General features: G+C 63.1%; 59 protein-coding genes and 1 pseudogene (2 of these 60 cut by a window edge). 34 read left to right on the top strand and 26 right to left on the bottom strand.

The window, feature by feature from the left end; genetic code table 11:
* The 3 genes in view from AC3RCM_RS15815 to AC3RCM_RS15805 are tightly spaced (at most 2 nt apart) and all read left to right on the top strand, a layout consistent with a single transcriptional unit that may run on beyond the window.
* Positions 1-515 carry the 3' portion of a hypothetical protein gene (locus tag AC3RCM_RS15815; RefSeq protein ID WP_104961945.1) on the top strand. It extends 127 nt beyond the left edge of the window, so only the last 515 of its 642 coding nucleotides appear in the window; its start codon lies beyond the left edge, outside the window; its stop codon occupies positions 513-515.
* A gap of 2 nt (positions 516-517) precedes the next feature.
* A complete protein-coding gene (locus tag AC3RCM_RS15810) occupies positions 518-1180 on the top strand; it encodes a response regulator (RefSeq protein ID WP_266024735.1) in 663 nt (220 codons plus the stop codon).
* Entirely contained in the window at positions 1177-2541 is a 1365-nt protein-coding gene (locus tag AC3RCM_RS15805) for a sensor histidine kinase (protein WP_064493332.1), read from the top strand. Before AC3RCM_RS15810 ends, AC3RCM_RS15805 begins: the two co-directional genes overlap by 4 nt.
* Before the next feature lie 12 nt (positions 2542-2553).
* Here AC3RCM_RS15805 and arsH read toward each other — a convergent pair whose 3' ends face one another.
* From arsH to AC3RCM_RS15785, 4 genes are read right to left on the bottom strand one after another with little or no spacing between them, the layout of a single operon-like run.
* On the bottom strand, positions 2554-3255 hold the full coding sequence (gene arsH, locus AC3RCM_RS15800) for an arsenical resistance protein ArsH (protein ID WP_010953631.1): 702 nt from the start codon (positions 3253-3255) through the stop codon (positions 2554-2556).
* A 13-nt stretch (positions 3256-3268) separates the two neighbouring features.
* Positions 3269-3739: an arsenate reductase ArsC gene (locus AC3RCM_RS15795; RefSeq protein ID WP_020192315.1), complete on the bottom strand. Its 471-nt coding sequence runs from the start codon at positions 3737-3739 to the stop codon at positions 3269-3271.
* A gap of 27 nt (positions 3740-3766) precedes the next feature.
* Entirely contained in the window at positions 3767-5050 is a 1284-nt protein-coding gene (locus tag AC3RCM_RS15790; protein ID WP_492629011.1) for an arsenic transporter, read from the bottom strand.
* A gap of 21 nt (positions 5051-5071) precedes the next feature.
* Complete coding sequence (locus AC3RCM_RS15785) at positions 5072-5419, bottom strand: metalloregulator ArsR/SmtB family transcription factor (protein ID WP_010953634.1); 348 nt, start codon at positions 5417-5419, stop codon at positions 5072-5074.
* A gap of 213 nt (positions 5420-5632) precedes the next feature.
* Here AC3RCM_RS15785 and AC3RCM_RS15780 point away from each other — a divergent pair, with 213 nt between their 5' ends.
* Complete coding sequence (locus tag AC3RCM_RS15780) at positions 5633-5806, top strand: hypothetical protein (protein ID WP_017147688.1); 174 nt, start codon at positions 5633-5635, stop codon at positions 5804-5806.
* Positions 5807-5925: 119 nt separating this feature from the next.
* Here the strand turns inward: AC3RCM_RS15780 and AC3RCM_RS15775 are convergent, their stop codons facing one another.
* Positions 5926-6933 carry a zinc-binding alcohol dehydrogenase family protein gene (locus AC3RCM_RS15775; RefSeq protein ID WP_492629010.1) on the bottom strand — a complete coding sequence of 336 codons (1008 nt, stop codon included), beginning with the start codon at positions 6931-6933 and terminating at the stop codon, positions 5926-5928.
* A 151-nt stretch (positions 6934-7084) separates the two neighbouring features.
* Positions 7085-7882, bottom strand: a complete 798-nt coding sequence (locus AC3RCM_RS15770) for an SDR family NAD(P)-dependent oxidoreductase (RefSeq protein WP_064493329.1) — start codon at positions 7880-7882, stop codon at positions 7085-7087.
* A 109-nt stretch (positions 7883-7991) separates the two neighbouring features.
* On the opposite strand from AC3RCM_RS15770, the gene AC3RCM_RS15765 reads away from it, so the two are divergent.
* Positions 7992-8933 (top strand): GlxA family transcriptional regulator, encoded by a 942-nt coding sequence (locus AC3RCM_RS15765; RefSeq protein WP_064493328.1) that lies wholly within the window; start codon positions 7992-7994, stop codon positions 8931-8933.
* Between the two features lie 10 nt (positions 8934-8943).
* Here AC3RCM_RS15765 and AC3RCM_RS15760 read toward each other — a convergent pair.
* The 3 genes and pseudogenes from AC3RCM_RS15760 to AC3RCM_RS15750 form a co-directional block, all read right to left on the bottom strand.
* Positions 8944-9183 (bottom strand): annotated as a pseudogene (locus AC3RCM_RS15760) (hypothetical protein); the annotation flags it as partial.
* A 75-nt stretch (positions 9184-9258) separates the two neighbouring features.
* On the bottom strand, positions 9259-9723 hold the full coding sequence (locus AC3RCM_RS15755; protein WP_010953638.1) for a PA2171 family ribosome-binding persister protein: 465 nt from the start codon (positions 9721-9723) through the stop codon (positions 9259-9261).
* Positions 9724-9891: 168 nt separating this feature from the next.
* Positions 9892-10749, bottom strand: a complete 858-nt coding sequence (locus tag AC3RCM_RS15750) for a glucose 1-dehydrogenase (RefSeq protein WP_010953639.1) — start codon at positions 10747-10749, stop codon at positions 9892-9894.
* Positions 10750-10943: 194 nt separating this feature from the next.
* Between AC3RCM_RS15750 and AC3RCM_RS15745 the strand changes: the two genes are divergently transcribed.
* On the top strand, positions 10944-11468 hold the full coding sequence (locus AC3RCM_RS15745; RefSeq protein WP_010953640.1) for a hypothetical protein: 525 nt from the start codon (positions 10944-10946) through the stop codon (positions 11466-11468).
* A 56-nt stretch (positions 11469-11524) separates the two neighbouring features.
* On the opposite strand, the gene AC3RCM_RS15740 is transcribed toward AC3RCM_RS15745, so the two are convergent.
* The 4 genes from AC3RCM_RS15740 to AC3RCM_RS15725 all read right to left on the bottom strand — a co-directional run bounded on the left by AC3RCM_RS15740 (position 11525) and on the right by AC3RCM_RS15725 (position 14285).
* A complete protein-coding gene (locus tag AC3RCM_RS15740; RefSeq protein WP_104887464.1) occupies positions 11525-12064 on the bottom strand; it encodes a type 1 glutamine amidotransferase domain-containing protein in 540 nt (179 codons plus the stop codon).
* Between the two features lie 92 nt (positions 12065-12156).
* A complete protein-coding gene (locus tag AC3RCM_RS15735) occupies positions 12157-12849 on the bottom strand; it encodes a DUF421 domain-containing protein (RefSeq protein ID WP_003254014.1) in 693 nt (230 codons plus the stop codon).
* A gap of 95 nt (positions 12850-12944) precedes the next feature.
* On the bottom strand, positions 12945-13715 hold the full coding sequence (locus tag AC3RCM_RS15730; RefSeq protein ID WP_064493327.1) for an SDR family NAD(P)-dependent oxidoreductase: 771 nt from the start codon (positions 13713-13715) through the stop codon (positions 12945-12947).
* A 78-nt stretch (positions 13716-13793) separates the two neighbouring features.
* Positions 13794-14285, bottom strand: coding sequence for a DUF1543 domain-containing protein (locus tag AC3RCM_RS15725; protein ID WP_198747246.1), 492 nt, complete (start codon positions 14283-14285; stop codon positions 13794-13796).
* Positions 14286-14445: 160 nt separating this feature from the next.
* Between AC3RCM_RS15725 and AC3RCM_RS15720 the strand changes: the two genes are divergently transcribed.
* From AC3RCM_RS15720 to AC3RCM_RS15700, 5 genes are read left to right on the top strand one after another with little or no spacing between them, the layout of a single operon-like run.
* Positions 14446-14982, top strand: a complete 537-nt coding sequence (locus tag AC3RCM_RS15720; RefSeq protein WP_003254011.1) for a chalcone isomerase family protein — start codon at positions 14446-14448, stop codon at positions 14980-14982.
* A 2-nt stretch (positions 14983-14984) separates the two neighbouring features.
* Positions 14985-15521: a DUF3833 domain-containing protein gene (locus AC3RCM_RS15715; RefSeq protein ID WP_104887466.1), complete on the top strand. Its 537-nt coding sequence runs from the start codon at positions 14985-14987 to the stop codon at positions 15519-15521.
* Positions 15518-15823, top strand: a complete 306-nt coding sequence (locus AC3RCM_RS15710; protein WP_003254009.1) for a DUF6482 family protein — start codon at positions 15518-15520, stop codon at positions 15821-15823. The genes AC3RCM_RS15715 and AC3RCM_RS15710 overlap by 4 nt, the downstream gene beginning before the upstream one ends.
* A gap of 8 nt (positions 15824-15831) precedes the next feature.
* The gene (locus AC3RCM_RS15705; RefSeq protein WP_104887467.1) at positions 15832-17358 is read left to right on the top strand and encodes a cryptochrome/photolyase family protein; all 1527 of its coding nucleotides are present in this window, start codon (positions 15832-15834) and stop codon (positions 17356-17358) included.
* Positions 17355-17537 carry a DUF2256 domain-containing protein gene (locus AC3RCM_RS15700; protein ID WP_080574912.1) on the top strand — a complete coding sequence of 61 codons (183 nt, stop codon included), beginning with the start codon at positions 17355-17357 and terminating at the stop codon, positions 17535-17537. Before AC3RCM_RS15705 ends, AC3RCM_RS15700 begins: the two co-directional genes overlap by 4 nt.
* Here AC3RCM_RS15700 and AC3RCM_RS15695 read toward each other — a convergent pair.
* The 7 genes from AC3RCM_RS15695 to AC3RCM_RS15665 form a co-directional block, all read right to left on the bottom strand.
* Positions 17475-17963, bottom strand: a complete 489-nt coding sequence (locus AC3RCM_RS15695; RefSeq protein ID WP_104887468.1) for a DUF2878 domain-containing protein — start codon at positions 17961-17963, stop codon at positions 17475-17477. The genes AC3RCM_RS15700 and AC3RCM_RS15695 overlap by 63 nt on opposite strands.
* Entirely contained in the window at positions 17963-19225 is a 1263-nt protein-coding gene (locus AC3RCM_RS15690) for an SAM-dependent methyltransferase (RefSeq protein WP_104887469.1), read from the bottom strand. Before AC3RCM_RS15690 ends, AC3RCM_RS15695 begins: the two co-directional genes overlap by 1 nt.
* Positions 19200-20009 (bottom strand): DUF1365 domain-containing protein, encoded by an 810-nt coding sequence (locus AC3RCM_RS15685; protein WP_010953649.1) that lies wholly within the window; start codon positions 20007-20009, stop codon positions 19200-19202. Before AC3RCM_RS15685 ends, AC3RCM_RS15690 begins: the two co-directional genes overlap by 26 nt.
* Positions 20006-21253: an NAD(P)/FAD-dependent oxidoreductase gene (locus AC3RCM_RS15680; protein WP_064493321.1), complete on the bottom strand. Its 1248-nt coding sequence runs from the start codon at positions 21251-21253 to the stop codon at positions 20006-20008. The genes AC3RCM_RS15685 and AC3RCM_RS15680 overlap by 4 nt, the downstream gene beginning before the upstream one ends.
* 6 nt (positions 21254-21259) lie before the next feature.
* The gene (locus AC3RCM_RS15675) at positions 21260-22012 is read right to left on the bottom strand and encodes an SDR family NAD(P)-dependent oxidoreductase (RefSeq protein ID WP_457250760.1); all 753 of its coding nucleotides are present in this window, start codon (positions 22010-22012) and stop codon (positions 21260-21262) included.
* A complete protein-coding gene (locus AC3RCM_RS15670; RefSeq protein WP_003254001.1) occupies positions 22009-22431 on the bottom strand; it encodes a nuclear transport factor 2 family protein in 423 nt (140 codons plus the stop codon). Before AC3RCM_RS15670 ends, AC3RCM_RS15675 begins: the two co-directional genes overlap by 4 nt.
* Before the next feature lie 103 nt (positions 22432-22534).
* Positions 22535-22981, bottom strand: coding sequence for a PAS domain S-box protein (locus AC3RCM_RS15665; RefSeq protein WP_029615462.1), 447 nt, complete (start codon positions 22979-22981; stop codon positions 22535-22537).
* 153 nt (positions 22982-23134) lie between these two features.
* On the opposite strand from AC3RCM_RS15665, the gene AC3RCM_RS15660 reads away from it, so the two are divergent.
* A complete protein-coding gene (locus AC3RCM_RS15660) occupies positions 23135-24022 on the top strand; it encodes a MerR family transcriptional regulator (protein WP_104887472.1) in 888 nt (295 codons plus the stop codon).
* 165 nt (positions 24023-24187) lie between these two features.
* On the opposite strand, the gene AC3RCM_RS15655 is transcribed toward AC3RCM_RS15660, so the two are convergent.
* The 5 genes from AC3RCM_RS15655 to AC3RCM_RS15635 form a co-directional block, all read right to left on the bottom strand.
* Complete coding sequence (locus AC3RCM_RS15655; RefSeq protein WP_104887473.1) at positions 24188-25825, bottom strand: mechanosensitive ion channel family protein; 1638 nt, start codon at positions 25823-25825, stop codon at positions 24188-24190.
* Between the two features lie 67 nt (positions 25826-25892).
* Positions 25893-26252: a cupin domain-containing protein gene (locus AC3RCM_RS15650; RefSeq protein WP_003253997.1), complete on the bottom strand. Its 360-nt coding sequence runs from the start codon at positions 26250-26252 to the stop codon at positions 25893-25895.
* Positions 26249-26842: a GNAT family N-acetyltransferase gene (locus tag AC3RCM_RS15645; RefSeq protein WP_231114314.1), complete on the bottom strand. Its 594-nt coding sequence runs from the start codon at positions 26840-26842 to the stop codon at positions 26249-26251. Before AC3RCM_RS15645 ends, AC3RCM_RS15650 begins: the two co-directional genes overlap by 4 nt.
* A 196-nt stretch (positions 26843-27038) precedes the next feature.
* Positions 27039-27998, bottom strand: coding sequence for a ribose-phosphate diphosphokinase (locus AC3RCM_RS15640; protein ID WP_492629009.1), 960 nt, complete (start codon positions 27996-27998; stop codon positions 27039-27041).
* Between the two features lie 95 nt (positions 27999-28093).
* Complete coding sequence (locus tag AC3RCM_RS15635; protein WP_064493314.1) at positions 28094-29083, bottom strand: universal stress protein; 990 nt, start codon at positions 29081-29083, stop codon at positions 28094-28096.
* A gap of 243 nt (positions 29084-29326) precedes the next feature.
* Between AC3RCM_RS15635 and AC3RCM_RS15630 the strand changes: the two genes are divergently transcribed.
* The 16 genes from AC3RCM_RS15630 to AC3RCM_RS15555 all read left to right on the top strand — a co-directional run bounded on the left by AC3RCM_RS15630 (position 29327) and on the right by AC3RCM_RS15555 (position 47233).
* Positions 29327-30736, top strand: coding sequence for an LLM class flavin-dependent oxidoreductase (locus tag AC3RCM_RS15630; protein ID WP_064493313.1), 1410 nt, complete (start codon positions 29327-29329; stop codon positions 30734-30736).
* A gap of 20 nt (positions 30737-30756) precedes the next feature.
* The gene (locus AC3RCM_RS15625) at positions 30757-31728 is read left to right on the top strand and encodes an AMP-binding protein (RefSeq protein WP_064493312.1); all 972 of its coding nucleotides are present in this window, start codon (positions 30757-30759) and stop codon (positions 31726-31728) included.
* The gene (locus AC3RCM_RS15620; protein ID WP_003253991.1) at positions 31725-32495 is read left to right on the top strand and encodes an ABC transporter ATP-binding protein; all 771 of its coding nucleotides are present in this window, start codon (positions 31725-31727) and stop codon (positions 32493-32495) included. The genes AC3RCM_RS15625 and AC3RCM_RS15620 overlap by 4 nt, the downstream gene beginning before the upstream one ends.
* Complete coding sequence (locus tag AC3RCM_RS15615; RefSeq protein ID WP_003253990.1) at positions 32492-33373, top strand: branched-chain amino acid ABC transporter permease; 882 nt, start codon at positions 32492-32494, stop codon at positions 33371-33373. The genes AC3RCM_RS15620 and AC3RCM_RS15615 overlap by 4 nt, the downstream gene beginning before the upstream one ends.
* Before the next feature lie 4 nt (positions 33374-33377).
* Entirely contained in the window at positions 33378-34442 is a 1065-nt protein-coding gene (locus AC3RCM_RS15610) for a branched-chain amino acid ABC transporter permease (RefSeq protein ID WP_003253989.1), read from the top strand.
* A 78-nt stretch (positions 34443-34520) separates the two neighbouring features.
* The gene (locus AC3RCM_RS15605) at positions 34521-35861 is read left to right on the top strand and encodes an ABC transporter substrate-binding protein (protein ID WP_060538311.1); all 1341 of its coding nucleotides are present in this window, start codon (positions 34521-34523) and stop codon (positions 35859-35861) included.
* Between the two features lie 59 nt (positions 35862-35920).
* Positions 35921-37255 (top strand): ABC transporter substrate-binding protein, encoded by a 1335-nt coding sequence (locus tag AC3RCM_RS15600; RefSeq protein ID WP_492629008.1) that lies wholly within the window; start codon positions 35921-35923, stop codon positions 37253-37255.
* 116 nt (positions 37256-37371) lie between these two features.
* Positions 37372-38148, top strand: a complete 777-nt coding sequence (locus AC3RCM_RS15595) for an ABC transporter ATP-binding protein (RefSeq protein WP_064493309.1) — start codon at positions 37372-37374, stop codon at positions 38146-38148.
* A 282-nt stretch (positions 38149-38430) separates the two neighbouring features.
* On the top strand, positions 38431-39780 hold the full coding sequence (locus AC3RCM_RS15590; protein ID WP_492629007.1) for an OprD family porin: 1350 nt from the start codon (positions 38431-38433) through the stop codon (positions 39778-39780).
* A gap of 347 nt (positions 39781-40127) precedes the next feature.
* Positions 40128-41360: an SfnB family sulfur acquisition oxidoreductase gene (locus AC3RCM_RS15585; protein WP_492629006.1), complete on the top strand. Its 1233-nt coding sequence runs from the start codon at positions 40128-40130 to the stop codon at positions 41358-41360.
* Positions 41361-41369: 9 nt separating this feature from the next.
* A complete protein-coding gene (locus AC3RCM_RS15580; protein WP_003253982.1) occupies positions 41370-41756 on the top strand; it encodes a hypothetical protein in 387 nt (128 codons plus the stop codon).
* Positions 41753-42724 carry a sugar ABC transporter substrate-binding protein gene (locus AC3RCM_RS15575; RefSeq protein WP_492629005.1) on the top strand — a complete coding sequence of 324 codons (972 nt, stop codon included), beginning with the start codon at positions 41753-41755 and terminating at the stop codon, positions 42722-42724. Before AC3RCM_RS15580 ends, AC3RCM_RS15575 begins: the two co-directional genes overlap by 4 nt.
* The gene (locus AC3RCM_RS15570) at positions 42721-43749 is read left to right on the top strand and encodes a sugar ABC transporter substrate-binding protein (RefSeq protein WP_104887478.1); all 1029 of its coding nucleotides are present in this window, start codon (positions 42721-42723) and stop codon (positions 43747-43749) included. Before AC3RCM_RS15575 ends, AC3RCM_RS15570 begins: the two co-directional genes overlap by 4 nt.
* Positions 43746-45284 carry a sugar ABC transporter ATP-binding protein gene (locus AC3RCM_RS15565; RefSeq protein ID WP_492629004.1) on the top strand — a complete coding sequence of 513 codons (1539 nt, stop codon included), beginning with the start codon at positions 43746-43748 and terminating at the stop codon, positions 45282-45284. The genes AC3RCM_RS15570 and AC3RCM_RS15565 overlap by 4 nt, the downstream gene beginning before the upstream one ends.
* Entirely contained in the window at positions 45268-46245 is a 978-nt protein-coding gene (locus tag AC3RCM_RS15560) for an ABC transporter permease (RefSeq protein WP_492629692.1), read from the top strand. The genes AC3RCM_RS15565 and AC3RCM_RS15560 overlap by 17 nt, the downstream gene beginning before the upstream one ends.
* A 1-nt stretch (position 46246) precedes the next feature.
* A complete protein-coding gene (locus AC3RCM_RS15555; protein ID WP_003253977.1) occupies positions 46247-47233 on the top strand; it encodes an ABC transporter permease in 987 nt (328 codons plus the stop codon).
* A 66-nt stretch (positions 47234-47299) separates the two neighbouring features.
* Here AC3RCM_RS15555 and AC3RCM_RS15550 read toward each other — a convergent pair whose 3' ends face one another.
* Positions 47300-48538, bottom strand: a complete 1239-nt coding sequence (locus AC3RCM_RS15550) for an acyl-CoA dehydrogenase family protein (RefSeq protein WP_064493307.1) — start codon at positions 48536-48538, stop codon at positions 47300-47302.
* 338 nt (positions 48539-48876) lie between these two features.
* Between AC3RCM_RS15550 and msuE the strand changes: the two genes are divergently transcribed.
* The 6 genes in view from msuE to AC3RCM_RS15520 are tightly spaced (at most 26 nt apart) and all read left to right on the top strand, a layout consistent with a single transcriptional unit that may run on beyond the window.
* Positions 48877-49437 carry an FMN reductase gene (gene msuE / locus AC3RCM_RS15545; protein ID WP_003253975.1) on the top strand — a complete coding sequence of 187 codons (561 nt, stop codon included), beginning with the start codon at positions 48877-48879 and terminating at the stop codon, positions 49435-49437.
* Between the two features lie 26 nt (positions 49438-49463).
* On the top strand, positions 49464-50555 hold the full coding sequence (gene sfnG, locus AC3RCM_RS15540) for a dimethylsulfone monooxygenase SfnG (protein ID WP_064493306.1): 1092 nt from the start codon (positions 49464-49466) through the stop codon (positions 50553-50555).
* Positions 50556-50566: 11 nt separating this feature from the next.
* On the top strand, positions 50567-51697 hold the full coding sequence (locus AC3RCM_RS15535) for an AMP-binding protein (RefSeq protein ID WP_492629003.1): 1131 nt from the start codon (positions 50567-50569) through the stop codon (positions 51695-51697).
* A 9-nt stretch (positions 51698-51706) separates the two neighbouring features.
* Positions 51707-52540, top strand: a complete 834-nt coding sequence (locus AC3RCM_RS15530; RefSeq protein WP_064493304.1) for an ABC transporter ATP-binding protein — start codon at positions 51707-51709, stop codon at positions 52538-52540.
* A complete protein-coding gene (locus AC3RCM_RS15525) occupies positions 52516-53397 on the top strand; it encodes a branched-chain amino acid ABC transporter permease (protein ID WP_012052698.1) in 882 nt (293 codons plus the stop codon). The genes AC3RCM_RS15530 and AC3RCM_RS15525 overlap by 25 nt, the downstream gene beginning before the upstream one ends.
* 12 nt (positions 53398-53409) lie before the next feature.
* Positions 53410-54055 carry the 5' portion of a branched-chain amino acid ABC transporter permease gene (locus AC3RCM_RS15520; protein ID WP_266022480.1) on the top strand. Its footprint extends 422 nt past the window's final position, so only the first 646 of its 1068 coding nucleotides appear in the window; the start codon lies at positions 53410-53412; its stop codon lies beyond the right edge, outside the window.

The following is a 54055-nucleotide window of genomic DNA, read 5'->3' as shown; positions in this document are numbered from 1 at the left end:
AGGATAAGCGTGCCGACGCCTTCGAGAAGCTGGCAGGCGATGCAGCAACGTTTGTTCATCAGTATCCGGGCACACCTGAACCGTTGATCTGGGAGGGCATCATCAACAGCAGTTGGGCGGGGGCGACGGGCGGCCTCGGTGCACTGGGCAAGGTCAAGGCGGCGAAAGCCAGCCTGGAGCAGGCCATGACGCTGGACCCAAACGCCCTGCAAGGTTCGGCCTACACCAGCCTGGGCACGCTGTATGACCAGGTGCCCGGCTGGCCTATCGGTTTCGGTGATGCCGAGATGGCCGACAAGATGCTGCGCAAAGCGTTGCAGATCAACCCCAACGGTATCGACAGCAACTATTTCTGGGCCGATCATCTGTATCGGCAGAAGCGCTACCCTGAAGCTACCGCCGCCCTGCAGAAAGCCTTGCAGGCACCGCCCCGGCCGGGGCGTGAGTTGGCTGACCAGGGCCGGCGTGCCGATATCGATGCTTTACTCAAGGCCATCAAGGACAAACAGGACTGAACATGCGGCTGTTGCTGGTTGAGGATGACATCGCACTGGGGGAAGGGATCTGCGACGGCTTGCGCCAGGAGGGTTACACCCTCGACTGGTTGCGCGACGGTGTCAGTGGCTTGCATGCGTTGCAGCACGAGACCTTCGACCTGCTGATCCTGGATCTTGGATTGCCCCGCATGGATGGCCTCGAGCTACTCAGGCGATTGCGCGCCGGCGGCGACAGCTTGCCGGTGCTGATCCTCACCGCGCGGGATGCCCTCGATGATCGCATTGCCGGCCTGGATGCCGGCGCCGATGATTACCTGGTCAAGCCTTTCGACCTCAATGAGCTCAAGGCACGCCTGCGCGCCTTGCTGCGGCGCAGCGTCGGGCGCGCCAAGGTGCTGATCGAGCATGCCGGGGTCAGCCTGGACCCGACCACCCAGCAAGTGCAATACAACGGCGTCGAGGTTGTGCTCACCCCCAAAGAGTATGTGCTGTTGCATGAGTTGCTGGCACAGCCCGGCAAGGTATTCACACGTGAGCGCCTGACTCAACTGCTGTATGGCTGGGATGAAGAGCCGGAGAGCAACACGCTGGAGGTGAACATCTACCATTTGCGCAAGAAGCTGTTCAACGGCCTGATTCGCACGGTGCGCGGCATCGGCTATCTGGTCGAGGTCAAGGCATGACCTCGCTTCGCCAGCGCACGCTGTGGCGCGTGATGCTCTTGCTGCTACTCGGTACCGGCTTGCTCGCGCTCTATAACTACCACGACAGCAGCCACGAAATTAACGAGGTGTATGACGCGCACCTGGCCCAGAACGCGCGTTTGCTGCAAGGCGTCATGAGCATGCCGGTACAAGAGGGCTCGCGTGAGGCGCTGTATCAGGCCTTCAACGATGCCTTGGGCAAAGCGGGGCGGCACCAGGTGGGGCACCCTTACGAAAGCAAGCTGGCATTCCAGGTCTGGGGTGAAGGCATGGCGTTGCTGGTGCATACACCCAGTGCGCCACCCATCGACCCACCACCCACTGCTCCGGGGTTCTATGACTTTTCCAGTGGCGGTGAACAATGGCGCGGTTTCGTTTTGCCGGTCCCGGAAAAACACTGGCTTATCTGGGTGGGTGAGCGTGATGATGTGCGCTACGACCTGATCGACCGCATCGTTCGCCACACGCTGTTCCCGTTCCTGCTTGGCAGCCTGGCGTTGGCACTGCTGGTGTGGGCTGCGATCGGCTGGGGGCTGCGGCCACTGCAGAACATGGCCAATGTCATCCGAAGACGCCATGCCGATTCGCTGGAGCCGCTGCAACTGGTACCGCTTCCCACTGAACTGGAGCCCATGCAGGCCGCGATCAATCGCTTGCTGGCGCAGATCGACGATCTGCTGCGGCGTGAACATCGCTTCATTGCCGATGCTGCCCACGAAATGCGTACGCCTCTGGCCGTATTGCGCCTGCACGCGCAGAACGCGCTGGCCGCCAGCAATGATGCCGAGCGCCAGAAAGCCCTGGGCTTTCTTGTGGGCGGGGTCGATCGGCTGACACGGGTGGTCAACCAGTTGCTGACCTTGGCCCGCGTCGAGCCAAGACTGGGGCAGCGAGCCAGCACCCGGATCGACCTGGCCGAGGTCGTCACCGAAACCCTGGCTGAACTGACCCCATGGATACTGGACCGAGGCCTGGAACCCTCGCTGGACATCGACGAAGGGGACCACCACCTGCAGATCGACGCCGGCGCGCTGGGCATTGCGCTACAGAACCTGGTGTCCAACGCGGTAGAACACTCACCGCCTGGTGGGCGCATCGCCGTGTTACTGCGGCGCCTGGACAGCAGCGTCGAACTGGTCGTCGAGGATGAAGGGACGGGTATCGATGAGGAGAGCCTGTCCCGTGTATTCGAGCGCTTTTACAGCCGAAATAGCCCAAATGGTGCTGGCCTCGGGCTGTCCATCGTCGCGACCATCATCGACCGTATGGGGGGGCAGGTACGCCTTGAAAACAGAGCGGGTAGCGGGCTGGCCGCTACCTTGTCGTTTCCACTGTCTTGAATCACCTTTGCTTCAGATGGATCGCTGATTGACCCGCTCAGATAGCTGCTCGGCGCTTTCCTTGCGCTCCGAATAGCGATCCACCAGGAATGCCTGGCGGTCGCGCAGCAGGACGGTGAACTTCACCAGCTCCTCCATGACATCAACCACGCGATCGTAGTACGGCGATGGCTTCATCCGCCCGGCGTCGTCGAACTCCAGATAAGCCTTGGGTACCGAAGACTGGTTCGGGATGGTGAACATCCGCATCCAGCGGCCCAGCACGCGCAACTGGTTGACCACGTTGAACGACTGCGAGCCGCCGCACACCTGCATCACGGCCAGGGTCTTGCCTTGGGTGGGGCGCAATGCCCCCAGCGCCAAGGGAATCCAGTCGATCTGTGCCTTGAACACCGCCGACATCGCTCCATGGCGCTCTGGCGAGCACCACACCTGGCCTTCTGACCACTGCACCAGTTCACGCAGCTCCTGCACCTTGGGATGCTCTACGGGTACATCGTCAGGCAGCGGCAGGCCCGACGGGTCGAAGGTGCGGGTTTCGGCACCGAAGTGCTCCAGCAGACGCGCGGCTTCTTCTACCAGCAAGCGACTGAAGGAGCGTTCTCGGGTAGACCCGTACAGCAGCAGGATGCGAGGTTTGTGTTCGCAGGTCGGGGTTGCCGAAGGCGGCAGGTCGAACAGCGTGAGGTCGAGGTTAGGCAGTTGCTCGGACATGTTTTCTTCCTGTTCAAAGCGAGCCGATGCGATCCAGCGCGTGCTTGAGCTGCTCGCGGTCGAGGTGATCGAACGGCAGCGCGAAGAAGGCCTGGCAGCGAGATTCGATGCGGGCCAGTGTGGCCCGGAAAGCCGCATCGACCGATGCTTCGTCACCCACGACATCGGAGGGGTCTTCCAGCCCCCAATGCGACTTCAGCGCAGGGCCGAAATACACCGGGCAGGCTTCGCCCGCTGCCTTGTCGCAGACGGTGATGACGATGTCGGGTGGGTTGCCCTCGAACGCATCGTTGCCTTTGCTGCTCAAGCCCTCGGTCGAGATATTGGCCTGCTGCAACGTGCTCAGGCTGCGTGGCAACACCTGGCCCTTGGGGAAACTGCCAGCGCTGACTGCCTCGAAACCGGGCGGTGCCAGGTGGTTGAACATTGCTTCGGAAAGGATGCTGCGGCAGCTGTTGGCCGTGCACATGAACAGGACTCGCATGGAGGGCTCCTCCGCTGGGGGCGAACGTCAGAGGCTCAGGCGCAGTGCCAGAGCAGAAAGGGTGATCAGCAAAACCGGTACCGTGAGCAGCAGGCCGACCTTGAAGTAGTAACCCCAGGTGATGCGCACGCCTTTACGCGCCAGCACATGCAGCCAAAGCAGTGTGGCGAGGCTGCCAATCGGGGTGATCTTCGGGCCGAGGTCGCAGCCGATGACGTTGGCGTAGATCATCGCCTCACGTACCACGCCCTCTGCGCCGCTGGCCTGGATCGACAAGGCGCCGATCAGCACGCTGGGCATGTTGTTCATGACTGAGGACAGCAGGGCGGAAATCAACCCGGTGCCAATGGCCGCGCTCCACAGGCCCTGCTCGGCAAGCGTGTCCAGCAGGTGGGTGAGCATGTCGGTAAGGCCGGCGTTCTTCAGGCCGTACACCACCAGATACATGCCCAGAGAAAAAATCACCACCTGCCACGGCGCTTCCCGCAGCACGCGACGGGTTGAGATGCGGTGACCGCGAGCGGCCACGGCAAAGAGGATTGTGGCACAGACGGCGGCCACCGCACTGATCGGTATGCCCAGAGGCTCCAGTGCGAACAGGCCTGCAAGCAGCACCAGCAGCACCCACCCACCGACTTTGAAGGTGGCGTGGTCATGAATTGCCTCGCTCGGCGCCTTCAGCGCATCGAGCGCGTACTGCTTGGGGATATCACGACGGAAGTACAGGAATAGCACCAGCAGGGTGGCCGCCACGCTGGCGATGTTCACCGGCACCATCACCGATGCGTATTCGGCGAAGCCCAGGCCGAAGTAGTCGGTCGAGACGATGTTGACCAGGTTGGAGACCACCAGCGGCAGGCTTGCCGTGTCGGCAATGAAGCCCGCGGCCATGACAAAGGCCAGTGTCGCGGCGGGCGAAAAGCGCAGCGCGAGCAGCATCGACATGACGATGGGGGTGAGGATCAGCGCCGCACCGTCGTTGGCGAACAGCGCCGATACAGCGGCGCCGAGCAGTACGCAGAAGGCGAACAGGCGGTAGCCGCCGCCGTTAGCCCAGCGCGCCACATGCAAAGCGGCCCATTCGAAGAAACCCGCCTCATCCAACAGCAAGCTGATGATGATGACCGCGATGAACGTGGCGGTGGCGTTCCAGACAATGGCCCATACGGCAGGGATGTCATGCAGGGAAACTACGCCTGTAGCCAGGGCGATGATGGCGCCTAGCGCGGCGCTCCAGCCAACACCGAGCCCCTTGGGCTGCCAGATGACCAGTATGAGGGTGAACACGAAGACAGCAATGGCGGGCAGCATGAAAATCTCGCTTGGTGATGATCAGCAGCAGACGGAATCACGCACGGGGCGACCGTCCATGTTCTTCAGCCGAAGGGCATTGTCAGCCAGCCATTGCGAATTGGCTTGCAAGGTGACCTGAAGCATTTCGTGAACCCAGGAAGGCAGCTCCGGATTCAGGCGGTAATACACCCACTGGCCCTGACGGCGGTCCAGCAGCATGCCATTGCTGCGCAGTTGTGCCAGATGGCGACTGATCTTGGGCTGGCTGTCGTTGAGCGCGCACATCAGCTCGCAGACGCACAGTTCGCCCAGGCTGGCGATAAGCAGAGTGGCGCGAGCGCGGGTTTCGTCAGAGAGGCTCTTGAAGACATCGGGCGGTGTGATCATGGGGGGTGCCTGTACATGCGGAAAGTCGAATATACGTATTTCCATATGTACTGGCAAGCCTTCCTGGGCTTGTGCGCTTGCAGCTCACCATCGCCATGCCCTTCGGTCGACAAAAGCAGGGTTTTGGTAGGCTTCAGACGCTGATGGCAATGCAGGGTGTATAGTGCTTGCTCGGGTGACTGTCGTTCAGTGGCTCATAACCGAGATGCCAACATGTCCCAGACGTACCCCAGCGCGGCCCAAAAAGCCCATGTTCGCATCTGCGAGCAGGTCGAGGCCTTCCTTCAGCATGGCGGCCGCATTCAGCAGGTAGCGATCGGTGTCACCGGCTACGCTGAAGGTGTCTCCAGGGCGCAGTGGAAAAAAGGGCGCACTGCAAAACCTTGAGGAGGCCAGCCGCCGCCGGGAAACGTTCCTTTCAGGTGGTGATTCATGGCTTGTGCATTCGCGAAGCGGAGGCCGGGGTGGTCTTGAAAGCTGAGCCCTGGATCAGAACCGGAACCCGATCAGAAACCTTCCAGAACAATCTTGCCGCGTGCTTTCCCGCTCTCGATCAGGGCGTGAGCGCGTTTGAGGTGCTCGGCGTTGATGGTGCCGTAGTGCTCGCCGAGGGTGGTCTTGAGCACCCCATCATCGACCAGCTGTGAAATGCGATCGAGTAGTTGATGCTGCTTGATCATGTCCTCGGTCTGGTACAGCGAACGCGTGAACATGAGCTCCCAGTGCAGGGAGAGGGATTTGCGCTTGAGCGGCATGACATCCAGTTGCGCCGGGTCGTCGATCAGCGCGAGCTTGCCTTGTGGACGAAGCACTTCGACCAGTTGGGGGAGGTAGGTGTCGGTATGGGTCGGGCTGATCACATGGTCGACCTGGCTCAGATTGAGCGCTTCCAGTTGATGCGGGATGGGTTTGGTGTGATCGATGACATGATGCGCCCCCAGTTCCTTGACCCAGGCTTTGGTTTCAGGCCTCGACGCTGTGCCGATGACCACCAGCTGTGTGAGCTTGCTGGCGAGCTGGACCAGGATCGAGCCCACTCCGCCGGCGGCTCCGATCACCAGTAGGCTTTGGCCCTGGCCCCCGTTTTCTTCGACACCCAGGCGGTCGAACAGCAGCTCCCATGCGGTGATGGAAGTTAGGGGCAGGGCTGCGGCACTGGCGTTGTCCAGGCTGCGGGGCTTGTGTCCGACGATACGCTCGTCCACCACATGGCGCTCGCTGTAGCTGCCAGCACGGTCGATGGCACCGGCGTAGTAAACCTCATCGCCAGGTTGGAACAACGTGACCTCTGGCCCAACCTCGCGAACAACGCCAACCGCATCCCAGCCAAGAACCTGTGGTTGCTCACCGCCGCGGCTCGCGCGGATTTTCGTGTCGACCGGGTTGACAGCAATGGCCTTTACCTCGACCAGCAGATCCCGGGCACCCGGTTTGGGTTCGGGCAACTGCGCGTCATACAGCGACTGTGGGTCCTGGATCGGCAAACCGGGTTGGGTGTAAACGACAGCCTTCATGGGCGCAACCTCTTGGGTATTGGAAAAGTGAGCTCAGGCTAGTGGTTTGGATTAAGTCGATAAACTGGCCAAATAGCGCAAGACTTTCTTTCCCTCAGTGAAAATGGTGTGAGGCACTCGTTACCAAGCGTAAGCGCCTCACGCGCATCCGTCAGCTGGCGCTGTAACGCGGTGCAAGCTGGTTGCTGGACAGCTGGCTGAACAAGGCCTGCCGGGCAGCTTCGTATTGGTCGAAGGCTTGCAGATCTTGCATCGACGGCAAGGAGATCAGCACTCCGTTGTCGAAGTCCTGCAGCGCACCGTCCACCAGGTCCTGGGCCGACATCACGATGCCGGGGTCGAGGTTTTCGACCGGTAAGCCACCGATTTGCCAGAAGTCAGTGGCGGTAGCCCCGGGCAGTACCGCCTGCACCTGAACCCCCTTGCCCGCCAGCTCCTTGTTCAGGGACTGGGTGAACGCAGTGACGTACGCCTTGCTGCCGCCGTATACGCCGTTGAGCAGTTCTGGCGCCAGGCTGACGATGGACGAGATATTGATGATCGCCCCCTGCTTGCGCGCTACAAAACCGGGTACAGCCGCATAGGTCAGGCGGGTGAGGGCGGTGACGTTCAGGCTGATCATTTCGGCCATGCGTTCGACATCGCTTTCCAGCAGGCTGGTGTGGGTGCCGATGCCCGCGTTGTTCACCAGCATGCTGATGCTGGCGTCTTCGCGCAGCTTGCGTTCTACCTTGGCAAGGTCATCTGTATTGGCCAGGTCGGCCGGGAACACTTCCACGTTCTGCCGCGTTTCGGTGGTGAGCCGGGCCGCCAATGCGTTGAGGCGTTCCCGGTTGCGGGCCACCAGTACCAGGTCATAGCCGCGGCGTGCCAACTGTTCTGCGTAGAGCGAACCGATGCCGGTGGACGCGCCGGTGACAAGCGCGGTGCCTTTGAATGCCTGTGTCATGGTGATACTCCGTTGCTTTGTGTGGGTGGAGCCATCATGCAGAAGACAGTTTTTGTCTTAAAGGACGTATATGGTAGTTTTTCAGGACATTGCTCAGAGGGGCTCAAGCATGCACCGGGTCGGCTATTTGTTAACCGAAGGCTTTCAGATCATGTGCCTGGCAACGCAAACCGTGTTCGAGTTTGCCAATATCGTCGCCGGCAAAGCGGTTTACAGGCTCGAGAACTTTTCTGTCGGGGGCGGCACGCTACGCTCCTCGCTGGGGATGTCTGTCGAGACGCTGCCGTTGGCTGCCCCTGGCCTGGCCGACACCTGGATGGTGACGGGTACGCTGACGCCGTTGACGCCACCCGGTGACGAGGTGCTGGCCAGCGTACGGGGCTTTGTCGACGCTGCGCGGCGCACTGCGGGCCTATGCACCGGGAGTTTCGTTCTGGCGCAGGCCGGGGTGCTGGATGGGCGGCGTGCTACAACCCACTGGGCCTACGCGAACAAGTTGCGTGAGTTGCACCCGAAGATCGACGTCGAGGAAGACCGGATCTTCATCGTCGATGGGCCGATTTGGACGTCCGCCGGCATGACCGCCGCCCTGGACATGGCCCTGGGCATGGTGGAAAAGGATCTGGGTAACGAGATGGCCAGGTCGGTAGCGCACAAGATGGTCATGCACCAACGCCGTTCTGGCGGGCAGTGCCAGCACTCCGAACTGTTGTCGCTGTCGCCCAGGACGGACCGTATCCAGAGCGCCCTGGATTACGCGCGCAGGCACCTCAGCCGCCCATTGTGCGTGGAAGAGCTGGCCCAGGTGGCGCACCTGAGCCCGCGGCAGTTCACCCGTGTATTCACCGCCGAAACCGGGCAGTCACCCGCCAAGGCCATCGAGGGCCTGCGGCTGGAGGCTGCCCGGCTGATGATCGAGCAGAGCCGGCACAGCCTGGAGGTGGTGGCCAAGGAAACCGGGTTCAGGGACCGCCGGCACCTGCGCGAGGTATTCGTCCGTGTGTTGGGCGTACCTCCTCAGGCGGTGCGAAGGGATGCCCGGCAAGTGTGACCTGCGATTTACTTGAAGCGCTTTTGTTCTTGCGCCACCCCCTCAGGTTCATGAGGCACAACACAAGCTGCAGCACAATCAAAGCCCAGGCCTGGGTATGCCACCCCCAGACTGACCACAGTATGTTGCTGGCGATGAAACAGCAGAAGCCGACCATGCGCCGTCCTGGGCGGTGCGACCCGATGCACCAGGCTGCCACCACTGTGACCACCATGGCCGGCCACTCCAGCAATTCGATCCAGCTCTCCATCGAAGCGAGTCCCAAACATTAATCCCTGGCGTCAGGCCGGGCCGGTCGTGCCCGACCCGGCCTGGCGCCTTTGATTCAAGCGGCCCGTTGCTCACCCTTGAGCAGTTTTTTCTGGGCTTGCATGGCGAGCCCCAGCTCGTCCAGTTGGTCTTTGCCGAGGAGCTTTTTCGCGGTGGGGAAGAGTTCTTCCTCCTCTTCCTCGATGTGATGCTCAAGCAGCTCCTTCATCACCTTGACCCGACCGGCGAACTCAAGCGTGCCTGGCTGCGTATGAAGCAGATCAGGCAGCACCAGGGCGTCGACCGTCCGGTGTTCTTCCTTGGCTTCGTAATACATCTTGGCTTCCTCTTTACCACCGGCTTGCTTGATCGCCGGGTAGAGAATGTCCTCCTCCAGAGCGGTGTGGATTTGCAGTTCCTGCTCAATGCGTTGCAGCAGTTCGGCGCGTTTCTTCACGGCACGCTCTGTGGTCGCACAGAGCTCTTCCAGCAGCTTCTTGACTAATTTATGGTCTTGAACCAGCAAGTCGATAGCATTCATGGTGTCACCTCGTCGCGGGCGAATGAAAAATGGCTTGCATGAGGTTGAGTAGCAGTGGGCGGCAGGGTTCAACGCTGATGACGTCTGGTAGGGCACGCGTCAAGCTCAGGCTCGATACCGCTCTGCCAGAGGCGCCGAGGCCCGCGTCAGCAGGCGCCGGCAGCACGATCACAGAATAGGTTTGCCCCCCGTCACGGCGTAACGCGAACCCGAGATGTAGCTGGCTTCATCGGACCCCAGCAAGACATAGATTGGCGCCACCTCCACAGGTTGACCCGGCCGTCCCATCGGGTAACCGGAACCGAAGTTTCTCACCGCCTCATCAGGCATGGTGGCCGGGATCAGCGGGGTCCAGATCGGGCCGGGTGCGACGCTGTTGACGCGAATGCCCTGCTTGCCCAGCAGTTGCGCAAGGCCTGCAGTAAAATTGGCGATGGCCCCTTTGGTCGCGGCATAGGCCAACAGGCTGGGTGACGGGTCGTCAGAGTTGACCGAACTGGTGTTGATGATCGAACCGCCCTTTGGCATCGAGGGCAAAGCGCGCTGGCAAATGCGGAAAATGGCGGTGATGTTGGTATCGAAGGTCTTTACCCATTCATCGTCGTCAATGTCGTCCAGGCTTTCATGGGCCATCTGGAACGCGGCGTTGTTGACCAGGATATCGATGCGACCAAACTGCGCCACGGTCTTGTCGACGATGTCATGGCAGTGCTGTTTCTGTGCCAGGTCGCCGGGCAGCAGCAGGCACTGACGGCCAGCCGCTTTTACCCAGCGCGCGGTTTCCTGCGCATCGTCGTGTTCATTCAGATACGCAATGGCAACGTCAGCGCCTTCTCGGGCATAGGCAATCGCCACCGCACGCCCGATGCCGCTGTCAGCACCGGTTATCAAGGCGATCTTGCCTGCGAGGCGATTGTTGCCGGTGTAGCTCTGCTCACCGCAGTCCGGATACGGATCCATCTTGCGCTGGGAACCGGGAACGCTTTGCGGTTGGGATGGGAATGGAGGGGTAGGGTAGTCGCTCATGCTGGAAGCTCCTGCAGGGTTGGAACGCTCATTCCCGTTCGAAAGGCGCGCCAGGCCAGTGTTGAAGTGGATCTTCGTGCTGAGCGACGAGCGGTTGAGGCACCCATTCCCAGTGAATTTTTACCCTCCGCCTAGCTCTACCGCTGACGGGGCTTGCTGGCATGGGTGAGGCCCACGTCATCAAGGAGTCTGCAGTGCCTCGAATCATCACGCCTTCCACGCCGGAACATGAGATCGATCAGACGAACGAGAGGATGTTCGGTACGCCCAAGGAGCGGCTGGATTTCTATCGACGCGAAATTCAGTATGAGACCACCATCCTGGCCAACCGTACCGACGCTTATCTTGCGGCCCAGTCGTTCCTGGTGATCGCCTACGTGTCATCGATGGGTAACCTGAACCAAAGCTGGGGCGAAATGTTCACCCTGATGGTCCCGGCTTTTCTCGCACTGCTCGGCGTGCTCAGTACACTGAATGCCTGGCCTGGCATCCGCGCGGCCTTCCGGATTATCGAGCACTGGCAGATGAAGCAGAGCCACTTGCTGCGCAGCGAGCCGCTGATGGGGCTGGCCTATGACGAGTCGCCGCTGTTCTGCGAGGCCGAAACCTCTCAGGCGGGGCACCGCAAATCGCTGCTGTTTTCCTTGCGCACGCCCTGGATTTTCCTGTGCTTCTGGGTGTTGCTGGGCAGCTATTCGGTTTTCATCCAGCTGGCGTGATCAGCGCGCGCTGGTCGCCACCATGGGCAACCAGCACGCACTGAACAGAACCAGGGTCAGTCTGCCAGTGCCTTGATCAACTGCTCATTGAAGGCGGGGATATCGTCCGGCTGGCGGCTGGTGATGAGGTTGCCATCGACCACCACTTGTTCATCCACCCACGTACCGCCCGCATTGCGAATGTCATCTTGCAAGGTCTTGTAGCTGGTCATTCGTTTGCCTTTGGCCAACCCGCTCGATATCAGCAGCCACGCGCCGTGGCAGATAACCGCCACCGGCCTGCCGGCCGCATCATGGCTTTTTAGCAGTTTCTGCGCGCCGGGGATCAAGCGAATGGTGTCGGAGTTCTGCACACCGCCAGGCAGCACCAAAGCGTCGTAGAGGTCAAGCTGCGCACTGTCGAAAGTCGCATCCACGCTGAACGCGTCGGCGGGTTCGTCATGGTTCCAGCCACGTACCGTGCCTTCTTTCTCGCTCAGGATATCGACCACCGCGCCGCTGTTTTCCAAGGCTTCACGCGGGCCGGTCAGTTCCACCTGTTCAAAGCCATCGGTGACCAGAAAGGCCACGCGCTTACCGTTCAATTGGGCACTCATCATTTTCTCCTCGTGCTGATAGGCCTTTCATAAGGGCCTGCAAACAGCAAGCAAAGTTCCTGCTCGATGCCTGGCGATATGGGGAGAACCTGCTAACGGTTGCGCACGGTATCCAATGCAGGCGACCAGACCGTATGACCGCAACGTGAACACGCCAGGGTGTCATGAGGCTCATGGTAGGCCGGGAAACCACAGCTCACGCAGCAATGCAACCCGGCGCCGGGCGGCGATGTGTACTCCGGGCGATGCTCGACCGGCAGCACTGACAGGCCTGGGCGTGTGTCTTGCTGATCGTAGAAGTACAAACTGAGATCGCCATCGGTTTCCAGAAGGCCCAGTCGAACCTGACCCAGGTGCTCGACACCTTGCTGGCGTAGCTCCATGAACAGCTCATTCGGTGAAATGTTCATGTGCCGCAGCGAATGGATTTCGTACATGCCATCTTTCACTACCGTGACCGGCAGCCCGTCGATCCAGGCCTCGCAGGTTCTGTTTCGCCTCATGAGGTAGACCGTTCCTCGGTAAAGCATGAACAGCGTGAGGAAAACCAAGGCCACCGGAAGCAGCGGTACGTCCTCGTAAAAGGTCACATCGCCGGCAGCTGAGCCCAGGGTGAGAATGACCACGAGTTCGAACCGGGACAGCTGTCTGATCCCGCGCCGGCCACTGAATTTCAGAAAGAAGAACACGGCCAGGAAGGCCGCTGAAACACGCACAGCAACTTCCAGCAGAAAGGTAAAAGGGAAGTCGCCTATCAGCATCCGTTGCAGATCAAACGAAACCATTCGTTCCACCCTTCCTTCTGCCGTTGTCAGATAAAGGGTTGACCGTTCTCGCTCAGGGCTGGTTCATCGACTTGGCCTGCAACTCTCCGCGCGCGTCACCAGGGAATCGGCGTGCCATCCCACGCCCAGAACGTTCCGCTCTGCGCCGGGCCGTGACGGCTCACAAGTGCCAGGATGCAGGTGGCGGCAAACGCGGGCGAGAACAGTTTGCCCGGCGGCACATTGCCCTGAAAGGGTCGGGAAAGCTGGGTGTCGGTGGTGCCGGGATGCAATGCAAGTACCGTTGACGCGGGGTTCAGTCGCTTCAGCTCGATGCTTGCAGTGCGCAGAAGCTGGTTGAGCGCGGCTTTGCTGGCACGGTAGCTGTACCAGCCCCCCAGGTGATTGTCGCCGATCGACCCGACCCGCGCCGACAAGGCGACGAAGGCCATTGGGTGCCGACGCAGCAGCGGCAGCAAATGCTTGAGCAGCAGGACAGGGGCGAAACAGTTGGTTGTGAAACTGCTCAGCAACCCCGCCATATCAAGCTGGTTGAGCGCTTTTTCAGCCCGTGCCGGGCCTTCTTGCAGCACGCCAAGCGTGCTGAAGACCAGGTTCAGCTGGTCGCAGCAGGCGCCCACCTGTGCTGCCAGAGTGTGCAGTGCCTGCTCGGACCGGGCGTCGCAGTCGAGGCGAACCAACCGTCGCCCGTGCTCTGTGAACAAGGTATCCAGCGCAGGGCTGGTGGTGGCTCGTCGCGAAACGGCGAACACCAGCCCGATGTCATCGCGCGCCAGCAACTGCGTGCACAATGCCAGGCCAATCCCTTGGCTGGCCCCGCAGACCAGCACGTTGGCGGGTGTCTGAAGGTCGTTGATCAGGCTCATCGGAGTGTCCTCTTGGCTGGGCGCTGGCGCCTCGTCCTGTGATGCCTGCCAACGTTCTTGCACCTGGCAGGGGTGAGCTCACAGCAGGATATAGTCGCTGTACTGCCGTAAGCCGTCATGTGGCCCTTCGATCAAGTGCACGTAACGGTCGTTCACCCAGTCGATCGGCAGGCAATCGTCGACGTCCAGTACCGCGTCGGTATGCGGCTTGAGCCAGTCTGCCTGCAGGCGCTGTTTGCCCAGTTGCCTGGCCTCGGCCTTGTCCTTCGCCACCACCAGCAGGTAGCGGTGTGCCTCGCCAAACACTCCGGGCTCGTAACCGCCAAGGTTGATGAAGAACAACCTGGGTTCGTGTGGGCCAGGCGCTACCTGACTGAACGCGACGCGGTAGCGGCCAATACCGTCGACTTCCATCCATGAGTCGATGTGCAGGCCCGTTCGGCTCCCGAACCAGGCTTGGCGCAGATGGGGGTAGGCCTGTTCAAGTGAGTCCGCCTGCGCGAACAACACGTCGTGGACCTCGATATTGGCCCGTGGGTGGCGTCCACCGAGCATGACGACGTACAGCATGAGCAATTCCTTCTATCTCGACTTTCATGGGTGTTCGATAACGGGGGCGCGAGGCTTGCAGAAATGTGCATGCTTGGCATTGAAATCTGTACATGCTCCAGCGAATATGTGTACAAGAGTCTACTATTGTATAATATTTCCCAAAGTGCTCGAGGTCAGAATGGCGCACCCTGCACGTTGGACCTGTCTGTGCCTGCTGCTAGCCGCCATGTCGTCGGCGGCAGACTGGCGAGCGGAGCTGCCTGCGGCGCAACGGCTGGGCGCCGGTGATTTCACCTGGTTTGGCCTGCGGCTGTATACCGCCCGGTTATGGGCAGTTGGCCCGGTTCAGGACTGGAACCAGCCGTTCGCCCTTGAGCTGCTGTATCACCGTTCATTGTCCCGGGACACGCTGGTCAAGGCCAGCCTCGAGGAAATGCAACGCCTGGGTGGCGGCAGCATGACGGCACAGCAACGCGCGGCATGGACCAGGGCGATTGAGCAGGCATTCGTGGACGTGAGCCCTGGCATGCGCATCACGGGCTTGTACCTGCCGGGGCAGGGTTGCCGCTTTTACGTCGACGGCAAATTGAGCCACGCGATCGACGATCCGGTGTTCGCCCGGGCCTTCTTCGCCATCTGGCTTGACCCGCGGGCCAGAGACCCCCAATTGCGTCAGCGGCTGCTTGGGCTGGCTGGCGATGACCGAGGAGCCTGAACATGTACAAAGCGCTGTTTCTGGCTGCCTGCCTGCTTCTGGGCAGTTGTGGCAATGTCGGTATCGAGCACTATGCCCAGGAGCAGCCGAAGCTGGACCTGGCGGCGTTCTTCTCGCGCCCGGTTCAGGCGTGGGGGATGTTCCAGAAGCGTTCCGGGGAGGTGGTCAAGCGCTTCCATGTGCGCATCGACAGCCGCCGCGAAGGTGAACGGCTGATCCTCGACGAGCATTTTCTCTATAGCGATGGCACACGCCAGCAGCGTACCTGGACGCTGGTGCCGGACGGCCCCGGGCGCTGGCGGGGAACAGCGGGGGACGTGATCGGCGAGGCGCGTGGCGAAGTGGCGGGCAACGCGCTGCGATGGCGTTACCAACTGGATCTGCCGGTCGACGGGCGGCACTGGCAGGTAGACCTGGACGACTGGATGTACCTCATGGATGACGACACCCTGATCAACCGCTCGAGCATGAGCAAGCTGGGCGTGGAGATTGGCCAGATCACCTTGTTCTTCCGCCGCCTGCCAGAGGGCACACCATGAACCTGATCGCGCTGACCCAGCTGGTTTCGACCGGCGAAGCCAAGGAACTTGAACTGCTGTCGCTGGAGGGTGGCTTCTACCTCCTGCGCGCCCTGACCGACGCCGGCCCTGTGACATTGAGCGATGCCCAGGGGCAGCCCGTGCGCGTGCGCTCCACGACCGAACTGCGGCAGTTGCTGGCCGACCTGCCGCCGGTGCCGTGCATGCTGGTGCAGCAGGTGGTGCATGATGAGATGTGCGGGCAACGTGACGGCCCCATCGCGCCGCTGCGTGTACCGGTAACGCTCACCAGCCAGTGGTAGCCCGGACGATGCGCCTGGGCCTGGTGCTGGGTGACCAACTGTCGTTCGACCTGGCAAGTCTGACGTCCCTTGACCCTGCTCGCGATGCGGTCCTGATGGCGGAAGTGGAGGGGGAGGCCCGATACGTACCTCATCATCCGCTGAAGATCGTTCTCATCTTCAGCGCCATGCGGCATTTTGCCCAGGCCCTGCGTGAACGGGGTTGGCAGGTGCACTATGTCGAGCTGGACGCCGAGGGTAACAGCGGCAGCATCGTGGGTGAGTTGCGTCGATGGCAACAAGCCTTGGGCGCCACCCACATTCACTTGACCGAGTGCGGTGAGTGGCGCCTGGAGCAGGCCTTGCGTGATGCCGCACTGCCGCTTGTGTGGTTTCGCGACACGCGTTTTCTGTGCTCCCGTGAAGCCTTCGGGCGCTGGGCCACAGAACGTCGCCAGCTGCGTATGGAGCACTTCTACCGTGGCATGCGCAAGCGAACCGGCCTGCTCATGGAGCCTGACGGCAGCCCGGCAGGGGGAGCCTGGAATTTCGATGGCGACAATCGCAAGCCATTGCCACGGCAGCTGCGTGGCCCATTCGCTGCGCATTTTGCGCAAGACGACATCACGGCAGCGGTGGTGGCCTTGGTGCGTCAGCGCTTCAGCGACCACTACGGGGGCGTCGACGGTTTCGATTACCCCGTGACCCATGCCGAGGCACAACAGCTGTGGCAGCATTTTCTGGATTTCGGCCTGGCGGCTTTCGGTGACTACCAGGATGCGATGGCCGAAGGCGAGCCGTACCTGTTTCATGCGCGCATCAGTGCGGCGCTCAACATCGGCCTTCTGGATGTACGTCGTCTGTGCGACGACGTCGACAAAGCCTGGCGTGAGGGGCGGGTGCCGCTCAATGCAGCCGAAGGCTTCATTCGCCAGCTGATCGGCTGGCGTGAGTATGTGCGTGGCATCTATTGGCAGCGCATGCCGGCGTATGCCGGGCTCAATCACCTGAACAACCACCGGGCGCTGCCAGAATTCTACTGGACCGGGCGCACCCGCATGCGCTGCATGGCGCAGGCCATCGGGCAGACCCTGCGGTTGGGCTACGCTCACCATATTCAGCGGTTGATGGTTACCGGCAACTTCGCCTTGCTGGCCGGTATCGTGCCAACCGAGATTTGTGAGTGGTACCTGGCGGTCTACATGGATGCCTTCGAGTGGGTCGAACTGCCCAACACGCTTGGCATGGTGATGCACGCCGACGGCGGCTACCTGGGGTCCAAGCCGTACTGCGCCAGTGGTCGTTATATCCAGCGCATGTCCGACCATTGCAAGGCTTGCAGTTACAGGGTCGACCAGGTGACCGAAGACGATGCCTGCCCGTTCAATGCCTTGTATTGGCATTTTCTTATTCGCCATCGCCCCCAGCTCTCGGCTAACCCGCGCCTGGCCCTGGTCTATCGCAGCCTTGATGGCATGCCCGCTGGCCGTCGCGATGCGGTGTGGCAACGTGGCCAGTCATTGCTGGCGCGGCTCGATGCGGGGCAGGCGTTGTGAAAAAGAGCCTTCTGCCCAGCAAGGTTTGCGTGGTGTGTGGCCGGCCGTTCACCTGGCGCAAGCGCTGGGCACGCTGTTGGGAGCAGGTGCGCTACTGTTCCGAGCGATGTCGGCGGTCAGCGCCGCGCCGCGATGCGCGCCAGCAGGGGCAGGGCCAAAGCCCATATCGGCATCAGTAGCAGGCCGGTTTCCAGCGCGCCCAATGGCAAGGCGACACCTGCCAGCCTGGCGCCGCCTACGTAGGCCAGAGGGCCGCCAATCGCCCCCAGCAGTGCGCCGATTCGCCAGTGCCTGCCGGCCCATGCCAGGCTGTGACGCATCCCGCTGGCCAGCACCAACCACAGCAGCGCTAGCCACAGCGGCAGGGGCCCGGCGTCGAAACCGAACACCCCCAGTGCTCCCAGCACGCTGTCGAGCACGCAGCCGACAAAGGTGACACGCAACAGCGCCTTGAGCTCGGCATTGATGTCCGGGCACAGGCGCAGGTGCACTGCCACGCCCGGAATCACCAGCAGCAACAGCAAAGGCCGCTCGGCGCCCAGCACGCAGACCCACCAGCCGGCTTGCAGCCAGAGGGCATTGCCGATCAGCCAGCGGCTGTGCATCAGGCACCGCCAGGCAAGGGCGCGCGGCGTGCCTGGGGTGCTGCCCAGAGCAGGTGCGCAACACCGATCGCGCGTTCCTCGAAACCGCCCTGGCAATAGCAGAGGTAAAACTCCCACAGGCGCTGGAACATGTCGTCGTAGCCAAGGTCCGTCAGCGCAGTGCGTGCCTGACGCAGGTTTTCGCGCCAGTGTCGCAGGGTGTGGGCGTAGTCCAGGCCAAAATCTTCCATGTGCACAAGGTTCAGGCCAGTGTGCCGGCTGGCGGTGTCGAGCAACACGCTCAGCGAAGGCAGGGCGCCACCGGGGAAGATGTAGCGCTGGATAAAGTCGACCGAGCGCTGCGCCTGGGCATAGCGCTGGTCGCGGATGGTGATCGCCTGCAATAGCATCAGGCCTTCAGGCTTGAGCAGCGAAGCACATTGGCGGAAATACACCGGCAGGTAGCGATGGCCGACCGCTTCGATCATCTCGATCGAAACCAGTTTATCGAACGTGCCTTGAAGGTCGCGGTAGTCTTCGCGGAGCACTTGCACGCGCTGCCCCAGCCCCAAGGCCTTGACGCGCTGCAGGGTATGGCTGTACTGGGCCTCGGAGAGCGTTGTGGTGGTGACCCTGCAGCCATAGCGGGTGGCTGCGTGGATAGCGAGGCTGCCCCAGCCGCTGCCAATTTCCAGCAGGTGATCGTCAGGGCTCAGCTCGAGCTTCTGGCAGATGCGCTCCAGCTTGTGCAGCTGGGCCTGCTCCAATGTTTGCCCAGGGTATTCGAATTGCGCAGCCGAATACATCATGGTGGGGTCCAGCAGCCGCTCGAACAGGGCATTGCCCAGGTCGTAGTGGGCCAGAATGTTGCGCCGGGCACCGCGCTTGTCGTTGCGGTTGAGCCGGTGCAGCAGGCGCAGGGCAGGGCGGCCCAAGCGGGCCAGGCCACCCTCGAGCGCGTCGAGCACTTCAAGGTTGGCGACGAACAGGCGGGTCACCAGCGCCAGGTCGGGGCTGCGCCAATAGCCGTGAATGTAGGCTTCGCCAGCACCGATCGAGCCATTGCCGGCGATCAGGCTCCAGGTGGCGTCATCGAGGATCTCCACCTCGGCCTGCAACGGGCTGTCGGCATCACCGAAACTCCACTGCTGCCCGTGGCTGAGCAGGCGCAGGTGGCCGTGACGCAGCTTGCCCAACTGGGCGAGCACGGTGCTTCGTGCCAGCCCGCCGAGCAGGGGCGCAAGGCCTGCGAACTTGCTAACGCTCAGGGTGGGATTTGACATCATCAAGGTCCTCGCAAGGTTGGCCGAGTGCCAGGTCACCCTGGCAGGTGGTGTGGTCATGCACGGGGGTGCGTTTGAGTAACAGGCGCAGCGCTTGCCAGTAGATGGCCGAGACAGTGCGCAGGCTCATCCATGGGAAGTTCAGGACATACCGACGTAACGCTGCTCCATCCAGTGGCTTGCGGCGCAGGGCGAGGTCGGCCTCGAACACCTTTGTGCCGCCTTGCCAGTTCTGCATCTGAATGCGTACATGGTCCGTGTCCAGGAAAAAGCGCAGGCGATAGTCCATGTCCAACGGCATGAACGGCGACACATGGAAGGCCTTGCCGACGCTGAAGGGCCTGGCAAGGTTGCCTTGCACCGGGAGCACGTAATGAAAGCGTTCACGCCAGGGCGTGTTGCGCACTTCCATCAGGATCGCGGTCAGGCACCCGTCGCGGTCATGGCAGAAATAGAAACTCACCGGGTTGAACGACAGCCCCCAGCACCGCAGTTGCGTGAGCAGCTGTACCCGGCCTTCGGGCAGGTGCCCCGTCGCCTGCCCGACCAGCAAGCGTGCAGCCTGGGCCAGCGATTCGCCTTGGCGGGTCAGGGCGGGCAGGTAGTCGGTCTCGCGCCAGCACAACGGCGCCAGGCGCCAGCGTCCCAGCCAGCGTGACAGGCCCATCAGCCAGGATTGTTCGTCCAGGTCCAGGTAGAACATGCCGATCCGGTAGCGGAACGCGTGGACCCGCGGCGTCAGCCGACGGTGGCTGATCCAGCCCACGCAGAGGCTGCTGTTCACAGTTGCTCTCCGAAGTGCGCGGCCACCTTAAGTGCGCTGACCACCCCGTCTTCATGAAAGCCATTGCCCCAGTAGGCGCCGCAGAAGTAACTGTGCTGTTGCCCTTGCAGTTGCTCCTGGCACGCTTGCGCGGCGGACGCTGCAACGCTGTACTGGGGATGGGCGTACTGGAAGCGGGCGATCACCTGCGCCGGGTCTATCAGTGCGGTCTGGTTGAGGCTCACGCAGAAGGTTGTCGGTGCCTGGATACCTTGCAGAATGTTCATGTTGTAGGTCAGCGCGGCGGGAGCCTGCTCGGTGCCGCCCAGGCGGTAGTTCCAGCTGGCCCAGGCGCGCTGGCGGCGTGGCAGCAGACGGGTATCGGTGTGCAGCACCACGTCGTTGCTGGCGTAATCGATGGCGCCGAGTACGGCGCGCTCCTGGTTGCTGGGGCTTTCCAGCAGCGCCAGGGCCTGATCGCTGTGGCAAGCGAACACCACATTGTCGAAGCGTTCGGTGCCGGCCGCGTTCACGAGGGTCACGCCACCTTCGTCGCGGCTGACCCGGTAAACCTTGCAGTTGAGGCGGATGCGCTCAGCGAACGGTCGGCACAGCGGTGCGACATAGCTGCGCGAGCCGCCTTTGATCACCCGCCACTGTGGACGTTGGTTGACCGACAGCAAGCCGTGGTTGCGGCAGAAGCGCACAAAGAACTCAAGCGGGAAGTGGAGCATGTCTGCGCGAGACATCGACCAGATCGCCGACCCCATCGGCACGATGTAATGATCGATGAAGCGTTGCCCATAGCGGTTCGCTTGAAGGTAGTCGCCCAGCGTGGTGCTGGCATCGATACGCCGGTTGTCCAGGTCGGCCAGTGCCTGACGGTTGAAACGCAGAATGTCCCGGATCATCCCCCAGAACCCTGGGGACACCAGGTTGCTGCGTTGGGCGAACAGGGTGTTCAGGTCGTGGCCGTTATATTCCAGGCCCGTGATCGGGTCATGCACGGAAAAGCTCATCTCGGTCGGCTGTGATGGCACCTGAAGCTGGTCGAGCAAGCGGATGAAGTTCGGGTATGTCCAGTCGTTGAAGACGATGAAACCGGTATCTATTGCATGGCGCTGGCCTTTCCAGACCACATCAAGGGTGTGCGTGTGGCCCCCGACCCATTGCTCGGCCTCGAAAACCGTGACTTCGTGTTTGCGTGACAGCAAATGGGCGCAGGTCAGCCCCGCGATGCCACTGCCGATGATTGCTATACGCATGGATCATCATTCCTGTTCATGACGGGCGAGGCGTTGGCCCAGCGCCAGGCGCAGACGCGCGGGCAGCGCCCCGAGCAGGCGCAACACCAAGGTGAAAAGACCGGGGAAGTTGATTTCCAAGGGGCGGCCGGGCAGACGCCTGGCGATATGCCGGGCGGCACGCTGCGCGGACCACAACTGTGGCATGGGGAAATCGTTGCGCCGGGTCAGTGGCGTGTCCACGAAGCCTGGGCTTACCAAGGTGACCGCGATGCCTTCGCGGGCCAGGTCGATTCGCTGTGACTCCACCAGATAGCGCACTGCGGCCTTGGACGCGCCATAGGCGCCGGCGCGGGGCAAGGCCAGCCAGGTTACCGAACTGCCCATCACCACCAGGTGGGGGCGCTGGCCGGCGCGCAGCAAGGGTAATGCTGCCGCCAGGCAGTAGCTGACGCCCAGCAGGTTGGTGCGCATTACGCGCTCGACCAACGCCGGATCGAAATGCCCAGGCTCCAGGTATTCGCAGGTGCCGGCGTTGAGAATGGCCATGTCCAGGCCTCCCCAGGCCTGCTCGATTTGCGCAGCGATGCCGGCGACCTGCTCCGGGTTGTCAAGATCGCCAATGGCCAGCAATGCCTGCCCAGGAAACCGTTCGGCCAGCGGGGCAAGGCGGTCGGCGTTGCGTCCGCCCAAGGCAACCTGGTGGCCTTGCTCCAGGAGGGCTTGCGCGAGCGCGGCACCGATACCGCTGCTGGCGCCGGTCAGCCAACAGCGGCTCATGCCAGCCTGCCTTTGAGCCAGCGGATCGCTGTGCCCATGACGGGAAGGTGCTCATAAAGCAGGGCGCCGGCGTCGAAATAGTCCTGGTGAAAATGCACACGGTCGCGCCAATGCAGGCAGCTGCAGCCTTGCAACGTGATCGGCTGGCCGCCGGCCAGGCGCGGGTGGCAAAACTGCAGTGTCCAACGCAGGTAGCCCTGGCCGGGCTTCACCTCGTCGGCGCTGGTGAAGGCGTAGCGGATATCGGTGGCGTTGGCGTACAACTGCTCGAAGTAGGCGCGCAGGGCCTGCAGCCCCTGTATCTGGTGCAGGGGATCACGGAAGGTGACATCGTCGCTGTACAGTTTATCCAGCGTGTCGAGGCTCGCCCCATCAAGGCGGGCGAAGCGCTCGGCGAATTGCTGTAGGTACGCTGACATACTGGGCTCCAGGCAATCCTGTACAAAATTTAATTGTTGTACAGGTATAACTGAAGCCTAAGCCTTTATCTATACAAGTCAACGGTCTTGTATAGGTTTTTTGTCAGTGCTTGGCCTGGCCCTGCTGCCGGCGCAGTTCCGCCACTTCAGCCTCCAGCTCGCGAACCCTTTCCTCGGCGAATACTTGCGCTGTGACATCGCGCTGGATGCCGATGTAGTAGGTCAGCTGGTCCGCCTCGTTGTGCACCGGTGTGATGGACAACTCATTCCAGAACAGGCTGCCGTCTTTGCGGTAGTTGCGCAGCACCTGGCAGCAGGGGCGGCCTTCGCGGATCGCCTCGCGGATAATTGCGATGCCCGGCTGGTCGTGATCCTCGCCCTGAAGAAAACGGCAGTCCTGATAGAGAATATCGTCGGCGCAATAGCCGGTCAGGCGCTCGAAGGCCGGGTTGACGTAGATAAGGATGCTCTCATTGCCTTCCTGCTCGGCGACGACGATGCCATCGTTGGAATGTTCGACCATCAGTTGCAGGAGTTTTGCGTTGATCATGGGGCTCACCTACAGGCATTTCGTATGCGATGTGCGCCAAAGGCTTCCGTGCAGAAGCTTTTGGCGCCGTTTGTTGCATGATGAACCAAGGAGGCTCGCCGCAGAAGGTGCATCTGGGTTTAGAATGTATCACCCTCTGGATGACACCTCGTTATGACCGACGCCACCCCACCCGAATTGCTACCCATGCGCGATGTGGTCAGCCTGACCGGCATCAATCCGGTGACCTTGCGTGCCTGGGAGCGGCGTCATGGGTTGATTCGCCCGCAGCGCACCGAGGGCGGCCATCGCTTGTACACGGCTCAGGATGTGCAGCGAATACGCGACATCTTGCGCTGGACCGCCAACGGCCTGCCCATCAGCAAGGTGGGTGACAGGCTCGCCGGCCAGCCTGAGGCGCCTGTGCAGCAGCCCTCGGCCTTTGACGACTGGCGCGCCGCCGTTGCGCGCGCTTCCAGGGCATTCGATGCGCAGGCGCTGGAAGCGATCCATGGACAGCTGTTCACACTTTTGCCAAAGGCCACGGTGCTGCGGGACGTGCTGATGCCGGTTTGGCATGAGCTGGCTTCAGGCACTGCGCCAGGCCAGCGTAGCCAATGGCTGTTTCTCGATACGTTCTTGCGCGCCCGGCTGCTGCTGCGCCTGCAGATGAACCAGGTCGATGCGCCGCGGGTGCTGCTGGCGGGTACCGAGGGCCAAGCCGAATGCCAGGTGTTGTGCGCCGGGCTGCTGTTGAGCAGCGAGCGACAACGCATCGAAGTGCTCGGCTGCGGGCAGCCGCTGGAAGAGCTCCCGCTGCTGTGTGCAGCGGTGCAGCCTGCGGCACTGGTGATCGCGCTGCAGCCACCGGTGAGCCCTGCCTTGGCCAAGCGCCTGCGCTCGCTGCAGATGGAAATTGATTGTCCGTTGGCCTTGACGGGCGAGGGGCTGGCCGGTGTGCAAGCGGCCTTGCACGGGCTGCCGGTATGCCTGCTGGACGAGCAGGGTGCTGACGTCGCGCGTGTGCTTGATGCCTTGCTCAGGGGGGCGCTGGACGTTTGAGCTTGGTTCTGCGCCGTACTCAAAGTGGTTGGGTGCATAGCGGGTTGGGGATGGGGGCGCTGCTCGGCATGCTTTGGACCCAATCGGCCTCACCGTCTCCAATGTCCTGCTGGCGGTCTGTGGGCCGCTGATCATTGCGCTGACCGGCACGTGAGGCCTCATCGCTCACGCGGTATTTTCAGGTTTGGACGGGGCCGCGTGCCACTGCTCCTTGGGCACCCATTTGGGTTGCTCGGGGTCGCCCAGGTAGTGAGGCGACATGATTTGCACCCCATACTCGTTGAACACGTCCTGGATATTGGCGTGCAACAGGCTCAGTAGTTGCGCGCGGGGCCTGGGCTCTGACGGAATGGCCTGGGCCACTAATCGGTACTCGGGGTAGAAGTCCGACAGCGCCGTCTGGAATACCTGGGGCGTGGGCGTTTGCAGCACGCCGTCGGTGCGCCGAGCCGCTTCCAGCAACATCGCCTCGACCTGACGCCACGGGGTGTCATAGCCGATGGTCACCACGGTATCGACCACATAGCCTGGCCCTTGCACGATACGTGAGTAGTTCTTGGTCACCGAGCCGGTAATCATTGAGTTGGGGAGTGTCAGCACTTCGCCAAGCCCGGTGCGAATGGTCGTGGTGAACATGCCCACCTCGGTCACCGTGCCCTCGTAATCCCCCACACGTACAAATTCACCGGCGCGCAGCGTGCGCGTGTAGGTGAGGATCAGTCCGGCGGCGCCTTGGCCGATGACACTGGTCGCCCCCAGTGAAATCATCAGACCGAGCAACACTGACAACCCCTTGAAGGCATCGGTACCCGAGCCGGGTAGATAGGGGTAGGCCATCACCAGGGCGAAGAGCCAGATCGCCAGCGACGTCAGGCGCATGGTCGGTTGCAAGGTTTCGGCGGTCAGCCATTTCAACGTGCCTGGGCGTGCCATGCGCCTTAGCACACGCTTGGAGAAGGCGCTTATGCCACGGGCGATGAAGAAGATCGACAGTGCAACGGCCAGGCCGGGCATGGCACGCAAAATACCGCTGATCAGGTAGTTGAGCAGCTCCATCAGGTGAATATTGAGGCTTTCCCCCCAAGACCTTGTGTAGGGGAACTGAGACAGCACGAAGCCCAGCCACTGGTAGCAGAACAACAGCACGACCAACCAGTACAGCAGCCAGAGTGAGCGGTCGATCAGGTAGTACAGGTTCTGCAGGTCGAACAGTTGCGTGTGGCCGACCTTGAGGCGCTCGGAGTGTTTGCCCATCAGTTTGGGCAGCAGCCCCAGGAGCTTGCGTCGACAGTAGCCTGCGGCCTTTACCAGCATGAAAAAGACCACGGTTGCCGCAGCGCTGTAGCCTATCGCGGTGAGCAAGAACCGCAGGCTACGCGCCTGACGGGTTTCCTCGACGACAAGGCGCAGGTTCTCGGCGGCCTGCTCGGCGGCTTCGCCTGTTGTAATGTTGTCGGCCGCAGCATCCAGTGGCGTCACGATGAATGCACGGCGCCCGCCCAGCAGCACCAGGTAGCTGCGCAGGATAGGGTCGACGCGAACCTCCAGGTCGTTCGTTTCCTGGAGCGTTTCCTCGATGACCTTCTTGGCGCGCTGGGCGCGCACCTTGGGTGTTTCGCCCAGCAGCGTCGCACGAAAGACCAGCACCGTGCGGTTGATGACGGTCAGCGGGGCGGGTTCGGCAATCACACCCTCTATCTCTGGCCCGACCTGAGGGGTGTCTGCGTGGAGCAGGGGCGAGAACAGCACGTGGATCAGTAGCATCAGCCAAGCAGCCCGTCCCAACCTGCGCTTCATGCCCATTTAACAGCCCCTGTGCCGACGAGTGGATTGCTACCAGCATAGTCGGCTTCAGCAAGCATTCAGTGGCTTAGTTCGCGGGCACGAGGATCACGAAATTCTTCTTCATGTCTTCCACTACGGTCCATTTGCCCTTGGCGCCCGGTTCGATAATGAACGTGTCGCCAGCGGCCAGTGTGACCGGGGCGCAACCCTCAAGCTCGATGACGCAGCACCCACTCAGGACATGGCAGAACTCCCAGACTTTGTAGTCAATGCGCCACGCCCCGGTGCTGGCTTCCCATTCTCCGGAAATGCGACCTTGCTGTTCATCGTGATAGTACTTGGACGTCAGCGTGTGAGGGGTGCCTTCCAATACTTCTTCAAAGAAGGGCAGGTCGCGCAGCGGTTGGATATCCAGTTCGCGGAACACGGTCAGTTTCTGGTTCATGGCTGTTTCTCGAGCACGTTGTGAGTAGGGCGATACATTAAATAGGCTTCACCGGTGACGCCCAGCATCGGGTGCGGAACGATCTGGCAGGTTTTAACAATTTGAAAACCATGACGTTCGTAGAAGCGGCGTGCACCGTGGTTTTCTGCGTAATCGATCAGGCACAGTCCATCGAGGCCTGCGTCGTCAGCGCGCTGCTGGGCGTGGCGAAGAAACTCGGCACCCAGCCCCTGGCTCCGCCAGGCCTCATCCAGTGCCAGGCTGGATATGTACAAGGTATCGGGTATTTCCATGTCGGAATAAGGCGCGAGGACGGGGTCGGTCTCGACTGGCCTGTCAGGGGTCGCGCGCAAGGCATAGCTATGCATCATGCCGATGACGCGCTCTTCGAAAGTGGCCATCAGGCAGTTCTTGTATGAAAAGTCGCCCTGTTCTCTGGCATAGCGAGACGCACCGACACTCAGCAATGCTTCTCCAGGTGCGGCGAGCTTGCTCCATATGTAATCGGCCATGCCCTCCGATGTCAGTTGAAAGAAGCGCGCAATATCATGCGCGTCCGAGACTCGAGCGGGTCTGAAGTCGATAGGCATGTACAGTGCTCCCATGGTGCCGGGGGTCAGTTTTCAAGGGCTACGCCTTTGGCTGGGGGCAGGGTAGACGGTTATAGCGGTTCCCATGATGCTCTGCGCGAACACCATCGGCATGGCCTGCGACACTGCCCTCATGGCCAAATGGCCCGACGATTTCAGGAGCAGGGACACTCCGCCGGCGCCACCTGCGCCGGGGTCATGCGCCAGTACCCGGGCGGTTGGCAAGCAGCTCGGCGACCAGGGCGCTGGTATCGACGATATCCAGTTGCTCCAGGCATCGCACGGGCAGGCGAAAGGGGGCGATGCTGTCGGCCACCAGTACCCGTTCGAACGCGCCACTGTCGAACAGCTCGCCACCGGTGGTGAACAGGCCGTGGGTGGCCGCAGCCAGTAGGCGGCTGGCTCTGGCCTGCCGGCAGGCCTGGGCAGCGCGTAGTAGCGTCTGCCCCGTGCTGATCAGGTCGTCGAACACGATGACGGTGCTGCCTGCCACGTTACCGACCAGGTGTTCGCCGCTCAGGCCTGCCTGCTGGCGGTGTTTTTCCATCATGGCCACCGAGACCGGGCGCGCCAGCAGGTGCGCCAGGACCTGGCGAAACTGCTCCGCGCGTTTGACGCCACCGATATCCGGTGACACGACCGTGACCGCCTGCTCACCGAGTAGCGGGGCCAGGCGTTGGGCGAATAGCTGGGTGCATTGCAGGTTCCAGCTCGGGATTCGGTAGGCGTTGTCGAAGGCGCTGGGGTTGTGCACGTCCAGCGCCACAATGCGGTCCACGCCGCAGCTTTCCATCAGCCGAGCCACATGGCGGGTGATGATAGCGTCCTGAAACTCCACCTTGCGGTCCTTGCGACCATAACAGAGGTAAGGCGTGACTGCCGTCACCTGGCGGGCAGCAGCGTCCTTGAGCGCGCCACAGAAGAACAACAACCGGCATAGCTTGTCATGCGCGCTGTGGTGCGCGTCACCATACAGCGAGTGAAAGACGATGACCGATCGACCGTCCACCGATTCGCCAGGCCAGCACTTGTGCTCTCCGTCCTCGTAGTCGCGCTCTTCATGTGCAGACAGTTTCCTGCCCAAGCGTTGCGCCACGGCATTCCCATAGGCCTGGCTGCCTTGCAAGGCGAACAGCAACGGCGGTGTGTCATTCATGCCCTGCGCTCCAGAGGTCGTTCACAGCGACATGAGCTGCATGGCACTGTGCGGTTTGATGAGTATCCAGTCGAGCATAGCCAGCGGGCGATCGTTCAACCGTGAATCGCCAGAATACTGGAGTGAATCTTGTACAGGGTTTGCTCGGTAGTACTGCCGACGACCTTGCTCACCCCCTCGTGGTAGAGCGTGCCCATCACCACCACATCGAAGCCTTGCTGGTTCGCGTATTCGCTGACCACGTTACGGGCAGCACCCCGCACCAGGTGCAGGTGATCTGGCTTGATGCCATAACGGCCGCCGAACGTCGCCATGCGCTCGCGCGCACGACCGGACATTTCCTCGGCCAGTTTGTCTGTCCAGGCAACGGGTGCGGCGGCATAGGCAACGAAGCTGGCGCTGGGTTCGTAGGCCTGCAGCAGATGCAGTTGCGCCTTGCAGCGTTGTGCCAGTGCCTGTGCCGATTGCAGGATGTGGTCGTTGAGCTTCTCGATCAGCGGGTCGTGCTCGACCAGGTCCACGGCGACGAGTACGCGCGCTGGCAGCGTCGTTTCAGCCTGGGCTACCAGGTGCAGCGGGATCGGGCAGCGGCGTAGCAATTGCCAGTCCAATGGCGTGAGCAGGGCACGGCTCAAGGCGGTTTCGTGCTGGATGTCCTTGATCACCATCCCTATCCGGTGCAGTTGGGCCAGCCGGATCAAGTCCTTGAGCGGGTCTTGATCGTCCAGTGTCTCGGCGTAGGCGGTAATGCCCAGTTCGCCCATCGCCTTCACCTGGTCAGCGAGCCAAGCCTTTCGATGCTCGGCGTCCTGCTTGCGGGCGTTTTTGCGTAGCACCTGGTCCAGGGTTGCCAGGCGCGAGGGCAATTGACTGAGCGCCACCAGGTGCAAGGTGGCACCTGTCGCACTGCTCAGCGCTTGAGCACGCGTCAGGGCAGGCGAAGGGTGCAGGTCTGGATGGCAGATCAGCAGGAGTCTTGAGTAAGTATTCATGATGGCCTCCACCGCGGTGGCAGCCTCGATGAAGGCCCACCGGTTCAGGCCAAGCGTGACGCAGTGGGGCTCGATGACCTTGATATTTATCAAGATTGGCTGAATGCGGTGTACTCATGACCGGGTCGCAGAGCTCGGCATGTTTCTCGCTGCGCATCAACACTGTTCGCTGTTGTACAGCTGATCAGCAGTGATGTCGTCCTGCAGGCATTAAAGCTGCTTCGAGTAATCTCTATGTCATTGTAAATAAAAAAAATATTTATTGGCATGGATTGTGTTGATGGAGCATTGAGAGGCGCCGAAACAGGGTGCCGAGCCTATCGATCAGGAGCCCCCATGCCACGTGAAATTCGTTTGAACGCCTTCGAGATGAACTGTGTCGGCCATCAGTCGCCCGGACTCTGGAGGCACCCCAAGGATCGCGCCTGGCAATACAAGGATCTGGAATACTGGACGGATCTGGCCAAGTTGCTTGAGCGCGGTAAGTTTGACGGCATCTTCATCGCCGACGTGATCGGCATCTACGACGTGCTGGGCGGCAATGGCGATGCGGCGATCCGCCAGGCGACCCAGGTTCCGGTCAATGATCCGCTGGCACTGATCACCCCGATGGCGCTGGTTACCGAACACCTCGGTTTTGGCCTCACCGCCTCGCTGACGTTCGAGCACCCGTACCCTTTCGCCCGGCGCCTGTCGACCCTGGATCACCTGACCAAGGGGCGCATCGGCTGGAACATCGTTACCTCGTACCTCGACAGCGGCGCGCGCAACCTCGGGCAGAAGGCGCTGAGCGACCACGATGCGCGCTACGACTACGCCGACGAATATCTTGAAGTGCTCTACAAGCTGTTCGAGGGGAGCTGGGAAGAGGGCGCTGTGCTGCGTGATCGCGAGCGCGGTATTTTCAGCGATCCGAGCAAGGTTCATGCGATCCGCCATCAGGGCAAGCACTTCCAGGTGCCCGGCATCCACCTCTGCGAGCCTTCGCCGCAGCGCACGCCGGTGCTCTATCAGGCGGGGGCGTCGAGCCGTGGCAAGGACTTCGCCGCCGGACACGCCGAGTGCGTGTTCGTCGCCGCACCGTCCAAGGTGATCCTGAAGAAAACCGTGGCCGACATCCGCCGTCGCGCTGCCGAGGCCGGGCGTGATCCACGCAAGGTGCTGATCTTCAACCTGCAGACGGTGATCGTCGACGAGACCGACGCCAAGGCTCAGGCCAAGTGGCAGGAGCTCACGTCATATACCAGCTACGAAGGTGCGCTGGCGCTGATCTCGGGATGGACGGGGATCGACTTCGGCCAGTACCGGCCCGACCAGGTGCTCAAGCATATCCATACCAATGCCATTCAGTCGGCAGTGGAAACCTTTTCCACCGCCGACCCCAATAAGCAATGGACGGTGCAGGAACTGGCCGATTGGGTTGGTATTGGCGGCTTCGGCCCGCTGATCGTCGGCAGTGCGCAGACCGTCGCCGACGAGCTGCAGGCCTGGGTCGAGGAAACCGACGTGGACGGCTTCAACCTGGCTTACGTCCTGGCCCACGAAACCTTCCGCGATGTGGTCGAGCTGCTGGTGCCCGAGTTGCAGAAACGCGGTGTGTACAAGACCGAATATCGTTCCGGAACCCTGCGCGAGAAGCTGTTCGGCGATGGCCCGCGACTGCCCGCCAACCATCCTGGCGCCGGCTATCGCGACCTCAGCCAGCAGCGCGAAAACGTCGATGTCAACCTGGCCGAGCCGGCCTGAATCGGCAGAGGAGTCATCGCATGAGCATTCATGAACGCTATCCGCCGTTGCCCGACGTAGTGGCCGACAGCGCGCTGACGGCGCTGCAGCGTTGGGCCAGAGAACGGCCGACACAAATCGCCCTGCGTCATCGCCGTCTTGGTGCGTGGAAGGCCTGGCGCTGGATCGATGTGCAGCACGAGGTCGAGCGGGTTGCCAACGGCTTGCGCCAGCAGGGGTTCGGCCCCGGGCAGCGCCTGGCATTGAGTGGTGCCTTCGAGCCGAGCCTGCTGATTCTGGCGTTGGCTGCCCACCCGCTTGGCGGCCAGAGTCTGGTGATTGGCCGCGACAGCCGTGGCGATGAGCTGCAACGGCAACTGCGCCAGGGGCGTCCGACGTTCGCCTTCGTCCAACGCCGTGAAGACGTGTCGCACTGGTTGGGTAGCGGCCTTGCCGAGCTGTGGCCACTGCGTTTGTTTTCCGCCCAGGCCAATGTCGTGAGCAACGGCTTGTGGCAGGTGCAGCCGCTGTCGACGCTGTTTGTCGGCGAGGCGCCGGTGGCGCAGCGCCAGGGTTGGGCGCAGGTCGCCGAAGATGACGTGCTGTGGGTCGATGAGGGCACCGAATGGCATGAGGGATTGGGGCATTTGCTGAGCCGTTGGTTGCAACATGGCGAAAGTCTAGCCTTCCCGGAAACTAGCGAGTCTGCTGGTCGCGACCGTCGCGAAATCGCCCCGACCGGGTTGTTGTTGTCCGCTGCGGGGGTCGAGGCGCTGGCGGGCGAAATCGATGCCCGCCTGGCGCCACCAGGCAGTTGGCGACGGCGTTTGTGTGACTGGACGCTGGAGAATCCACACCAGGGCTTGCGTCGCTGGCTGAAGCAGCGGGTGCGGCGTCTGCTCGGCTTCCATCGCTTGCGCCGGATCGAGGTGCCAAGTGCGTCTGCCAGCGTGGCGCTACAAGGCCCGGCACGCTTGTCATGGCTGCACGAATATCTGGAGCGCGCGGCATGAGTGCTTTGCTGGAGGTGCGCAACGTGTCGCTGTCGTTCAAGGGCGTGAAGGCGATTTCCGACTTGTCCTTCAGCGTCAGGCGCGGCGAGATCTGCGCCCTGATCGGGCCGAATGGCGCCGGCAAGAGCTCGCTGCTGAACATCCTCAATGGCGTCTACCGGGCCGATGCCGGCCAGCTGTTCTTCGCCACCGAGCCGTTGCGCCGGCCGCACCCGCTGCAGGCGGCGCGGCTGGGGATCGGCCGTACCTTCCAGAACAATGCGCTGTTCAAGAAGATGAGTGTGCTGGACAACCTGCTTACCGGTCTGTCGCGTTTCCAGCGCAGTTTCTTTCTCGAACAGGCGCTGGGCCTGCCACGTGCCCGGCGCGAGGCCCGGGCTTTCGCCGAGCGCGCCGAGCAGGTGCTGGAGTTCCTCGAGCTGCAGCCCTGGCGCGACGTTGCCGTGGGCAGCCTGGCCTATGGCCTGCAGAAACGCGTGGAGCTGGGGCGTGCCCTGATCGCGCAGCCGACCCTGCTGCTACTCGACGAGCCGATGGCGGGGATGAACGCTGAAGAGAAACAGGACATGAGCCGCTTCATCGCCGATATCAACCGTGATCTCGGCACCACGGTGATTCTCATCGAACACGACATTCAGGTGGTCATGGGGCTGTCCAGCCACGTGGTGGTGCTGGACTACGGGCGCAAGGTCGGCGATGGCACACCGGCCGAAGTGCAGGCCAATCCCGATGTGATCGCCGCCTACCTGGGAGCGCCGCACGGATGAACTTCTTCCTGGAAACCTTAATCGGCGGCTTGCTCGCCGGCACCCTGTATTCGCTGGTGGCCATCGGCTTCGTGCTGATCTACAAGGCCAGCGGCGTGTTCAACTTCGCCCAGGGCGCGATGCTGCTGTTTGCTGCGCTGACCTTCGTTAGCCTGCACGAGCAGGGCCTGCCGTTCGCCCTGGCGTTGGCCCTGACCGTACTGGTGATGATCGTCGGCGCGCTGCTGATCGAGCGCCTGGTGCTGCGGCCCCTGGTCAATCGTTCGCAGATCACCCTGTTCATGGCCACCCTCGGCCTGTCGTTCATCATCGAGGGCCTGGCCCAGGGCTTGATGGGCGCCCAGGTGCGCGCGCTGGATCTGGGCATCGAGGACGTCCCGCTGTTCGTCGGCGAACTGATGATCAGCCAGTTCGACCTGGTCGCCTCCGGCGTTTCCGCCTTGTTGGTGGCGGTGCTGGCGCTGCTGTTCAACAAGACCCGCATCGGTGTGGCCTTGCGTGCGGTGGCCGACGATACCCGCGCGGCGCTGTCGCTGGGCATCAACCTCAACCGCATCTGGCAGATCGTCTGGGCCGTGGCCGGAATGGTCGGGCTGGTGGCCGGGCTGCTCTGGGGGGCGCGCCAGGGCGTGCAGTTCTCGCTCTCGCTGGTCGTGCTCAAGGCGCTGCCGGTGCTGATCATCGGCGGCTTCACCTCGATTGGCGGAGCCATCGTCGGCGGGCTGATCGTCGGTGCCGCCGAGAACCTCGCCGAAGCCTACATAGGCCCGCTGATCGGCGGCGGCATCACGCCCTGGTTCGCTTATTTCCTCGCCCTGATCTTCCTCTACATCCGTCCGGCCGGCCTGTTCGGCGACCGGGCCACCGAACGGGTATGACGCGATGACCGCTACCGTTTCACGCCTGGGCGCCGGCTTCGACGAGGCGCCGCTGACCCTGGTGCGCCGTCGCTGGCCAGTGGGCCTGCCGTTGTTGCTGCTGGTGGCCTTCGTCGGCTTGCCCTGGCTGGGCAACGACTACTGGCTCAACGCGATCCTGATTCCCTTCCTGGTGCTGTCGCTGGCCGGGCTGGGGCTGAACTTGCTGACCGGCTACACCGGGCAGACCTCGGTCGGTGCCGCCGGCTTTATGGCGGTGGGCGCCTTCGCCACCTACGGCCTGCTGCTGCGTGTGCCTGGGCTCCCTTTGCCGCTGGCGCTGATCGGCGGCGGGCTGATTGCCGGCCTGGTCGGCTTGCTGTTCGGCATACCCAGTTCGCGGATCAAGGGTTTCTACCTGATGGTCACCACGCTGGCTGCGCAGTTCTTCCTCGAATGGGTGTTCGCCAAGTTTCCCTGGTTCTACAACCATGCCTCGTCCGGCACCATCAGCGCACCGCGCCTGGAGTTGTTCGGCCACAGCCTGGCCTCGCCGGTAGGTCGCTACCTGCTGACCCTGAGCTGCGTGGTGCTGCTGACCTGGGTCGCGGTCAACCTGGTGCGCAGCCAGGTCGGGCGCAACTGGATGGCGATCCGCGACATGGACACCGCCGCCTCTGTGATCGGCATTCCGGTGGAGCGCTACAAACGCCTGGCCTTTGCCGTCAGCTCATTCTACCTGGGCATCGCCGGGGCGCTCTGGGCCTTCGCCTACCTGGGCACGTCCAGTGCCGGCAGCTTTGATATCAACCGCTCGTTCCAGATCCTCTTCATCATCATCATCGGTGGCATGGGCAGCATCGCCGGCAATTTCATCGGCGCGGCTTTCATCAGCCTCACACCGATTCTGCTCAGCCATGCCGGGCAGTGGCTGTTCGGCGGCAACGTCGATGCCGGGCAATTGCAGAACCTGCAGAAGATCCTCTTTGGCAGCCTGATCATCTGGTTCCTGATCAAGGAGCCGGAAGGCCTGGTACGCCTGCTCGGCGACCTGCGCGAACGCATCAGGGTCTGGCCGCTGCGCTTCTGAGCACGACCGCCTTTTTCCATGAACCTTGACCCGACCGCGGGAAAGGAGGTTTTCACCCCAGCACAAGAAGTTCACACCATGCGCAAACCCTTGCATCGTCACCTGCTCGTCAGCCTCTTCGTGCTTGGCGCCCAGGCCCTGTCTCCGGTCGTCACCCAGGCCGCCGACAACCAGCAGTTCATTCCCATGGCCACCTACCGGGTCGGCGCCTATGCCTCCAGCGGGATTCCCTGGTGGGCCGGAGAGATCGACTACTTCCGTTACATCAACGAGGTGGAAGGCGGCATCAACGGCGTCAAGCTGGTCTGGCAGGAGTGCGAGACCGAGTGGAACGTCGACCGTATCGTCGAGTGCTACGAGCGCTACAAAGATGGCAAGGATGGCGCGCCGACGGCGTTCTTCTTCACCCACAGCACTCCGGGCTCCTATGCGCTGATGGAGAAGGGCGCGGCCGACCGCATCCCGCTGATCGATGGTGCCGGCGGGCGCACCGAGTCTACCGACGGCAGCGTGTTCCCCTATGCCTTCCCACTGCTGCTGAACTACTACGGGCAGGCCTCGGTGGGCATCAACTACATCGCCGAGCGCGAGGGCGGCTTCGACAAGCTCAAGGGCAAAAAGATCGTCACCGTCTACCACGACTCGGCGTATGGCCGGGAAACCCAAGCGCCGATGAAGCTGCTGGCGGAAACATACGGCTTCGAGAACATCCAGATCCCGGTGGCCGATCCGGGCAATGAGCAGTCGGCGCAGTGGCGCCAGGTGCGGCAGATCAAGCCAGATTGGGTGTTCCTGCGTACCTGGGGCGTGTCCACTCCGGTTGGCATAAAGACGGCCGCACGCTTCGGCATCCCGGTGGAGCGCATCATCGGCGACGTCTGGGCCGGCTCCGAGGCCGACGTGCTCCCAGCCGGCACGGCGGCCAAGGGCTACCAGGCCCTGGCGCCGTTCCCCGGTGGCGACGGTTTCGAGATTCACCAGCGCCTGCGCCAGCACATCCTCGATGTTGGCAAGAGCGACCTGAAGGATAAGCGCTACTTCGGCAAGGTGTACTACAACATCGGCCTGATCAATGCCGCGATTGCCGTCGAGGCGCTGCGCACCGCCCAGGGCAAGTTTGGCAACCGCCCGCTCAATGGTGAGGAAGCGCGCTGGGGCTTCGAGCACCTGAATATCGACGCCGCGCGCCTCAAGGCCAGTGGCTTCGAAGGGCTGCTGCCACCGCTGCAGCTGTCCTGCTCTGATCACGAGGGCGGTGGTGCGGCCCGCGTTCAGCAGTGGGACGGCGAGAAATGGGTGCTGGTGACCGACTGGATCCAGGCCGACCGCACCACCTTGCGTCCGCTGATCGAGGCCAAGTCCGCCGCCTATGCCCAGGAGAAGGGCATCACCCCGCGTAATTGCGCCAACGAGCAATAACCCCCCATGACCTGCGCCCGGCCACCGTCGCGTGGGCTGGGCGCCTGAGGAGAAAGACCATGTATGCAACGCTTAAACGCGGTGTCGCCGCCTTTGGCCTGGCGCTCGCGAGCTACGCCGCGATGCCGTCGGCGGCCCAGGCGGCCAATGAACAATTCTTCCCGCTAGCCACCTACCGAGTCGGTGCCTATGCCTCCAGCGGCATTCCGGTGTGGGCCGGGATGATCGACTACCTGCGCTACATCAACGACGTCGAAGGCGGCATCAATGGCGTCAAGCTGGTCTGGCAGGAGTGTGAGACCGAGTGGACGGCGGAGAAGGGCATCGAGTGCTACGAGCGCTTCAAGAACGGCCTCAATGGCGCTCCGGTAGCGGTCTACCAGCCCAATGGTGCGCCGGCTGCCTATGCCCTGGCGGACAAGGCCGAGGCCGACCGGATCCCGCTGATCACCCTCGGCTATGGTCGTACCGAGGCCACCGATGGCCGCGTCTTTCCCTACAACTTCCCGGTGATGCTGACCTTCTACAGCGAGGCTTCGGCATTCATCAACTACGTGGCCGAGCGCGAGGGTGGGCTGGACAAGCTCAAGGGCAAGAAGATTGCCACCGTCTACCACGACTCCGCCTATGGCCGGGAAACCCAGGGGCCGCTGAAGCTGCTGGCGGAGAAGTACGGCTTCGAGAACATCCAGATTCCCGTCGCCGACCCGGGTAACGAGCAGGCCTCGCAGTGGCGCCAGGTGCGCCAGCTCAAGCCGGACTGGGTATTCCTGCGCACCTGGGGCGTGTCCACCCCGGTGGCGATCAAGACCGCGGCGCGCTTCGACTTTCCGGTCGATCGCATCATTGGCGACATCTGGGCCAGCTCCAATGAAGACGTGCTGCCGGCCGGCGAGGCGGGCAAGGGTTATCTGGCCCTGACGCCCTATCCGGGCGGTGCCGACTTCGACATCCACCAGCGCATCAAGGCACACATCCTCGACAAGGGCAAGAGCGACCTCAAGGATCCGAAGAGCTTCGGCAGCGTCTACTACAACTCCGGCCTGGTGAATGCCGCCATCGCCGTCGAGGCGATCCGCGCCGCGCAGAAGCACTTCGGACCGCGGCCGCTCAATGGCGAAGAAGGTCGCTGGGGCTTGGAACACCTCGATCTTGACGATGCGCGGCTCAAGGCGATCGGTTTCCTGGGGCTGATGCAGCCGCTGAAGCTGTCGTGCAGCGACCACGAGGGTGGCGGTGCCGTCAAGGTGCAGCAGTGGGATGGCCAGCAGTGGAAGCTGATCACCGATTGGGTGCAGGCCGATCATGTCACCCTGCGCCCCCTGATCGACGCCAAGGCTGCCGAGTACGCGAAAGAGAAAGGCGTGCCCCCCCGTGCGTGTGACGCGCCGTGAGCGCTCGCTTTTCACCTGTGGCAGGGGCTTTAGCCGCGACCGGCACGGGCAACGCATTTCAAGGCTTTGGGGCGGCAGGCGCCGCCCGCTGAACGACGACCAGAGGGCAACAATCCATGACCAGTGCGACTCTTCCAGCCGCCGTCAGCAGCGAGCTGCTGGCAGTGGAGGACATCGAAGTGATCTACGACGGCGCGATCCTCGCCGTGGCCGGTGTATCCCTGCAGGTCGGGCAGGGCGATATCGTCGCCTTGCTAGGCGCCAACGGTGCTGGCAAGAGCACCACACTCAAGGCTATTTCCGGCCTGGTGCAGGCCGACCGGGCGCAGGTCAGCCGTGGCCATATCCGCTTCCAGGGGCAGGACACCGCCGGTGTCGCGGCCAACCTGCTGGCACGCCAGGGTATCGTCCATGTGCTGGAAGGACGGCATGTGTTCGCCCACCTGACCATCGAGGAAAACCTGCGCAGTGGCGGCTTCCTGCGTAACCCGACGCGGCGCCAACTGGAGCAGGATCTGGAGCGCATCTATGCCTGGTTCCCGCGCTTGAAGACCAAGCGCAAGACTCAGGCTGGGCTGACTTCCGGCGGTGAGCAGCAGATGCTCGCCATCGGCCGCGCGCTGATGACCAAACCGCGCCTGGTGCTGCTCGACGAACCCTCGATGGGCTTGGCGCCGATCCTCGTCGAGGAGATCTTCGCCATCGTCGCCCAGCTCAATGCGCAGGAGGGCGTGAGCTTTCTGGTGGCCGAGCAGAACATCAACGTTGCCCTGCGCCATGCTAGCCATGCCTACATCCTGGAGAACGGCCGGGTGGTGGGTGAGGGCAGTGCTGCCGAGCTGGCCGCGCGGGAAGATATTCAGCATTTCTACCTGGGCGGCAAGGCTGACTGAGCGGTGGCGACGGCTGTGGAACGCTGTGGTCATACCGCCTTTTACTGAGTAGGTGATGTTCCATTCAACGCGGCCCAGGCCGCGTTTTTTTTCCTGACGAAAGCGCTGTGGCGCCGGCAACAGCAGTTGTGCAGATTGCTCCGCAGACGGTGCATCATATTGTTGAGTAGATTGTTCAACTGATTGAATAACAATGATTTTTTCTGTTGGCATGGTTGTTGGAACAACTGGATTTGCAGCGCCTGGAAAGGCGCCTACCTCGTCATTCCAAGGATCACTGCCATGCGCTCTACCGCTTGCTACAGAACAGCTCTTTCTCTGGCCATCCTGCTGGCCGGCCCCGCGTTTGCCGACAGCGATGATGAAGGCTTCATCGACGGCACGCAGATCCATGTGCTCAACCGCAACTTCTTCTTCAGCCAGGACTATCGCAACGGCGACTTCACCCTCAACCCCAACAATGGTCAGCGGCAGAGCCTGCATCGTGAATGGGGCCACGGCATCATCGCCGATCTGCAATCCGGTTTCACCCGTGGCACTGTCGGCTTCGGCGTGGATGTGCAGGGGCTGGTCGGGCTCAAGCTCGATGGCGGCAATGGGGCAGTCGGCAATGGTGTCGGCGTGCCTGGCATCGTGTCGCGCTCGGGGAGCAACTTCGATGGCGAGCCCAAGGACAGCTACGGCAAGGTTGGCGCCGCGCTCAAGGTGCGCGCCTTCGACACCGAACTGCGCTATGGCGACGTAAGCCCGACCAGCCCGGTGCTGCACGCCAGCGACATTCGCCTGCTGCCGCAGACACTGCGCGGCTTCATCTTCAACAACAACTCGCTGGATGGCCTGAGCCTGCAGGGCGGCAAGCTGGAGTCGAGCAGTGACCGCAACGCCAGCAACCACCGTGGTGATCTCGGCACCGTCTATGCCGGGCGTATCAAGGGCGCCAACGATGTGGTGTACCTGGGTGGCGATTACTCGTTCAACGATCAGCTCACCTTGCGCCTGCACAGCAGCCGCCTCGACGACGTATGGAACCAGTCGTTCTTCAGCGTCGACCATGTGCAGCCGCTGGGTAGCGAGTTGAGCCTGAAGACCGGCCTCAATTATTACCGCACCCGTGACAGCGGCCAGGCGCTGGCCGGCCAGATCGACAACGACTCATGGAGCGTGCATGCCGGTCTGGCTGCCGGCGCTCATGGCTTCAAGCTGTCCTACACACGCATCGATGGCGACACGCCGTTCGACTACGTGTGGAACACCTATGACCTGCAACTGGATGCCGCCTCGCAGGTTTCCGACTTCAACAACCCCAATGAGCGAGCCTGGGAAGCCCGTTACGACTATGACTTCGCCACGCTTGGCGTGCCAGGGCTGAGCCTGACAGCCCGCTACGTGCGCGGTACCGACATCGACGGTACGCGCGCGGGTGGCGCTTACAGCTACTTCAATGGTACCGAGGACGGCCGCCACTGGGAGCGCAACCTGTGGCTGAAGTACGTGCTGCAGAGTGGGCCGGCCAAGGACCTCTCGTTCAACCTGATGCAGGCCACCCACCGCGTCGGTGGCGATCACGTCGCCGAGTCCAACGTCGACGAACTGCGCCTGATCGTCCAGTACCCGCTGGATATCAGCCTCTGAGAACCTGCTCACGATCTCGCGAGGTAACGCCATGCAACACCGATGGCGGCCCCGCAAAAACAGGCGAGGCGCGGTCGGAGTCGCGCTCGACTTCACCCGCTGTAAATGAGCAGTCCGACCACGCTTGCGCTCCAGCCTTTTTTTAACGCAGGAGGGCCGACGCGCAGCAGGTCGTGAACAGGTTCTGAGGCAAGTGTCCGCCCGGCAACAGCCAATCCACAGTTTGCCGCCACAGGTGCTTTTCCAATTATCTGGATTGCGCATCAAGTCATTGAATATTAAGGGTTTTCCAGGTTGGTACGGGCTGTGCAGTAGCCCTGGAGAATCCATCACGCTTGGAGCAACACATGACTCAGTCACAACCCGCCGATCTGCGCGAGCAGTTCAGCTCGGCGCCTCGGCGCCCGGCACAGATCATCCGTAGCGACGCCGAAGCCATCGAGGTGGCGCAGCGCTTGGCCGAGGATTTTGCCCGTGAGGCAGCCTGGCGTGATCGCGAGCGGCGCCTGCCCTGGGAGGAACTGGATCGCTTCTCCGAAAGCGGTCTGTGGGCAATCAGCGTGCCCAAGGCGCACGGCGGCGCCGGGGTATCTTATGTCACCCTCAGCGAGGTGATCGCGACCATCTCCGCCGCCGATTCATCGCTCGGCCAGTTGCCGCAGAACCACTTTGGTGTGCTCAGCAACCTCGGCCTGACCGGCAGCGAGGCGCAGAAGCGCCGCTACTACGCCAAGGTGCTGCAAGGCTACCGTTTCGGTAACGCCTTTTCCGAAGCGCGCAGCCAGTACGTCACCACCTTCCAGACGCAGATCCGCTTCGACGGCGACAGCGCCGTGCTCGATGGCGAGAAGGCCTACTGCACGGGGGCACTGTTCGCCCACATCGTCCCGGTCGCGGGTGTCGACGAGGAGGGCCGCCCGCACATCGCCTTCGTGCCACGCGATGCAGCTGGCCTGACGGTGATCGACAGTTGGGATGGCTTCGGCCAGCGCATCACAGCCAGCGGCCAGGTGCGTATCGAAGGCGTGCGGGTGCCAGCGAGCGAGGTGATACCGGCCTGGAAGGCCTACGACCAGCCAACCGCTGATGGCCCGATCTCGCAGATCATCCAGGCCGCCGTGGACACCGGCATCGCCCGTGGCGCCTTTGCCGAAACCCTGCGCGTGGCGCGTCAGGCACGCCCCTGGGTCGACAGCGGCTTGCAGCACGGCTGGCAGGATCCACTTGGCCAGGCGCTAATCGGCGAGCTGGCCTGGCGCCTGCAGGCGGCCGAGGCGATCTTGCAGCGCGCTGCCGAGGCGGTCGATCGCGCCGTCGCCGAGCCTGGCGAAGAGCACGTTGCTGAAGCCTCAGTGGTGGTCGGCCAGGCCAAGGTGCTGTCTACCGAGATTTCCCTTGAGGCGTCCAGTCGCCTGCTGGAGCTGGGCGGCACGCGCAGCGTCTCGGCCAGCCAGGGGCTGGACCGCTTCTGGCGCAATGCGCGCACCCACACGCTGCATGACCCGGTGCGCTGGAAGTACCACCTGGTCGGCAATCAACTGCTCAACGGCATCAAGCCGCAACGTCATTCCTGGAACTGAGGTCACGCCATGTCCAACACCCATTCCCAAGGCCGGGGTGACCTGGCCCACGCCCGTCATGTCGAGGCAGCTCTGCTTGACTACCTGCGCGGGCAGAGTGCTCGCCATGAAGCGCTGGTCATCGCTGCAGTCGGCGAGTTGCGCATCCGTATCGACGCCGCCGACGCGTTGCTGGCACGCGCCGACGCCTCGCAGTCGGCCGCCATCGCTTTTCGTTTGGGCGCCGCCGAGGCCGCGCGCCTGGCCGCGCAGACGCATTTCGAACTGGTGGGCAGTAGTCTGCCGCGTCCGCAGCCGGGCAGCGCCGAACCGGCACTGCCCACTCAACGGCGACTGCTCGGCGACCACTACCTCAACGGCGCCGCCTTGGCAGATCAGCAAAGGGTGCAAGCATGAGTCGAATCCTGACGTTGCTCACCGCCCTGGTGCTGGCATTGGCGGGCGGCCTGACACAAGCCGAGGAGGAGGGCGAGGCCGTGCCGTCGCTGGCCGGCAAGCGCATTGCCGTGAGCATGACTGGCACCAGTCATTACTTCGACATCAAGGCGTTCCAGGCGCAGGTCAATGAGATCAAGCGCCTGGGCGGCACGCCGATCACCCTCGACGCCGGGCGCAACGACCGCAATCTGGTCACACAACTGCACACGGTGGTCACGCAAAAGCCCGATGCGGTGATTCAGACCCTCGGCACCCTGAGCGTGATCGACCCCTGGCTCAAGCGCATCCAGGCAGCAGGTATCCCGCTGTTCACCATTGATGTGCCATCGCAGTACAGCCTCAACAACACCACCTCGGACAACGTCGCGGCCGGCCGCGCGTTGGCCGAACAGCTGGTGCGCGACACCGGCGGCAAGGGCCGCATCCTGGTGTTCAACGGCTTCTACGGGGTGCCGGTCTGTGCGATCCGCTACGACGAGTTGAAGAAGGTACTGGCCGATCATCCGCAATTGCAGATCGTCCAGCCGGAGCTGCGTGACGTGATTCCCAACACCGTGCAGGACGCCCGCAGCCAGATCGCCGCGCTCCTGAACAAGTACCCCAAGGGCGATATCGCCGCCATCTGGTCGGCCTGGGACATCCCTCAGCTCGGCGCCAGCCAGGCGCTGATCGACGCCGGGCGCAGTGAGATCCGCACCTATGGTGTGGACGGCACGCCGGAGGTACTGGAGCTGCTCGCCCCTGACAACTCGCCCATCGGCGCGGTGGTTGCGCAGCAGCCCGACCTGATCGGCCGCACCGCCGTGCGCAACGTTGCCCGCTATCTGGCCGGCCAGCGTGATCTGCCGAAGGAAACCCATGTCGCCGCGCTATTGACGACCCGCGACAACCTGGCTCAGGTCAAGCACCTGCGAGGTGACCAATGAGTGACAACGACTGCTCCGGCATTTCCCGGCGCGGCCTGCTCGGCGCGTCTTCGGCGATGCTCGCTCTCGGGCTTGCCGCACCATTGACCCGCGCCATGGCGGCTGAAGCCGACAGCGGTGCCGGGGCCAGTGCCACAGTGCCTTCGCTCAAGGGCAAGCGCATCGCCATCAGCACCGTGGGCACCAGCATCTACTTCGACAGCCGGGCCTTCAAGGCGCAGGTCGAGGAGGTACAGCGCCTGGGCGGCACGCCGATCACCCTGGATGCCGGGCGCAACGACAAGGCCATGGTGACCCAGTTGCAGAATCTGGTGACGCAGAAGCCCGATGCAGTGATTCACACCCTCGGCACGCTGAGCATCATCGAGCCCTGGTTCAAGCGCATCAGCGCCGCCGGCATCCCGCTGTTCACCATCGAGGTGCCGTCGCAGTACGCGGTCAATACGATTTCCGCAGACAACTGGAGCACGGGTTTGCTGCTGGCCAAGCAGTTGGTGGCCGATCTGCGCGGCAAGGGCAGGGTGCTGCTGTTCAATGGCTTCTATGGCGTGCCGAGCTGCGGCATTCGCTATGACCAGTTGAAGCTGGTGAGCAAGTTCTACCCGCAGATCGAGTTCATCCAGCCGGAGTTGCGCGACGTGATTCCCAACACCGTGCAGGATGCCCGCAGTCAGGTTGCCGCCTTGCTCAACAAGTACCCCAAGGGTGAGCTCGACGCGATCTGGGCGGCCTGGGATCTGCCGCAGCTCGGTGCCAGCCAGGCGCTGATCGAAGCCGGGCGCAATGAAGTGCGCACCTATGGCGTCGACGGTACGCCCGAGGTGCTGGAACTGCTGCGCCAGCCCGGCAGCCCGGTGGCTGCAGTGGTGGCGCAGCAGCCTGCGTTGATTGGCCGGACGGCGGTGCATAACGTCGCCCGCTACCTGGCCGGCGAGCACGATCTGCCGCCCGAAACCTTCGTCGAGACCCTGCTGACCACGGCGGGCAACGTCGATGACGTCAAACGCATCCGAGGCGACGCATGACTACGCCGGTGCTGGAGCTGCGTGGCATCGTCAAGACCTTCGGTGCCACCCGGGCGCTCGACGGCGCCAGCCTGCGGGTGGCGGCGGGCAGCGTGCACGGTCTGGTGGGCGAGAACGGCGCCGGCAAGTCTACGCTGATCAAGGTGCTGGCCGGCATCCACCGCCCGGACGCCGGCAGCCTGCTGCTCGACGGCCAGCCGCACGGGCATTTCAGCCCGCGCCAGGTGGAGCGCCTGGGCATTGGCTTCATCCACCAGGAACGCTTGTTGCCGGCCCGTTTCACCGTGGGTGAAGCCTTGTTCTTCGGCCACGAACGGCGATTCGGGCCCTTGCTCGATCGCCGCTCTCAGCAGCGCGAGGCCGCGCGTCTGCTGGACGACTACTTCGGCCTGCGACTGCCGGCGAATGCGCTGATCGGTGAACTGAGCAGTGCCGAGCAACAGATGGTGCAGATCGTCCGCGCGCTGTTGATCAAACCGCGTGTGCTGGTGTTCGACGAACCCAGCGTGGCGCTGGTGCAGCGTGAGGTGGAGCGTTTGCTGCGGATCGTCCAGCGCCTGCGTGACGATGGCCTGGCGATCGTCTACATCTCCCATTACCTGCAGGAAATCGAGGCCCTGTGCGACCGCGTGACGGTACTGCGCAACGGTCGCGATGTCGCTGAAGTCTCCCCGCGCAACACGTCGCTGGAGCAGATCACCCGGCTGATGGTCAACCGCGAAGTCGGCGAGCTGTACCCCAAGGTAGCGGTGCCTGCCGGTGCGCTGTTGCTCGACGTACGCGGGCTGGGTCGGGCACGGGCCTACCAAGGCATCGACCTGCAGGTGCGCCGTGGCGAGATCGTCGGCCTCACCGGGCTGGTGGGCTCGGGCGCCAAGGAGTTGCTACGCAGCCTGTTCGGCCTGGCGCCACCGGACAGCGGCGAGGTGCGCCTGGACGGGCAACCGTTGTCCTTGCGCAGCCCGCGCGAGGCTGTCGCCCAGGGCGTCGCGCTGATGCCCGAGGAGCGCCGTCGGCAAGGCGTGGCGCTCGATCTGAGCGTGCAGGAGAACACCACCCTGGCGGCACTGTCGCGTTTCGTCCGCCTGGGGCTGCTGTCGCCGGCGCGCGAGCGGCATACCACCCTGGAGCTGATCGAGCGCCTAAGGATCAAGGCCCATGGCGCGCATGCCAAGGTGCGTCAGCTCAGCGGCGGCAATCAGCAGAAGGTGGCGCTGGCCAAGTGGTTCGCGCGGTGTTCCAGCCTGTACCTGCTGGACGAGCCCAGCGTTGGCATCGATGTTGGCGCCAAGGTGGAGATCTATCGGCTGATCGGTGAACTGGTGAAGGAGGGCGCCGGGGTGTTGATCCTCTCGTCCGACCTGCCGGAGTTGATCGGCCTCTGCGACCGCATTCATGTCATGCACCGCGGCGCCATCGCCGCACGTTTCGCCGCTGGCGAGGCGAACAGTGACCGCCTGCTGGCGGTGGCTACCGGCGCGCAACGCGCGCAGAACGAGGAACGACCTTTCTATGCCTATGCCATTGCTATTTGATGCCTTCCACCCGCGATTCGCGCATTGGCTGCTGCGCCGTGGCGCCCTGCTGGCCTTCGCCGCGATCCTGTTGGCCTTCGCCCTCAGTGCGCCGAACTTCCTCACCCCGAGCAACCTGGTCAATGTGCTGGCCCAGTCGGCGATCCTCGGCAGCCTTGCCTTCGGCCTGACCACGGTGATCATCGGCGGCGGCTCGAACGTGGTGTCCGGTGGGCTTGATCTGTCGCTGGCGGCCAACCTCGGGTTGTCCGCTGCGGTCTATGCCAGCCTGAACAACGCCGGTTTCGGCGATGTTGTCAGCATCGCCGCGACGCTTGGCACTGGCCTGGCCATCGGCACGCTGAATGCGCTGGTGGTGGTCGGTTTCCGTTTGCCGCCGCTGCTGGCAACCCTGGCCACGATGAACCTGGTGGCCGGGCTGGAACTGGTGCTGATCGAAAACACCGTGCTGCCTAGCTCTTCGCCGTTGCTGGAAGGGCTGGCCTTCGGTAGTTGGCTCGGCGTGCCAGCCCTGGCCTGGGTGCTGCTGGCGGTCGGTGGCGTGCTGATCGTGTTGATGCAGTACACGCCATTCGGCCTGCGTCTGTACGCCATCGGCGAATACCCGGAGGCGGCTAATGCCGCTGGCCTGTCGGTGCGTGGCTACGTGTTCGCCAGCTACCTGATCAGCGGTCTGTGCGGCAGCCTGGCCGCGTTTTGTTCAGCGGCCTGGTTCAGCGGCAGCACCACCGGCTCCGGCGAGATGCTGCTGTCGGTGGTGGCCATCGCTTTTCTTGGGGTGATCTTCTCCCAGCGTCTGCAGCCGAGCATCGGCGGCACGCTGCTGGCAACGATGCTGGTCGGGGTGCTGATCAACGGCTTCCAGCTTCTGAATATTTCCAGCTTCTGGGTCGACGGCGTGCAGGGTGTCCTGATCCTGCTGGTGGTGGCCCTGTCCGGTTTGCGCAACAAGGAGGCCTGAGATGTCCGATTCGTTATCCGCCCCGCAGCCTGCCGGTCTGACCGGGCTCTCTGGCCGGGCGTTGCTGCGCCTGGTCATGCCGACGCTGTTCGCCGCCGTGCTACTGTTCTTCGCGTTGAAGGCACCCGGCTTTCTCACCGTCGGTAACCTGTCCAGCCTGTTATTGAACAATTTCGTGCTGCTGGCCATCGTCGCCATCGGCATGACCTACGCCATTGCCGCGGGTGGCATTGACCTGTCAGTCGGCACTGCGCTGGACTTCTCGGCGCTGACCTTCGTCCTGCTGCTCAATGCCGGCTTCGGGCTCTATGTCGCGATTCCCGGTGGGTTGCTGGCTGGCAGCCTGGCCGGGTTGTTCAATGCCGGGCTGATCGCCGGGCTGCGTATTTCCCCTTTTCTGGCCACCCTTGGCACACTGTTCATTGGCAGCAGCGTGCAAAAGCTGCTTTCCGATGGCGGACAACCGATCTACCTGGAGGCGCAGGTGCGCAGCGGCTTGGCCAGTGAGCGCTTGCTTGGCGTGCCGCTACCCTTGCTGCTGGTGGCACTGTTGGCTCTGGTGTATGGCGTGGTATTGGCGCGTGGCCGCTTAGGCCGGGAGATCATCGTCCTTGGCAGCCAGCCACTGGTGGCGCGTTATTCGGGCCTGGCGCAGCGACGTATCGCTGCCCTGGTGTTCATCGCCAGTGCCTTTGCCAGCGCGCTGGCGGGCATCCTGCTGCCGGCCACGGTGAACGCCTACGCGCCGATGTCCGGCAATGCCTTCCTGATGAATGCCATCGGTGCGGTCTTCATCGGTGCCACGCTGAGCCTGCACAACCGGGTCAACGTACCCGGTACACTGCTCGGTGTGCTATTTCTCAACGTCACGGCCAACGGTCTGCTGCTGATCGGCTGGAATTTCTTCTGGCAGCAGGTGGCCACCGGCGTTCTGATTCTCTCGGTTCTGCTGTTCAGTTTTGCCAGTCGGCGACTCGGCGCTGGATAGTTCTGGCGTTCCGGGCGAAACGCCAGTGCCGTGACGAGGCCTGGGGGTGTGCCCCAGGCCATGCTTTCAGGACTGCTTGGCACCGCCACCGATCTGCCAGACATAGGGCGGTTCACTGCCATTGACGTGCCAGTCGCCGATGATGCGTTCCTTGTAGATCACCGGGTTGTGCGAGGCGGCAGTACGGGCGTTGCGCCAGTGGCGATCGAGCTGTTTGGTGGTGCTGGTACCGGAGGCGCCGAGGGTGTTGAACAGGTCGCTGGTGGCACGCAGCACCCATTCGATGGCCGCCACCTGGGCCTGGGCCGATTCCAGTTCGGCGGCGATGTTGGCCTTGCGCTCGGCGTTCTCGTCATTGCCGAAACGCGCCAGGTAGGCTTGCTGCGCGGCCTCGCTGGCGCGCAGGGTGCCTGCCTCGGCGGCGTAGATCAGCCCGGAGGCCTTGCCGATAACCTGCAATACCTGTGGATCCTCGCTTACCGCTGCACCATTGCCATGGCTGAACACGCGCGTGCGCTTGCTGGTTTCCTGGCTGAAGTCACGCACGGCGGCGCGGCCGGAACCGACGATGACGGCGAGCAGCACCAGTTGGTAGAAGGCCGTCTGGTATTTGAAGCGGGTGGCGAAGTCGATGATGTTCTCTTCCTCGACCACCGCGTTCTCGAACACCGAGGTGCCGCTGCCGGTGGTGCGCTGGCCAAAACCATCCCAGTCGTCGCTCTGGGTGATGCCGGGTTGGCGGGTACGGATCGCTGCGATCACGTCGCCACCGGTGTCGTCTCGGCGGGCGAACAGGTCGATCCAGTCGGAGAAGAGGCTGCCGGTGCTGTAGTACTTGGTGCCATTGACCACCCACTGATCACCCTGGCGCGACACCCGGGTGCTGACGTCGCCGATCTTCACTGCGCCCACCTCCGTCCAGGCGCAGCCCACCAGATCGCCGTCGACGAAGCGTTTGAACCAGACGTCCTGTGGTGTGCTGGCATGGGCGTTGAGGCGGTCCTCGACGAAAGCAAAATGCCCGCGCAGTGCCTGCGGCACATTGGAGTCGGCTTCGGCCAGTTCGATCAGCAGCTGGAACAACTGTGGCAGGGAAGCGCCGGCACCGCCCTGTTCGACCGGTACACGCACGGCGCCGAAGCCGGCGTCCTTGAGCCACTGGATGGGCTCATGGGGCAGGGTGCGGTTGCGCTCGCGTTCCACGCTGGATTCGGCGATGCGGGCAAAGATGGGGCGGAAGCGGGCGGCAAGGGATTCGTACTGGGTTCCGGTAGACAGGTGGGGCAGATGGGCTTGGGCGGTCATCGCAGTTCTCCTCGATTGATGCGATTGCTGACGGCGATGCTTTCGCAAACTTCGTGCCTTGCAGTGAATGCCTTTTAAATCAATGGGTTGTGATCTTTCTGGCAGGACGGGCTGTTCGCTCGCCGACAACTTGCTGAATGACTGTTGGTGGGCGGTCAATTGCGTTTTCCGGGGCAACTGTTGGCCGAGGGTCAGTGGTTCAACAGCTTGTTGGCCAAAAGACAGTTCAGGCTGTTAGAGCTAGCGTTCAAGTATTTGAATTTAATGGTTTTTATTGGTTGGCACGGTTGCTGCTGAAGCTCCCTCAGGTAATGCCCGCTGGGCAAGGAGGGATCAGCATGAACGCACGTGTTATCAGGGTCGTGGTGGTGTCCGGCAGCCTGCGGGCTCCATCACGCACCCATGGTCTGCTGCAGGCCCTGGTGGAGCGGCTGCCGGCCGTATTGCCGAAGCTGGAGGTGCACTGGGTGCGCATCGCCGAGCTGTCCGCCAGCCTGGCCGGTTCGCTGGAGCGCGATAGCGCCTCGGCTGACCTGCAGCCGCATTTGCAGGCCATCGAGCAGGCCGACCTGCTACTGGTCGGCAGCCCGGTGTATCGCGCGTCCTACACCGGTTTGTTCAAGCACCTGTTCGACCTGGTCGATTACCAGTCGCTCAAGGGCGTGCCCGTGGTGCTTGCCGCCACCGGTGGTAGCGAGCGACATGCCTTGATGATCGATCACCAGTTGCGCCCGCTATTCGCTTTCTTCCAGGCCCACACCCTGCCGTACGGCCTGTACGCCAGTGTCGAGTCTTTCGACGATCAGCGCCTGGCTGACCCTGCGCAGTTCGAACGGATCGAGCGGGTACTCGATACCGTCGGCGCCTTCTTTCATATCCCGGTCGCCCGCGCGGCCTGACTTTCCGAGTTACAGGAGACATCGCCATGAGCCAACCGATCAAATTCGCCTACTGGGTTCCTAACGTCAGCGGTGGCCTCGTAGTCAGCAAGATCGAACAACGCACCAGTTGGGACATCGATTACAACCGCAAGCTGGCGCAGATTGCCGAGCGTTCCGGGTTCGAGTACGCGCTTTCGCAGATCCGCTTCACCGCCGGCTATGGCGCTGACAACCAGCACGAGTCGGTAACCATCAGCCACGCGCTGCTGGCCGCCACCGAAAAACTCAAGGTGATCGCCGCGATCCTGCCCGGACCCTGGACGCCGGTATTGGCAGCCAAGCAATTGGCAAGCATCGACCAGTTCACCGCGGGCCGCATCGCCATCAACGTGGTGTCCGGCTGGTTCAAGGGCGAGTTTCGCGCCATCGGCGAGCCATGGCTGGACCATGATGAGCGCTATCGCCGATCCGAGGAGTTCATTCGTGCCCTGAAGGGCATCTGGACCCAGGACAATTTCAGCTTCCACGGCGATTTCTACCGTTTCAACGACTACACCCTCAAGCCCAAGCCGCTGCAGCAACCGCACCCGGAAATCTTCCAGGGCGGGAGCTCACGGGCCGCGCGCGACATGGCCTCGAGGGTCTCCGACTGGTACTTCACCAATGGCAACAGTGTCGAGGGTATCAAGACCCAGGTCGACGATATCCGCACCAAGGCAGCGGCCAACGGGCATTCGGTGAAGGTCGGCGTGAACGCCTTCATCATCGCCCGCGACACCGAGGAAGAGGCCCGCGCGGTGCTGGCGGAGATCATCGCCAAGGCCGACCCGGAGGCGGTCAACGGCTTCGGCAGTGAAGTGAAGAACGCCGGTGCGGCCAGCCCGGAAGGCGAGGGCAACTGGGCCAAGTCGACCTTCGAAGACCTGGTGCAGTACAACGACGGCTTCAAGACCAACCTGATCGGTACACCACGGCAGATCGCCGAGCGCATCGTCGCGCTCAAGGCGGTCGGCGTCGACCTGATCCTCTCCGGCTTCCTGCACTTCCAGGAAGAGGTCGAATACTTCGGCAAGCATGTCTTGCCGCTGGTGCGCGAACTGGAGCAGGAGAAGCGTGCCTCCCTCGCTGTGGCCTGAGGTGCGCGGCCATGCATGAGGCGTTCGCGGACAACCTGCCGGCCAGCTTGCTGGCCCGCGCACATCAACGTGGGGCGGACGTTGCGTTGCGCCACAAGCGTCTAGGCCTGTGGCAGGCGCGCAGCTGGGCGCAACTGCTGGCCGAGGTGCAGGGGCTGGCCACCGGGCTGCGCGAGGCCGGCTTCGCGGCCGGTGACAGTCTGCTGATCGTCAGCCGTCCGCGACCTGAGGCGCTGCTCGCAAGCCTGGCGGCGCAGTGGCTGGGCGGCGTCGCGGCACTGATCGATCCGCTGATGCCTGACGCGGAGCAACTGACGCTGTTGCGTGAACTGCAGGCCGATTTCGTCTTTGCCGAAGGTCAGGAGGAGGTCGAGCGGGTGCTGGCGAGCGGTCATGTACCGGCATTGCTGTTCTACGCCGATGGCCGTGGCCTGGCGGATTCCGGGGTGCCGAATTACGCTAGCCTGGCCGCGCAGTTGCCCGATCCTGCCTTGGCGGTCCAGGCGCAGAGCGAGCGCCCAGCGCTCAGCTTTCACCGGCTGGATGCCGATGGCCAGGTTCAGCAGCACGGGCTCAGCCATGCCGAGGTGCTGGGCGAGGGGCGTCGGCTGGTCGAACAGGAGCGCCTGACGGCGGCCGAGGAAGCCTTGGCCTCCCGCAACTTCGCCACCAGCGGCCAGGCCCGCTACCTGCTGGCGCCTTGGCTGCTGGCAGGCTTTCGGATGAATTTTCCGGAGAGCCTGGCGACCCGTGACACAGACCGCCGTGAACTCGGCCCGACTCTGGTTCTCGGCACCCACGACAGCTACGGCCGCCTGTATGCACTGGCGCAGCAGCGTCTACCGCTGCCGGGCAGCCTGCTGCGGTGCTGGCTGGACTGGGCGCTTGACGCGCGCGGTGGGTTGCTGCGCAACAGCCTTGGCCACGTGTTGCTGCGTCGGCCGTTGCGCGATGTGCTGGGCCTGAGCCGCACCCGGGTACCGCTGCTGGTCGGTGAGGTCCTGCCGGGCGAGGTGCAGGCGTTCTTCGCCGCCCTTGGGGTGGCGCCGCGTATCTGGCTGGAGACGCCCCGCTGGCAGGCCGTGCGCAGTCCTCGTTCATCCCTCGCTGCTCGGTCGCAAGGCCGGGTTCAGCCCGTCTGAGGAGCGTTCATGTCGAATTCCCCGTTGCTGGAACTGGAGGGCATCAGCCTGTCGTTCAAGGGTGTGAAGGCCATTAGCGACATTGGCTTCAGTGTCGCCGAAGGCGAGATCTGTGCGCTGATCGGGCCCAATGGCGCGGGCAAGAGCTCACTGCTGAACATCATCAATGGCGTCTACCGGGCGCAGCAGGGGCGCATTCGTTTCGCCGGGCAGCAGCGTCGGGTGATGCACCCACATGCAGCGGCACGCGGCGGCATCGCTCGCACCTTCCAGAACATCGCGCTGTTCAAGGGCATGAGCGTGCTCGACAACGTGCTCACCGGGCGCAACCTCAAGCGCCGCAGTTCCTGGCTGGAGCAGGCGTTGCGCATCGGCCGCGCGCCGGGCGAGGACGATCGCCAACGCGCCGCCGCCGAGCGGGTAATCGAGTTTCTGCGCATCCAGCCGTGGCGTGACGAAATCGTTGGCACCTTGCCCTATGGCCTGCAGAAGCGGGTCGAGCTGGCCCGTGCGCTGGCCGCCGAGCCCCGCCTGCTGCTGCTCGACGAGCCGATGGCCGGGATGAATGCCGAGGAGAAGCGCGAGATGAGCCGCTTCATCGTTGAGATCAACCGCGAGTTCGGCATGACGGTGGTGCTGATCGAGCACGACATCGGCGTGGTCATGGGCATTTCCCACCATGTGGTGGTGCTCGATTACGGCCGCAAGATCGGCGACGGCTCCCCCGAGCAGGTTCGCCGCAACCCCGACGTGATCGCGGCCTATCTGGGTGTCCGCCCGGCGGCAGCTTCGGGGCTGTCCCCACACAGGAGCGCGACATGGCATTCTTTTTCGAAGTGCTGATCGGTGGCCTGCTGGCCGGGGTGATGTACTCCCTGGTGGCCATCGGTTTCGTGCTGATCTACAAAGCCAGCGGTGTGTTCAACTTCGCCCAGGGGGCGATGGTACTGTTCGCCGCGCTGACCTTCGTCAGCCTGCTGGAGCGCGGCGTGCCGTTCTGGCTGTCCTTTCTCGTCACCCTGGCGACGATGATCGCCCTGGCGCTGCTGATCGAACGGGCGGTACTGCGGCCATTGGTCGGGCGTTCGCCGATTACCCTGTTCATGGCCACGCTCGGCCTGGCCTACATCATCGAGGGCGCCGCCCAGGCCCTGTGGGGCGCTCAGGTTCACGGCCTGGAGCTGGCCATCAGCGACGCGCCGCTGGAGCTGGGTGGCCTGCTGCTGTCGCAGTTCGACCTGTTCGCCGCCGCAACGGCGGCGGCCCTGGTGGTGCTACTGTCCTTGCTGTTCAACCGCACGCGCATCGGCCTGGCGCTGCGTGCGGTGGCCGACGATCCCCGCGCGGCGATGAGCGTCGGTATCCGCCTGCCGAGGGTGTGGGCGGTGGTCTGGGCGGTGGCCGGGTTCGTCGGGCTGGTCGCCGGGCTGCTGTGGGGCGCGCGCCTGGGGGTGCAGTTCTCGCTCTCGCTGGTGGTGCTCAAGGCCCTGCCGGTGCTGATCATCGGCGGCTTCACCTCGATCAGCGGGGCGATCGTCGGCGGCCTGATCATCGGCGCTTCGGAGAAGCTCGCCGAGGTGTATCTCGGGCCGCTCATCGGCGGCGGCATCGAAAACTGGTTTCCCTATGTGCTGGCCCTGCTGTTCCTGCTGGTGCGTCCGGCTGGGCTGTTCGGCGAGCGCGCCATCGAGCGAGTCTGAGGAGCGTCGATCATGCTGTATCGAGAAGCGGGTCAGTTCAGCGTGCGTTACGCCGACGACCGACGATTCTTCCGCCTGCGCCAGGATCGGCTGGGTCTGGCGGCCTTGGTCCTGTTCGCCTTCATCGGCGTGCCACTGCTGGGCAACGATTACTGGTTCAGTGCCATCCTGATCCCATTTCTACTGCTGTCGCTGGCCGGCCTAGGGCTGAACCTGCTGACCGGTTATGCCGGGCAACTGTCCCTGGGTTCGGCGGCGTTCATGGCAGCAGGTGCCTTCGCGGCCTATAATTTCGAGCTGCGCGTGGCGTGGCTGCCGCTGCTGGCCAGCCTGCTGCTCGGCGGCCTGGTGGCGGCGCTGGTGGCCGTGGTGTTCGGCCTGCCAAGCCTGCGCATCAAGGGCTTCTATCTGCTGGTGTCGACACTGGCGGCGCAGTTCTTCGTGCCATGGGCGCTGACCCGCTTCAGTTGGTTCAGCAACGACAGTGCCTCGGGGGTGATCAGCGCGCCGCCGCTGCTGATGGCCGGGTATGACTTTTCGTCGCCGGCCGGGCGCTACCTGCTGACCCTGGCGGTGGTCAGCGCGCTGTTCTGGCTGGGCGCCAACCTGGTGCGCAGCGAACTGGGGCGCAACTGGATGGCGGTGCGCGACATGGACA

This window comes from Pseudomonas sp. GW823-FHT05G12 (genome assembly GCF_058795575.1).
This window is presented reverse-complemented; position numbering and strand designations above follow the sequence as displayed.

Bases quoted from the DNA above. Each gene is read 5' to 3' on its own strand.
- AC3RCM_RS15530 (WP_064493304.1), top strand. From the start codon at position 51,707: ATGTCGAATTCCCCGTTGCTGGAACTGGAGGGCATCAGCCTGTCGTTC.
- AC3RCM_RS15660 (WP_104887472.1), top strand. From the start codon at position 23,135: ATGACCGACGCCACCCCACCCGAATTGCTACCCATGCGCGATGTGGTC.
- AC3RCM_RS15640 (WP_492629009.1), bottom strand. From the start codon at position 27,998: ATGAATGACACACCGCCGTTGCTGTTCGCCTTGCAAGGCAGCCAGGCC.
- AC3RCM_RS15780 (WP_017147688.1), top strand. From the start codon at position 5,633: ATGTCCCAGACGTACCCCAGCGCGGCCCAAAAAGCCCATGTTCGCATC.
- msuE (WP_003253975.1), top strand. From the start codon at position 48,877: ATGAACGCACGTGTTATCAGGGTCGTGGTGGTGTCCGGCAGCCTGCGG.
- AC3RCM_RS15610 (WP_003253989.1), top strand. From the start codon at position 33,378: ATGACCGCTACCGTTTCACGCCTGGGCGCCGGCTTCGACGAGGCGCCG.
- AC3RCM_RS15750 (WP_010953639.1), bottom strand. From the start codon at position 10,749: ATGAGCGACTACCCTACCCCTCCATTCCCATCCCAACCGCAAAGCGTT.
- AC3RCM_RS15570 (WP_104887478.1), top strand. From the start codon at position 42,721: ATGAGTGACAACGACTGCTCCGGCATTTCCCGGCGCGGCCTGCTCGGC.
- AC3RCM_RS15600 (WP_492629008.1), top strand. From the start codon at position 35,921: ATGTATGCAACGCTTAAACGCGGTGTCGCCGCCTTTGGCCTGGCGCTC.
- AC3RCM_RS15590 (WP_492629007.1), top strand. From the start codon at position 38,431: ATGCGCTCTACCGCTTGCTACAGAACAGCTCTTTCTCTGGCCATCCTG.
- AC3RCM_RS15580 (WP_003253982.1), top strand. From the start codon at position 41,370: ATGTCCAACACCCATTCCCAAGGCCGGGGTGACCTGGCCCACGCCCGT.
- AC3RCM_RS15765 (WP_064493328.1), top strand. From the start codon at position 7,992: ATGCACCGGGTCGGCTATTTGTTAACCGAAGGCTTTCAGATCATGTGC.
- AC3RCM_RS15675 (WP_457250760.1), bottom strand. From the start codon at position 22,012: ATGAGCCGCTGTTGGCTGACCGGCGCCAGCAGCGGTATCGGTGCCGCG.
- AC3RCM_RS15710 (WP_003254009.1), top strand. From the start codon at position 15,518: ATGAACCTGATCGCGCTGACCCAGCTGGTTTCGACCGGCGAAGCCAAG.
- AC3RCM_RS15665 (WP_029615462.1), bottom strand. From the start codon at position 22,981: ATGATCAACGCAAAACTCCTGCAACTGATGGTCGAACATTCCAACGAT.
- AC3RCM_RS15630 (WP_064493313.1), top strand. From the start codon at position 29,327: ATGCCACGTGAAATTCGTTTGAACGCCTTCGAGATGAACTGTGTCGGC.
- AC3RCM_RS15695 (WP_104887468.1), bottom strand. From the start codon at position 17,963: ATGCACAGCCGCTGGCTGATCGGCAATGCCCTCTGGCTGCAAGCCGGC.
- AC3RCM_RS15735 (WP_003254014.1), bottom strand. From the start codon at position 12,849: ATGGTTTCGTTTGATCTGCAACGGATGCTGATAGGCGACTTCCCTTTT.
- AC3RCM_RS15810 (WP_266024735.1), top strand. From the start codon at position 518: ATGCGGCTGTTGCTGGTTGAGGATGACATCGCACTGGGGGAAGGGATC.
- AC3RCM_RS15790 (WP_492629011.1), bottom strand. From the start codon at position 5,050: ATGCTGCCCGCCATTGCTGTCTTCGTGTTCACCCTCATACTGGTCATC.
- AC3RCM_RS15625 (WP_064493312.1), top strand. From the start codon at position 30,757: ATGAGCATTCATGAACGCTATCCGCCGTTGCCCGACGTAGTGGCCGAC.
- sfnG (WP_064493306.1), top strand. From the start codon at position 49,464: ATGAGCCAACCGATCAAATTCGCCTACTGGGTTCCTAACGTCAGCGGT.
- AC3RCM_RS15595 (WP_064493309.1), top strand. From the start codon at position 37,372: ATGACCAGTGCGACTCTTCCAGCCGCCGTCAGCAGCGAGCTGCTGGCA.
- AC3RCM_RS15560 (WP_492629692.1), top strand. From the start codon at position 45,268: ATGCCATTGCTATTTGATGCCTTCCACCCGCGATTCGCGCATTGGCTG.
- AC3RCM_RS15575 (WP_492629005.1), top strand. From the start codon at position 41,753: ATGAGTCGAATCCTGACGTTGCTCACCGCCCTGGTGCTGGCATTGGCG.
- AC3RCM_RS15670 (WP_003254001.1), bottom strand. From the start codon at position 22,431: ATGTCAGCGTACCTACAGCAATTCGCCGAGCGCTTCGCCCGCCTTGAT.
- AC3RCM_RS15650 (WP_003253997.1), bottom strand. From the start codon at position 26,252: ATGAACCAGAAACTGACCGTGTTCCGCGAACTGGATATCCAACCGCTG.
- AC3RCM_RS15525 (WP_012052698.1), top strand. From the start codon at position 52,516: ATGGCATTCTTTTTCGAAGTGCTGATCGGTGGCCTGCTGGCCGGGGTG.
- AC3RCM_RS15605 (WP_060538311.1), top strand. From the start codon at position 34,521: ATGCGCAAACCCTTGCATCGTCACCTGCTCGTCAGCCTCTTCGTGCTT.
- AC3RCM_RS15805 (WP_064493332.1), top strand. From the start codon at position 1,177: ATGACCTCGCTTCGCCAGCGCACGCTGTGGCGCGTGATGCTCTTGCTG.
- AC3RCM_RS15730 (WP_064493327.1), bottom strand. From the start codon at position 13,715: ATGAGCCTGATCAACGACCTTCAGACACCCGCCAACGTGCTGGTCTGC.
- AC3RCM_RS15795 (WP_020192315.1), bottom strand. From the start codon at position 3,739: ATGCGAGTCCTGTTCATGTGCACGGCCAACAGCTGCCGCAGCATCCTT.
- AC3RCM_RS15720 (WP_003254011.1), top strand. From the start codon at position 14,446: ATGGCGCACCCTGCACGTTGGACCTGTCTGTGCCTGCTGCTAGCCGCC.
- AC3RCM_RS15550 (WP_064493307.1), bottom strand. From the start codon at position 48,538: ATGACCGCCCAAGCCCATCTGCCCCACCTGTCTACCGGAACCCAGTAC.
- AC3RCM_RS15725 (WP_198747246.1), bottom strand. From the start codon at position 14,285: ATGCTGTACGTCGTCATGCTCGGTGGACGCCACCCACGGGCCAATATC.
- AC3RCM_RS15535 (WP_492629003.1), top strand. From the start codon at position 50,567: ATGCATGAGGCGTTCGCGGACAACCTGCCGGCCAGCTTGCTGGCCCGC.
- AC3RCM_RS15680 (WP_064493321.1), bottom strand. From the start codon at position 21,253: ATGCGTATAGCAATCATCGGCAGTGGCATCGCGGGGCTGACCTGCGCC.
- AC3RCM_RS15775 (WP_492629010.1), bottom strand. From the start codon at position 6,933: ATGAAGGCTGTCGTTTACACCCAACCCGGTTTGCCGATCCAGGACCCA.
- AC3RCM_RS15615 (WP_003253990.1), top strand. From the start codon at position 32,492: ATGAACTTCTTCCTGGAAACCTTAATCGGCGGCTTGCTCGCCGGCACC.
- AC3RCM_RS15620 (WP_003253991.1), top strand. From the start codon at position 31,725: ATGAGTGCTTTGCTGGAGGTGCGCAACGTGTCGCTGTCGTTCAAGGGC.
- AC3RCM_RS15785 (WP_010953634.1), bottom strand. From the start codon at position 5,419: ATGATCACACCGCCCGATGTCTTCAAGAGCCTCTCTGACGAAACCCGC.
- AC3RCM_RS15715 (WP_104887466.1), top strand. From the start codon at position 14,985: ATGTACAAAGCGCTGTTTCTGGCTGCCTGCCTGCTTCTGGGCAGTTGT.
- AC3RCM_RS15705 (WP_104887467.1), top strand. From the start codon at position 15,832: ATGCGCCTGGGCCTGGTGCTGGGTGACCAACTGTCGTTCGACCTGGCA.
- AC3RCM_RS15555 (WP_003253977.1), top strand. From the start codon at position 46,247: ATGTCCGATTCGTTATCCGCCCCGCAGCCTGCCGGTCTGACCGGGCTC.
- AC3RCM_RS15755 (WP_010953638.1), bottom strand. From the start codon at position 9,723: ATGAATGCTATCGACTTGCTGGTTCAAGACCATAAATTAGTCAAGAAG.
- arsH (WP_010953631.1), bottom strand. From the start codon at position 3,255: ATGTCCGAGCAACTGCCTAACCTCGACCTCACGCTGTTCGACCTGCCG.
- AC3RCM_RS15585 (WP_492629006.1), top strand. From the start codon at position 40,128: ATGACTCAGTCACAACCCGCCGATCTGCGCGAGCAGTTCAGCTCGGCG.
- AC3RCM_RS15655 (WP_104887473.1), bottom strand. From the start codon at position 25,825: ATGGGCATGAAGCGCAGGTTGGGACGGGCTGCTTGGCTGATGCTACTG.
- AC3RCM_RS15770 (WP_064493329.1), bottom strand. From the start codon at position 7,882: ATGACACAGGCATTCAAAGGCACCGCGCTTGTCACCGGCGCGTCCACC.
- AC3RCM_RS15740 (WP_104887464.1), bottom strand. From the start codon at position 12,064: ATGAGTGCCCAATTGAACGGTAAGCGCGTGGCCTTTCTGGTCACCGAT.
- AC3RCM_RS15690 (WP_104887469.1), bottom strand. From the start codon at position 19,225: ATGTCAAATCCCACCCTGAGCGTTAGCAAGTTCGCAGGCCTTGCGCCC.
- AC3RCM_RS15565 (WP_492629004.1), top strand. From the start codon at position 43,746: ATGACTACGCCGGTGCTGGAGCTGCGTGGCATCGTCAAGACCTTCGGT.
- AC3RCM_RS15645 (WP_231114314.1), bottom strand. From the start codon at position 26,842: ATGCCTATCGACTTCAGACCCGCTCGAGTCTCGGACGCGCATGATATT.